General features: G+C 54.7%; 50 protein-coding genes and 1 CRISPR repeat array (2 of these 51 cut by a window edge). Of the genes, 28 read left to right on the top strand and 22 right to left on the bottom strand.

The window, feature by feature from the left end; genetic code table 11:
* The 5 genes from L9H78_RS00255 to L9H78_RS00275 all read right to left on the bottom strand — a co-directional run.
* Nucleotides 1–1154 carry the 5' portion of an HtaA domain-containing protein gene (locus tag L9H78_RS00255; RefSeq protein WP_249620095.1) on the bottom strand. Its footprint begins 67 nt before the window's first position, so only the first 1154 of its 1221 coding nucleotides appear in the window; it begins with the start codon at nt 1152–1154; the stop codon falls past the left edge of the window.
* A 197-nt stretch (nt 1155–1351) separates the two neighbouring features.
* Entirely contained in the window at nt 1352–2167 is an 816-nt protein-coding gene (locus L9H78_RS00260) for a heme ABC transporter ATP-binding protein (RefSeq protein WP_430622688.1), read from the bottom strand.
* The gene (locus L9H78_RS00265) at nt 2167–3297 is read right to left on the bottom strand and encodes a FecCD family ABC transporter permease (protein ID WP_249618008.1); all 1131 of its coding nucleotides are present in this window, start codon (nt 3295–3297) and stop codon (nt 2167–2169) included. The genes L9H78_RS00260 and L9H78_RS00265 overlap by 1 nt, the downstream gene beginning before the upstream one ends.
* The gene (locus tag L9H78_RS00270; protein WP_027018376.1) at nt 3278–4336 is read right to left on the bottom strand and encodes a heme/hemin ABC transporter substrate-binding protein; all 1059 of its coding nucleotides are present in this window, start codon (nt 4334–4336) and stop codon (nt 3278–3280) included. The genes L9H78_RS00265 and L9H78_RS00270 overlap by 20 nt, the downstream gene beginning before the upstream one ends.
* A gap of 154 nt (nt 4337–4490) precedes the next feature.
* Entirely contained in the window at nt 4491–6458 is a 1968-nt protein-coding gene (locus L9H78_RS00275; RefSeq protein WP_347276366.1) for an HtaA domain-containing protein, read from the bottom strand.
* Nucleotides 6459–6704: 246 nt separating this feature from the next.
* Between L9H78_RS00275 and L9H78_RS00280 the strand changes: the two genes are divergently transcribed.
* The 3 genes from L9H78_RS00280 to L9H78_RS00290 are packed head-to-tail and all read left to right on the top strand — an operon-like array spanning nt 6705 to nt 8463.
* Nucleotides 6705–7238: a hypothetical protein gene (locus L9H78_RS00280; RefSeq protein ID WP_249620096.1), complete on the top strand. Its 534-nt coding sequence runs from the start codon at nt 6705–6707 to the stop codon at nt 7236–7238.
* Nucleotides 7239–7284: 46 nt separating this feature from the next.
* Entirely contained in the window at nt 7285–7905 is a 621-nt protein-coding gene (locus tag L9H78_RS00285) for an HAD family hydrolase (protein ID WP_249620097.1), read from the top strand.
* A gap of 39 nt (nt 7906–7944) precedes the next feature.
* Nucleotides 7945–8463 (top strand): gamma carbonic anhydrase family protein, encoded by a 519-nt coding sequence (locus L9H78_RS00290; RefSeq protein ID WP_249620098.1) that lies wholly within the window; start codon nt 7945–7947, stop codon nt 8461–8463.
* A gap of 101 nt (nt 8464–8564) precedes the next feature.
* Here the strand turns inward: L9H78_RS00290 and L9H78_RS00295 are convergent, their stop codons facing one another.
* Nucleotides 8565–9812, bottom strand: a complete 1248-nt coding sequence (locus tag L9H78_RS00295; protein ID WP_249620099.1) for an ROK family protein — start codon at nt 9810–9812, stop codon at nt 8565–8567.
* Between the two features lie 230 nt (nt 9813–10042).
* Between L9H78_RS00295 and L9H78_RS00300 the strand changes: the two genes are divergently transcribed.
* Nucleotides 10043–11758: a DUF885 domain-containing protein gene (locus L9H78_RS00300; protein WP_249620100.1), complete on the top strand. Its 1716-nt coding sequence runs from the start codon at nt 10043–10045 to the stop codon at nt 11756–11758.
* A gap of 72 nt (nt 11759–11830) precedes the next feature.
* Here the strand turns inward: L9H78_RS00300 and cas2e are convergent, their stop codons facing one another.
* The 8 genes from cas2e to cas3 are packed head-to-tail and all read right to left on the bottom strand — an operon-like array spanning nt 11831 to nt 20858.
* A complete protein-coding gene (gene cas2e / locus L9H78_RS00305; RefSeq protein WP_126850148.1) occupies nt 11831–12175 on the bottom strand; it encodes a type I-E CRISPR-associated endoribonuclease Cas2e in 345 nt (114 codons plus the stop codon).
* Nucleotides 12172–13116, bottom strand: coding sequence for a type I-E CRISPR-associated endonuclease Cas1e (gene cas1e / locus L9H78_RS00310; protein ID WP_283775215.1), 945 nt, complete (start codon nt 13114–13116; stop codon nt 12172–12174). The genes cas2e and cas1e overlap by 4 nt, the downstream gene beginning before the upstream one ends.
* 5 nt (nt 13117–13121) lie before the next feature.
* On the bottom strand, nt 13122–13769 hold the full coding sequence (cas6e, locus tag L9H78_RS00315; protein WP_249618016.1) for a type I-E CRISPR-associated protein Cas6/Cse3/CasE: 648 nt from the start codon (nt 13767–13769) through the stop codon (nt 13122–13124).
* Nucleotides 13766–14488 (bottom strand): type I-E CRISPR-associated protein Cas5/CasD, encoded by a 723-nt coding sequence (cas5e, locus tag L9H78_RS00320; protein WP_249620101.1) that lies wholly within the window; start codon nt 14486–14488, stop codon nt 13766–13768. Before cas5e ends, cas6e begins: the two co-directional genes overlap by 4 nt.
* A 1-nt stretch (nt 14489) precedes the next feature.
* Complete coding sequence (gene cas7e, locus L9H78_RS00325; RefSeq protein ID WP_249620102.1) at nt 14490–15620, bottom strand: type I-E CRISPR-associated protein Cas7/Cse4/CasC; 1131 nt, start codon at nt 15618–15620, stop codon at nt 14490–14492.
* 26 nt (nt 15621–15646) lie between these two features.
* The gene (gene casB / locus L9H78_RS00330) at nt 15647–16264 is read right to left on the bottom strand and encodes a type I-E CRISPR-associated protein Cse2/CasB (RefSeq protein ID WP_249620103.1); all 618 of its coding nucleotides are present in this window, start codon (nt 16262–16264) and stop codon (nt 15647–15649) included.
* A complete protein-coding gene (gene casA, locus L9H78_RS00335; RefSeq protein WP_249620104.1) occupies nt 16257–17969 on the bottom strand; it encodes a type I-E CRISPR-associated protein Cse1/CasA in 1713 nt (570 codons plus the stop codon). The genes casB and casA overlap by 8 nt, the downstream gene beginning before the upstream one ends.
* 45 nt (nt 17970–18014) lie before the next feature.
* Nucleotides 18015–20858: a CRISPR-associated helicase Cas3' gene (gene cas3 / locus L9H78_RS00340; RefSeq protein ID WP_249620105.1), complete on the bottom strand. Its 2844-nt coding sequence runs from the start codon at nt 20856–20858 to the stop codon at nt 18015–18017.
* A gap of 316 nt (nt 20859–21174) precedes the next feature.
* Nucleotides 21175–26286: a CRISPR direct-repeat array (repeat unit 29 nt; unit sequence GTTTTCCCCGCGCATGCGGGGATGAGCCC).
* Between the two features lie 11 nt (nt 26287–26297).
* On the opposite strand from cas3, the gene L9H78_RS10520 reads away from it, so the two are divergent.
* The 6 genes from L9H78_RS10520 to L9H78_RS00370 all read left to right on the top strand — a co-directional run bounded on the left by L9H78_RS10520 (nt 26298) and on the right by L9H78_RS00370 (nt 30330).
* A complete protein-coding gene (locus L9H78_RS10520; protein WP_283775216.1) occupies nt 26298–26702 on the top strand; it encodes a toxin glutamine deamidase domain-containing protein in 405 nt (134 codons plus the stop codon).
* Nucleotides 26699–26938 carry a hypothetical protein gene (locus L9H78_RS00350; RefSeq protein ID WP_249620107.1) on the top strand — a complete coding sequence of 80 codons (240 nt, stop codon included), beginning with the start codon at nt 26699–26701 and terminating at the stop codon, nt 26936–26938. The genes L9H78_RS10520 and L9H78_RS00350 overlap by 4 nt, the downstream gene beginning before the upstream one ends.
* Before the next feature lie 282 nt (nt 26939–27220).
* Nucleotides 27221–27568, top strand: coding sequence for a hypothetical protein (locus L9H78_RS00355; RefSeq protein WP_249620108.1), 348 nt, complete (start codon nt 27221–27223; stop codon nt 27566–27568).
* Between the two features lie 267 nt (nt 27569–27835).
* A complete protein-coding gene (locus L9H78_RS00360; RefSeq protein ID WP_249620109.1) occupies nt 27836–28222 on the top strand; it encodes a hypothetical protein in 387 nt (128 codons plus the stop codon).
* Between the two features lie 783 nt (nt 28223–29005).
* Nucleotides 29006–29758: an NYN domain-containing protein gene (locus L9H78_RS00365; protein WP_249620110.1), complete on the top strand. Its 753-nt coding sequence runs from the start codon at nt 29006–29008 to the stop codon at nt 29756–29758.
* A gap of 428 nt (nt 29759–30186) precedes the next feature.
* Nucleotides 30187–30330, top strand: a complete 144-nt coding sequence (locus tag L9H78_RS00370) for a hypothetical protein (protein ID WP_249620111.1) — start codon at nt 30187–30189, stop codon at nt 30328–30330.
* Between the two features lie 16 nt (nt 30331–30346).
* Here L9H78_RS00370 and L9H78_RS00375 read toward each other — a convergent pair whose 3' ends face one another.
* Nucleotides 30347–31414 (bottom strand): AbrB family transcriptional regulator, encoded by a 1068-nt coding sequence (locus L9H78_RS00375; RefSeq protein WP_249620112.1) that lies wholly within the window; start codon nt 31412–31414, stop codon nt 30347–30349.
* Nucleotides 31415–31446: 32 nt separating this feature from the next.
* Here L9H78_RS00375 and L9H78_RS00380 point away from each other — a divergent pair, with 32 nt between their 5' ends.
* The 4 genes from L9H78_RS00380 (at nt 31447) to L9H78_RS00395 (ending at nt 34761) form a co-directional block, all read left to right on the top strand.
* The gene (locus L9H78_RS00380) at nt 31447–32175 is read left to right on the top strand and encodes an SDR family oxidoreductase (protein ID WP_249620113.1); all 729 of its coding nucleotides are present in this window, start codon (nt 31447–31449) and stop codon (nt 32173–32175) included.
* Between the two features lie 49 nt (nt 32176–32224).
* Nucleotides 32225–32545, top strand: coding sequence for an RNA-binding S4 domain-containing protein (locus L9H78_RS00385; RefSeq protein ID WP_249620114.1), 321 nt, complete (start codon nt 32225–32227; stop codon nt 32543–32545).
* Nucleotides 32545–33375, top strand: coding sequence for a VOC family protein (locus L9H78_RS00390; RefSeq protein WP_249620115.1), 831 nt, complete (start codon nt 32545–32547; stop codon nt 33373–33375). Before L9H78_RS00385 ends, L9H78_RS00390 begins: the two co-directional genes overlap by 1 nt.
* 135 nt (nt 33376–33510) lie before the next feature.
* Nucleotides 33511–34761, top strand: a complete 1251-nt coding sequence (locus tag L9H78_RS00395; protein WP_249620116.1) for an ATP-binding protein — start codon at nt 33511–33513, stop codon at nt 34759–34761.
* Nucleotides 34762–34770: 9 nt separating this feature from the next.
* Here L9H78_RS00395 and L9H78_RS00400 read toward each other — a convergent pair whose 3' ends face one another.
* Entirely contained in the window at nt 34771–36627 is a 1857-nt protein-coding gene (locus L9H78_RS00400; RefSeq protein WP_249620117.1) for an FAD-dependent monooxygenase, read from the bottom strand.
* A 302-nt stretch (nt 36628–36929) separates the two neighbouring features.
* Nucleotides 36930–38294: an MFS transporter gene (locus tag L9H78_RS00405; RefSeq protein ID WP_249620118.1), complete on the bottom strand. Its 1365-nt coding sequence runs from the start codon at nt 38292–38294 to the stop codon at nt 36930–36932.
* 220 nt (nt 38295–38514) lie between these two features.
* Between L9H78_RS00405 and L9H78_RS00410 the strand changes: the two genes are divergently transcribed.
* From L9H78_RS00410 to L9H78_RS00435, 6 genes are all read left to right on the top strand, one after another.
* The gene (locus tag L9H78_RS00410; protein WP_249620119.1) at nt 38515–40023 is read left to right on the top strand and encodes a fumarylacetoacetate hydrolase family protein; all 1509 of its coding nucleotides are present in this window, start codon (nt 38515–38517) and stop codon (nt 40021–40023) included.
* Nucleotides 40020–40700 carry a GntR family transcriptional regulator gene (locus L9H78_RS00415; protein WP_249620120.1) on the top strand — a complete coding sequence of 227 codons (681 nt, stop codon included), beginning with the start codon at nt 40020–40022 and terminating at the stop codon, nt 40698–40700. The genes L9H78_RS00410 and L9H78_RS00415 overlap by 4 nt, the downstream gene beginning before the upstream one ends.
* A gap of 21 nt (nt 40701–40721) precedes the next feature.
* A complete protein-coding gene (gene hpaE, locus L9H78_RS00420) occupies nt 40722–42239 on the top strand; it encodes a 5-carboxymethyl-2-hydroxymuconate semialdehyde dehydrogenase (protein ID WP_249620121.1) in 1518 nt (505 codons plus the stop codon).
* Nucleotides 42240–42324: 85 nt separating this feature from the next.
* Complete coding sequence (gene hpaD / locus L9H78_RS00425; RefSeq protein ID WP_249620122.1) at nt 42325–43419, top strand: 3,4-dihydroxyphenylacetate 2,3-dioxygenase; 1095 nt, start codon at nt 42325–42327, stop codon at nt 43417–43419.
* A 36-nt stretch (nt 43420–43455) separates the two neighbouring features.
* The gene (gene hpaH / locus L9H78_RS00430) at nt 43456–44241 is read left to right on the top strand and encodes a 2-oxo-hept-4-ene-1,7-dioate hydratase (protein WP_249620123.1); all 786 of its coding nucleotides are present in this window, start codon (nt 43456–43458) and stop codon (nt 44239–44241) included.
* Nucleotides 44226–45005 (top strand): HpcH/HpaI aldolase family protein, encoded by a 780-nt coding sequence (locus L9H78_RS00435; protein ID WP_249620124.1) that lies wholly within the window; start codon nt 44226–44228, stop codon nt 45003–45005. The genes hpaH and L9H78_RS00435 overlap by 16 nt, the downstream gene beginning before the upstream one ends.
* A gap of 52 nt (nt 45006–45057) precedes the next feature.
* Here L9H78_RS00435 and L9H78_RS00440 read toward each other — a convergent pair whose 3' ends face one another.
* From L9H78_RS00440 to L9H78_RS00460, 5 genes are all read right to left on the bottom strand, one after another.
* Nucleotides 45058–45750 (bottom strand): MOSC domain-containing protein, encoded by a 693-nt coding sequence (locus L9H78_RS00440; protein ID WP_249620125.1) that lies wholly within the window; start codon nt 45748–45750, stop codon nt 45058–45060.
* Between the two features lie 56 nt (nt 45751–45806).
* On the bottom strand, nt 45807–47198 hold the full coding sequence (locus L9H78_RS00445) for an aldehyde dehydrogenase family protein (RefSeq protein WP_249620693.1): 1392 nt from the start codon (nt 47196–47198) through the stop codon (nt 45807–45809).
* Between the two features lie 264 nt (nt 47199–47462).
* Complete coding sequence (locus L9H78_RS00450) at nt 47463–48782, bottom strand: MFS transporter (protein WP_249620126.1); 1320 nt, start codon at nt 48780–48782, stop codon at nt 47463–47465.
* A 52-nt stretch (nt 48783–48834) separates the two neighbouring features.
* Nucleotides 48835–50145, bottom strand: coding sequence for an AMP-binding protein (locus L9H78_RS00455; protein WP_249620127.1), 1311 nt, complete (start codon nt 50143–50145; stop codon nt 48835–48837).
* A 221-nt stretch (nt 50146–50366) separates the two neighbouring features.
* The gene (locus L9H78_RS00460) at nt 50367–51074 is read right to left on the bottom strand and encodes a TetR/AcrR family transcriptional regulator (protein ID WP_249620128.1); all 708 of its coding nucleotides are present in this window, start codon (nt 51072–51074) and stop codon (nt 50367–50369) included.
* Between the two features lie 198 nt (nt 51075–51272).
* Between L9H78_RS00460 and paaI the strand changes: the two genes are divergently transcribed.
* The 8 genes from paaI to L9H78_RS00500 all read left to right on the top strand — a co-directional run.
* Complete coding sequence (gene paaI, locus L9H78_RS00465; protein ID WP_249620129.1) at nt 51273–51710, top strand: hydroxyphenylacetyl-CoA thioesterase PaaI; 438 nt, start codon at nt 51273–51275, stop codon at nt 51708–51710.
* 206 nt (nt 51711–51916) lie between these two features.
* On the top strand, nt 51917–52900 hold the full coding sequence (gene paaA, locus L9H78_RS00470; RefSeq protein ID WP_249620130.1) for a 1,2-phenylacetyl-CoA epoxidase subunit PaaA: 984 nt from the start codon (nt 51917–51919) through the stop codon (nt 52898–52900).
* Nucleotides 52901–52961: 61 nt separating this feature from the next.
* Nucleotides 52962–53261, top strand: coding sequence for a 1,2-phenylacetyl-CoA epoxidase subunit PaaB (paaB, locus tag L9H78_RS00475; RefSeq protein WP_018120268.1), 300 nt, complete (start codon nt 52962–52964; stop codon nt 53259–53261).
* Nucleotides 53258–54091, top strand: a complete 834-nt coding sequence (gene paaC / locus L9H78_RS00480; RefSeq protein ID WP_249620131.1) for a 1,2-phenylacetyl-CoA epoxidase subunit PaaC — start codon at nt 53258–53260, stop codon at nt 54089–54091. The genes paaB and paaC overlap by 4 nt, the downstream gene beginning before the upstream one ends.
* Nucleotides 54092–54125: 34 nt before the next feature.
* Entirely contained in the window at nt 54126–54665 is a 540-nt protein-coding gene (gene paaD, locus L9H78_RS00485; protein ID WP_249620132.1) for a 1,2-phenylacetyl-CoA epoxidase subunit PaaD, read from the top strand.
* A gap of 47 nt (nt 54666–54712) precedes the next feature.
* Entirely contained in the window at nt 54713–55876 is a 1164-nt protein-coding gene (gene paaE / locus L9H78_RS00490; RefSeq protein WP_249620133.1) for a 1,2-phenylacetyl-CoA epoxidase subunit PaaE, read from the top strand.
* 44 nt (nt 55877–55920) lie between these two features.
* On the top strand, nt 55921–56697 hold the full coding sequence (locus tag L9H78_RS00495; protein ID WP_249620134.1) for an enoyl-CoA hydratase/isomerase family protein: 777 nt from the start codon (nt 55921–55923) through the stop codon (nt 56695–56697).
* A gap of 64 nt (nt 56698–56761) precedes the next feature.
* Nucleotides 56762–57671: the 5' portion of an acetyl-CoA C-acyltransferase gene (locus L9H78_RS00500; RefSeq protein ID WP_249620694.1), read on the top strand. It continues 296 nt past the right edge of the window; 910 of the gene's 1206 nt are visible here — the first part of the coding sequence; its start codon is at nt 56762–56764; its stop codon lies off the right edge, out of view.

Below are 57671 nucleotides of genomic sequence, written 5' to 3' on the forward strand. Positions count from 1 at the left end.
TTGCCGATCATCGTGGCCATGCCAGCGAAAGTTGCTAGACCAAGAGCAACGTTGAAGAACTGTTGTAGCTTGCTCAGGCCCTTGTTATCAGCAGGGTTGCTGCTGAAGTCTGCACCCAGCGAGGAACCAGGAGCCTCTGGCTTTGCTTCTTCTTTGCCTGGAGTGGTGTTCTCGCCAGGTTTCTTATCTGCAGGTGGTTGCTTCTTATCCTGCTGCTTGTCTCCAGGTTTTGCGCCTTCTTCCTGCTTATCGTTTGGTTGCTTCTCGCTCGGCTGTTTGTCGTTGGGCTTTTCTGGTTTTACAGGAGGCTGTGCAGGGTCTTGTGCAGGAGGGGTAGTGCCTTCCTGTGGCTGGTTCGCCTCGGGAGCGGTGTTGTCTTCAACCTTGTCCAAGCAGGTGTTTTTGACGTTCAGCTCAACATTAACGTCATCGATTGGGGCAGAGTTGTCGTAGGCTCCCATGAAGATGAGGTCGGCGCCCTCGTACTTCCCAGCATTAACGTCTGAGTTTGGATTCTGTACGTAGTGTAGATTTGAGCCAGACATGGTCAGATTGTTATCTGCGGGTTTCCAACCATCGGTAGTGCCGACTGCGAACTCAGCCTCGCCGGTGCGCAAATTTTCTTCAGTACGGTCTTCTTTGGTGTACTGCGTCATATCTTTGCCCGGTACGTAGTATCCGACGTAGCCAGTCCCTGCTTGTAGCTGGCCACCTTGGGTTTTAATGTACGGCGACTTCATTTGTGTGAACAAAGCACCGTGGTGACCCTCGAAGGTCAAAGTGGAATCTTTGGTCCGAATCTCGGAATTAGCAACGTTGCCAGCTTTGTCGAGCTCGATCTTGGAGGCTTGTGGGTCTACGTCAAAGTGGAACTGAAAACCTTTTTGGCGTTGAGCATTTTTGTCGGTAGTGTCCTGGGTGACCGCGCCTTCTAGTTTCCATTCACCCTTAGCGATCCGCCCGTTGATGTAGTTACGGAAGGATTCTTTAATGCCCCAGTGAATTTTGCCGTCGACGATTTCGACGCCTGGGTTCTGGCAGGTATTAGCGGCGTTACCCTGGGCATCCTGGGCATAGGCTGCTGGCGTCAGAGCACCGCCGATGACTGCCAAACCAACACAGAGGGAAGCTCCCAGGGAAAATTTATTCTTCATGTATTCTCCTCGAAGAAATGACCAATTTAGACAAGGAAAAGTTTAAAAGATTTAGGAGAGGTTCACAATAGAGTGTTTAGGTAAGGTGTGACTTATGGGGGTAATCAATTTAGGGTGTCCGTAGCTGAGGGTTTCGGTCCATATGCATAATGACGATAAGCGCTGGTTACAGTGCCATGCCTACCGTCGGTAAGCGTTTAACGGGCACCCAATAACCGCACCAAATCGTCCTGCTCAGGGGTAGGGTACTGGCGTCCTGGGCTCACCAAGTATTGCCCATTATGCGAGGTCACCTCGATAGGCCACTGGTAGACAGAAGATAAAATCTCATCGGTATATACCTCAGAAACCTCCCCCATAGCGGCGATGGCGCCGTCGGCAAGACAAATAATCCGATCGCAATAAGCCGCGGCCGCATTCAAATCATGCATGACCACAAAAACCGCAATATTGGCCTCACGTGCCAAATTCTTCACCAACGCCAACACCTGCTCCTGGTGGCTGATGTCCAGTGCGGCCGTCGGTTCATCCAAAAACACGATCGGTGTCTGCTGCGCCAACACCCGCGCCAATGCCACCCGGGCCCGCTCGCCACCAGAAAGCGTCGCAATATCGCGCCCTGCAAGATGCACTGTGTCCGTGGCTGCAAGCGCGGCATCGATGATCTGTTCATCGACCTGCGGCTCCACCTTCTTCGCCCATGGACGACGGCCCATAGCCACCACATCGCGCACCAAAAACTCAAAAGAAACCGAAACATCCTGCAGCATCACCGCACGGATCAGCGCTAGCTCTTTCGGTGATGCCTGCGCTGGGTTCACGCCAGCCAAACTGATGGTGCCAGTCGAAGCCTCGAGATCGCCGCACATCGCAGCCAATAACGTGGACTTACCCGCACCATTCGGCCCAATCAGCCCGGTGACCTGCCCGGCTTCTGCGTGGACACTGATATCGCGCAGTAGGGTCTTCTGACCAACCTCTACGCTTAGCTGAGAAATTTCGACGATACTCACTAGACAGATCCTTTCCGCATCATCCTACGCAAGAGGATGAAGAAGGTGGGCCCACCCACCAGTGCGGTGAAAATACCGATCGGCAGGTCCGCAAACGGGATCAGGGTACGGGCAGCGACGTCGGCAAGCGCAATCAACAACGCACCCGCCAGCGCCGAAGCTGGCAGCAGAATCTTATTTTCCGGGCCGACAATAGTGCGCAATACGTGCGGCACGATCAAACCGACGAAACCAATCAGGCCGGCGAAAGACACCGCCGCAGCCGTCAGCACCGCCGAAGCGACGATAGCGACCATGCGTAATACGGCGACGTTGATGCCCGTGTGCCCGGCAGCTTTTTCACCCAAAGCCAACACATCAAGCTGGGCGCCCAAACGCGAGGCGATGGCAAAACCGACGATGACGATCGGCAAAACCACCCAGACATGCTTCCACTGGGAACCGTTGAGCGAACCCATCTGCCAGAAAATGATCTGCTCGCGGCTGGTCGTCGGCGCTAGGTACACCATGAAAGAAATCAAGGCGCCACACACCGCGTTGACGGCAATACCGGTCAAAATCAAGTTGACGACGGCCACTTTGCCACGGTTATGCGCCAGGCGATAAATGATTGCAGTGACGATCAGTGAGGTGAGAAAAGCTGCGGCAGGCACGGTGAACGTACCTAAAAAGCTGACCTCAAACACGATGACCAGGGCCGCACCGACACCGGCGCCTGAGGTTACGCCGACGATGCTGGGCTCTGCTAGCGGGTTAGCGAATACCGCCTGCATTAAACAGCCAGCCACGCCCAAAGCGGCGCCGACCAAAAAGCCTAGGAAGATTCGCGGCAGGCGAATGTCCCACACCACGCTGGCGGCAATATCGGTTTCTGCACGTGGCCCGGAGGTCAAAATGCTGAGCAGATCCGGCAAGGACAGGTAGTACTGGCCCAGCGCCGTCGACAAGAGCACAGAACCCACCAGCAGCACGATCAGGGCGACGAAGGTGCCCACGCGCAAGCGGTGCCGTTGAGCGAAGACATCGCGGTGTTGCTGGGGCGCGCGGGGGTTTTCTCGGCGGTGGCGCGGCGTCGTGGCCGTGCGCGCAGCCGACGGGGCAGTGGTGGTCTTATTGCTGTTCTGGGTCATAAATCGCCTGTGCTAGACGCAAGAGGGTTTGTCCGGTCATCGGGCCGAAGGCCAGGGATTGGCCGTCGGGAAGTGTAACAATTCGTTGTTTCTGTCCGGCGATGGTTTGCGCGATGCCGGGCCGTTCCATGAGGCCTTCGATGCCGCCGGTGGATTCGAGCCCTTTGGTCATCATGATGATGAGTTCCGGGTTGATCTTCGCGAGCGATTCCGCATTCGCTGGTTCCACATAGGACAGGTTGTGCTCGGTTGCTAGGTCGATACCACCGACGCCTTCGATGAGGTCTTTCGCGCCGGTGCCCTCACCCATGATGAAGAACACGCCAGCTGTGCCACGGGCGTACAAAAACGCGATGCGCATCGGATCTTCTGGGACGAGCTCTTGAATCGCCGCGAGATCCTTTTCCAGCTCGTCGACGCTGCGTTGGGCGAGTTGCTCTGCCTCATCCGGCAATCCGACAACTCCGCCCAGGGTGGTGATGTCTTCTGCAATGGAATCAATGGTGCGGGTTGGCTCCATGACCACGGTGGTCACACCCGCATTGCGGATCTGATCGATAGCATCCCGTGGGCCAATGGAGTGATCCACGATCACGATCGACGGCTGTAGCTCCAGCACAGCCTCGACGTTGATGTTGTGGCCGCCTTCGGTGACGACGGGCTTATCCGCCATGATGTCTTCCGTGGAAGAGACCGTGCGGCCGACGATATTATCCGCCAGGCCCAGGCCAGTCAGGGTTTTGGTGTACGTGCCGTACAAGTCCAGCGCTAGGATGCGGGAGACATCCTCGACGACGACGTCGTAGCCGTCAGCGTCGGTTAGCTCCACCGGTAGTTGCGGTTCGGGGTTGTCCACGACTGGAACGACGTCTTCGAAATCGTCGACGTGGGTGACTCCGGTGAATGAGCGCGGATCGTTGAGATCTCCTGCTGCGGGCAGTTGCTCGCGGAGCTGGGAATCGCCGGTGTGGGCGTATTCTCCCTGGATGCCGCAGGCGGTGAGTACGAGCGAGGCAGCCAGTATGATCGCCGTGAGCATGCTTCGGGCGCTGGTTTTCGGCAGCGCAGAAGTGGTGGTCAGCACGGGCTTATCCTTTCGGGGTTCGGTATGCGGGGTTTGGGGAGTCATTGGGAGTTGTTGCGCAGTCGTGGGACGGTCGCAGGACAGGCGTGGGATAGACGCGGGGAGGGGCTTAGGCCGGGTTGCGCATGACCAGGTGGCTCATGGAACCACCAGCGACGATCAGGCCGGCTAAGAACAGCAGAATGTAGGTGCTTGGGTTTTCGCCCAAGCCAGAGTTGTTGGCGCCTGCGGATTTAATTTTGAAGTTGCCGGAACCGTTTTCGTAGCCGGTGGTTTGGCCTTCTCCAGACAGTGGATTATCGCCACTACCTGCGACGTCACCGGTGCCACCGCCACCAGCGACCTTGCCGGTGCCTCCAGCACCGCCGGAACCAGCGGCACCGCCCGCGGTACCAGAACCAGAAGCGCCTCCCGCTGCAGAGCAGTCGCCCGCACCGCCGAGCTGGGCATTAAAGTTCAGCGGATCCAATTCCAGGCCGGGCTCGTAGAAACCGGCGAAGGCCTTTGCGCCGGTATCGGTCAGGAACACCCGAGCTTTACCACTGGCTTTGTTGGCATCCACATTGAGCGAGTCGAACTGCAGATCTGCGACCGCGACGCGGCCGAAGTTGAGTTTTTCGCCTTCCATGGTGGATGAGCGGACGTCGGCAAACAGTTTGCCGGAGTTGCCGTTGAACGTGACCTCTGGGTTCGAGACATTCAAATCCAGCACGCCGTGGTGGCCATCGAATTGCACCGCGCCGTTGTGCCGGATGCTGCCAGTTTTCGCGCCAGTATCCACGTTGCCGGTGTTACCGTTGAAGCGGTACTGGCCGTCGACGTAGTCGCTACCCTGCAGCGTCCAGGATCCCTTGGCGATAGAGCCGGTGATGTACGAGCGGAAAGACTTCTTCAAACCCCAACCCAGGGTGGAAGAGGTGACCCCGGTGGCGTGGCATTGTTCGCCCGCACCGCCTGCGCCTGCTTCGCCCGTGTTGCCACCTGCGACGTTGCCGGTTCCTCCACCAGCGCCAGCTGCATTGCTGGTACCGCCACCAGAGGTAGCTCCGCCACCCGTACCACCTGTTCCGCCGGTGCCACTGTTGCCGCTAGCGCCACCGGATTGAGACTGAGCGGAATTCGAGTTACCGCCGCCCGACCTGCTGCCACCGGAAGTCGTACCGCCACTGTTGTTCCCAGTGCCGCCGGTGCCAGAGCCGCCGCCGAAGCGTTTCTGATAAGACTCGTATTCATCCAAGAATGCCTGGCTGTTGCCCATGAACGTGGTGAAGGCATTCAAGGTGTCGTTGGATTCTTGCAGCATGGACATGATTTCTTTGTTGAAACCAGTGAAATTACCTTTGATGGTGTTTAGCGTGCGCTTGTTGCCACCGGAACCTGAGCCACCAGAATTGCCACCGGAATCGCAGCTACCGTCGGTTTTAATGGCCCCGGAGGTCGGGTCCATTTCTTGGCCTGCGTCATAGGCTAAGAACAGCTTATGACCTTCGGCGGTCAGGTTGGTGGTGCCGGCCAGGTTGACCTCACTGGCGCCGGATTCGACTGGGGTGTTCAGGTTGATGGTGGCGATGGCGACGTCGTCGCCAGTGATTTGGGGCCCGCGTTTGCTGGTGTCGACCATGTCAGATTCATAGGAAACGTAGTCGACGATGATGTCTGCCCGGTTGCCTTCGGCGCGGACCTTCCAGTCTGAAAGCGTCATATCCAGCAGGTCGACGTTAGTTTTGCCGTGGTGTCCGTGGCCATTGAACTTTAGTGTGCCGTTGAAGTTGAAGGTGACACTATTGCCGTTGGCCTCGGTCTTTTTTGGAGAGAATACGAAGGCGCCGTCCGGGCCGGTCTCGCTACCGCTAAAACCGATGCCGTCTGCTCCCCAGCCGCCTTTCGCAACTGGGCCCTGAATGTAGTTGCGATAGGACTGCTTGATGCCCCAGTTGAAACTGCATTGTTCTGCTGCATGAGCGGTGGGGGTGAATGCTACAGCCAGCGCGCTGAGCGAGCCTAAAGATAAGGCAAAGCTACTGGCTATAGCGCGACGGGAAAATGTGCGTAGTCGGGACGTCGACTGCTGAGACACTGTGGACTCCTAAACTCATGCAGGTGTCTTTCAGGTACCGCGCGGTTCCGGGCAGGATTCCCGCGCAGGCAGTGGTGAATAGACGCGGCGGTAAAACTGTGTGAAATGTGGGGTGTCCTGCAGATATTCTTCTAGCAGAGCTTCCCGAATTTTGTGCATCTGTAGAATACCTGGAAAACCTAAGAAATAATAGGCTAGGCTAAAGCCAATTGGCCATGTCTTTGTATTTTATTCAGGAGAAAACCCGTGAATGCCCCCACTGCCAGCTCTTTTCGCAGTCTTTATCCGGATGTGAATCCTACTAATGGTTTACCCCTCACTGGTGTGGAAAGATTAACCTTAGTTGTTGCTTGCATGGTGTTGATCTATGGCTGCGTGAACGGGGAGTTGCTCATCGCTGGTGTTGGCTTGGCTCTGCTGCTGTTTGCTGTCGTGGCGCTATCGCAAAAGACGGCCCGTCGTATTCGCTCCGAAGCCAGAAATCGCTTCCCGGCTGAAGATTGGAGTGAATACCGTACGGCCAGTCGCCTGAATCTAAACCTCTATATTCCACTGATTTGGCTGGTGATCATCGCGATGACGATGGCCGGATTCTGGTGGATCCCACACGATTATTCTGTGCTCGGCGGGGTGCTGATTGCCGCGATCTCCGGGGTGCTGATCTGGTTTATGCCTGGTGCCAACCCGGTGTGGAACCGCCGCCTGCGCAGCGAACAAGGCGTGCAGTGGGCGCCGGTGAATCAGCACTCGCAGAGCTCAGGACTGGACACCATGCACTAGCCAACCCCACGGCGCGTGGATTCTTCCCGCTCTATACTGGGCGGGTATGGCACAGATGAAACTGCTGGTGGACTTGCCAGGCACGCTGGTGCGCACCCCGCGTGACGCACGCGACCCAGCATTGCTGCAGGCTGCAGGTATCTATGACGTGGCCTCGGAGCAAGCGCAGAAATTCTGGCAGGTATTCGCCGGTCTCCGCCCAGCCTATTTCAGCGGTGACCTGGGCGATCAGCGGTTTTGGCAGCAGATGATCGCCCGCGTAGGCCTGGACGATTGCGATATTGCCGAGGCCATTGCGGCCGATACCAACCCGTCTAACCATCTGGATACCGAGGTGTGGGGCTGCATCGATAGCCTGCTGGACGCCGGCATGTCCGTTGGTGGCACCGCAAATTGTCCATTGAGCCAGGCGCAGAACTTGCGCAGCCAGCACCCGCAGTTCGCAGAGCTCGATGCCCTGGTGCTTTCCTGCGATATTGGAGTGGCGCTTCCCGACGAACGCATGCTGGAAGTTGCTGCCGACGCGATGGGGAGCAGCGTGCGCGAGACCCTGTTTATCAGCGCGAACGAGGGCCATCTGGCTGCTGCGGCGGAGCTTGGGATGTGCGCCCGGCTGTATTTGGGCGTCGGGCAGCTGTGTGAATTGGTGGACCAAGTTTCACGTTAAACATGCCGTCGGCAAGCCCTATCGCATTAGCATGGTGGCATGGCTTTGCTTCTTCCTTTTAATGGTAAAACTCCGCGCGTGCACGAATCGGCTTTCATCGCCCCGAATGCCACCTTGATCGGGGATGTAGAAATTGGTCCGCAGGCTTCTGTGTTTTATGGCTGTGTGCTGCGCGCAGATTCCAACCGCATCAAAATTGGCGCTCGCACTAATATCCAGGACAATTCGGTGTTGCACGTCGACGCCGATGCCGATTGCGTGCTTGGCGACGACGTCACCATCGGCCACATGGCGCTCGTGCATGGAGCGCACGTGGGCAATGGAACGCTGATCGGCATGAAATCCGCGTTGCTTTCGCACTCAGTGATTGGTGTCGGCGCGCTGATTGCTGCTGGGGCGGTGGTGTTGGAAGGCGCGGAAATCGGGGATAAAGTCTTGGCCGCTGGGGTGCCAGCGAAGGTGCGCCGCGAGCTTTCCGACGAAGAATCTCAGGCGTTCATCCCGCACGCAGCAAAATACGTGGAAACCGCCGCCGCGCACAAAGAACTCAACGGCTAGCCCACTGAACCAGCTGAACCAACTGAGCCCACGCAGCCCGGCGAGCTCGTTTATCCCACGCAGCCCGTTGAGCCGACGTAGCCTGGCGATCCCGCGTACGGCTAATCGTCGCTGGGCACCAGCTTCAGCGGCTCACGCAACATCTGATCCAGTGCCGCCGCACGTGTAATGGAGCGCACGACTTCCTCGTGAGTAGGCACCATGCGCATCTTCGGGGCCTTCTCCTTAGTCATGATCTCGCGGACCGTAGCGGCAAAGATCTTCGGAGCGAGTGGATCATCCACGAAGGCCGAGCCCGCCACCACCACCGTGGAAATCTTGTGCTCTTTCACCAGATCTACCGTGAGTTTCGCTAGTGCGCTGGCGCGGGCATCCAGGATTTTACGCACTGCGGTGTCCGAGTCCGCGATGGCGACGGCGTCGGCAAGAGTATGCAGGGAATACTCCGCTGGTGCAGAAGAAGCACCTTCCGTGGCCAGGGAAAGGCCCGCAATCTGTTGCAGAATATAGCGGGTGATCAGGGTTTTTTCCGGGGCTGCGGCAGAAATATCCAGCTCTGTGTTGCTGATCGGCGGTAAAACCTCGATGGGGTGTACGCCGGAAGGGTTGGTATAGGCCGCGCCGATGGAGTCGTCGGCGAACAGCACCAACGTGCGCTCGGAATCATCGGAAACCAGCAAATCACCAGCCTGCATCTCGGAACCAAGGATCGCCGGTACTGCCGAGGACACCGAAACCGGCACGGAGAACTGATAACGCAAGGAAGCAGCAACGTCGACCTGCTCCCAGCCCAAGTTCGGTGCGCTAACCACGCCGTCGCGGGTGACCTGGCCAGAGGTGGTCACACCCACCGCTAACAACGTGTGCTCCAAACCAGTGACCAAACGGTGCAGTCCGGCCATGATGTGCTGGATGAAGTCGCTCTCGGTCAGCTCGGCGACGGGAGTGTCAATGGTGGACTCGCGGATGGTACGGCCGCGAATATCGAATACTGACAGGAAAGTTTCTTTCGTGCCCACCGCAATACCGGCGAGCATCCACAACGGCTTCGCGAGCTCCACCGGCGTCGTTGGGCGACCGCGGCCATGCGAACGGGCGAGATCATCACGAGCAACCACATAGCCTTCATTCAGCAACGTGGTGATCGCGCGTGTGATCGTCGGCTGAGACAAACCGGTGGCGGTAATCAGGTCTGCCCGGCTAATCACAGACTTCTGCCGGATTACATACAGGCATTTCGCAGCAGGGGTGGTGGGCTGGCCGAATGCCTGGGGGTGCTGGAAAGACTCTGGCGGTGTGCCGTTGCTGTGGGCAGCTGCTTTTCCAGTCGCTGTTCCTGGTTCCTCCATGGCTATTAAGAATACTATGAACCCCTGGCGGTACCGGCGACTGACCTGCATAAAAACCTGCGTGTGTGGCAGGTGGGCAAACGTCGGCAAGCAGGTACTACTGTGACTATTGTTACTATTGTGACTATTGTGACTACTGGGGCAGTTGTAAAAACCGGCGGTATACGGTGGGACGACTAACACCGGGCTGGGTGGAAACTTACAGGCAAATGGGTTTAGACTCACCTGCTATGAGTAGCGAATCGACCGCAGACGTGCGCGAAAACCGCGCCGGGCAGCAGTGGACCCAGGACCGCACCGAGCCGCGTCCGCCGTCCTTGCTGGATGCTTCCTGCGAGAATTTTGTCTATGACTTGGCAGAGCTTTCACCCACCGAAGCCACCGCGTGGGGCATTGCGGGCTACGACGACAAGCTGGAGGATTTCTCCCCGGAGTATTACGAAGCCGTAGCCGATCGCACCCGCGAGATGATCGAGGACGTCAACGCACTCGACGAAGCCACCGATGAGTCGGATGACGACGACGATTTCGACGAAATCGATTACGTCACCGCGAACGTGCTGCGCGACCGGCTGTTGTTGGAGTTGGACCTGCACCATGCTGGTGAGACTGAGGCGGCGCTGAACAATATCGCTTCGCCAGTACAGACCATCCGCGACACCTTGGTGTTCATGCCCAATGAGTCCACCGAGGATTTGGATAATCTGCGCTCGCGGTTGAGCTTGGTGCGCAACAGCTTGGATGGTTACCGTGAATCGCTGAAGGACGCCTGCGCGCATGGGCACTCGCCGAAGTATCGCCAGGTGGATGCCGTGGTGAACCAGTGTGAGGATCTGGCGCAGCCAGGCTCGCTGTTGGAGGGGCTGGGCCTGGACCCGCATAGCCAGGAAGTGGTTGACGCTAAGGCTGCTTTTGGTGAGTTTGCGGATTGGTTGACGCTGGAAGTGGTGCCGCAGTCCAGTTCCCGTGATGGGGTGGGCCGTGACCGCTACGAGCGTTTTTCGCGGCTTTTCGTTGGCGACAGCGTGGATTTGGATGAGGCCTACCAGTGGGGCCTGGAGCAGCTGCGGGAAATCAGCGAGGCGCAGCGCAAGACTGCGGCGCAGATTTACGACGACGAGACGGAGTGCCGTGAGGTTTTCCGTCGGCTGAATCAGGATCCGAAGTACCTTTTGCGTGGCACCGACGCGTTGGTGGAGTGGATGCAGGAGAAGGCCGACGCCGCGATTACCGCGTTGCACGGCACGGAGTTTGATATTCCGGAGCCGGTGCGCACCATCGAGTGCAAGATTGATCCGGCTGGCACTGGCGGCATTTTCTACACCCCACCGTCGGATGATTTCGTGCGTCCGGGCCGCATGTGGTGGTCGGTGCCGAAGGAGACCACCACCTTCCACACCTGGCAGGAATTGACGACGGTGTACCACGAGGGCGTGCCGGGCCATCATTTGCAGTTGGGGCAGACGCTGATGGAGCGGGAGAACCTGAACCTGTGGCGCCGTGTGGCCTGCTGGAACTCCGGCCATGGTGAGGGCTGGGCGTTGTATGCCGAGCAGCTGATGGCGAATTTGGGCTTTTTGGATGATCCGGGCTTCCGCCTGGGCATGTTGGATGCGCAGCGTCTGCGTGCGGCCCGTGTGGTGCTGGATATCGGCGTGCACCTGGGCAAGAAGGTGCCGGATGGTCCGGGGCACTGGGATGTGTGCTACGCCAAGAACTTCTTGCGTGATAATTGCGCGTTGGATGAGGCCACGTTGTCGTTTGAGCTGGATCGCTACCTGGGTTGGCCGGGGCAGGCGCCGTCGTATGCGCTGGGGCAGCGCATGTGGTCGGACTTGCGCGATGCTGCGGTGGCGCAGGGCATGAGTGTGCCGCAGTTCCATGCGGAGGCGTTGAGCTATGGCTCGATCCCGATGTCGATTCTGCGGGAGCAGATCCTGGACTAGGTTCGAGAAATCTGCATCAAAATGCTGCAGGCGGGAACTTAATGTCGATTGCTGACGGCGCGTCCGTTTTTGTTAAGGCTGCTTATAGGAACGTCGCTGTCGTCGGGCATTGCTCCAACCGGTTCGGCGGGGTCCGGGCTTTCGGGTTTTGGGCCGCATAAACAGGGTGAGGCCATCGAAATCCGTGGGCTCCCAATCATGTCGGTGAGTACGGAATTCCATTCCCTGTTCATTCTTGGCTGCTTGTACTAGTAGAGCACGCCCGTCTTTGCAAAGTTCCACTGTTCTTGCCCACAACAGTTCACGGATGCGTGCAGACGGGGTGCCGACAAATACCCCTGGGCTGACCTCTGTCAGCCATTTTGTTAGGTCACCGCGTAGTCCAGCTGGGCATGCGGTGACGATGAGAACGATCATTGCGATTGTGCCTCTTCGTATTCAGACCAGTTCATGCCTGCAGAAACGACTTCCAACTCACTCCACAGGTAAAGTTCGGCGTCGCTGAACGGCTCTTCGTCGGGCACGCTCATGACGGATTTGAGGTCGTGGACCATGCGTTGCATAAGACGCTTGTCGACGACTGCATCGCGGAGAAGACGTCGCACAAGTGGAATTGGATTATCTGGTGCGGCTGCCACTGCGGAAAAAGCGGCGGGAATAGCAATCTCAGCTTTGTAAAGATCTGCGATGTCGTAGACGAAAGCCCGATCAGTTCCACTGTGCACAATTCCCAATGCTGGAATGAATCCGAGCCCGACCACCACGGCATGCGCGATGCCGTACAGAGCCGCACTCGCCGTGGTCAATGCTTGATTGATTGGTGTTGCAGAGTCAAAGTCGTTGGGATCGTATTCCCTACGGCTCCAGGCAATCCCGGTCCGCTTTGCTTCTGCAGCATAGATTTTTTTCATGCGTGCACCTTCTCGGCCGCGCAGTTGTGCCATAGTTAGTGCAGATACGTCTTCACCTGGAAAACGTAAGCTGTACATTTTTCGTGCACAGTCCAATCGTTTTCTTTGGTTGGTGACTATTTCTGCATGAATTTCTGCCATGCGTGACGATTTAGCAGGAGGCCTTCCATGGGCGTAATAACGAACCCCACGTTGCCCGGCCCAGACGGTTGCTGCACCTGCATCACCGAGTAGAGCCATGGCTGCATAAGTGATTCTGGTACCAGGGCCGAGAATAAGCACAGCCAGTTTTGTAGCCGGCACATGAGCAACGCCGCGCTGATCAGTTATGGTCAGCGCGTTGCCATCCCGGTTTACAACTGCACGTTCTACGTACAAAAATGAGACGCGGTCGCTCATTTGTGACAGTGCTTGTCGTGTGATGGGAACTTCACTAGGCGTGGACATGGTGGTTACCGCGCGGGTGCAAGAGTAAGTAGTCCACAGCCGTAGCCTCGAGCTCGACCGATTCCTTGTGTGAGAGCAGTACGCAGTTTGGCCGCGTCAGTTACTCGTAAGGTACCGCTAAAACGAGCTTTTGCAATGCGGACTGGTCGGTTGTTTTTCCCCGTTTGTTTTGAACGCTGGAAGTGATCAGTCCACCGCTCAGTGACCACGCCAGTCTCAACTTCGAAACCAGATTGAGCAGCTTTTTTGTGCAGCCAATTAAGCTGGTGTTCGGCTGAGACGTGTGCTCGTATTTTACCGCGTTTTCCCTTTGTGAATTCTGAATATGTTGGGTTTGCAACTAATTCAAAATGCCAATGCTGTCCGGCCATTAATGTGTCGAGGAAACGCTGGTAGTCAGCGGATTCTGCTGGGCGGGTATCCCACCCTGCTTGTCCCACTAGGTGGTTGCCGGTGGGTTTTTCTGGACCAACAATATAGAGCACGTGGTCATGTTGCCTTTTATCGGCACGCCACAAGACACGCGCATTGGATTCGTCTAAGTCTGGGGGAAACGAAGACCGTACAGCAGCATGCATGGCTTGTGGGTCAGTGAGGAGCTTTCGACCTCCTCGGCGTGCTGGGTTGATTTGTACTCGGGTCAGTGTGGTCATGCGCGTAGCACCGCCTCAAAAAATCGGTCTGGATCAGAACTTGCTTCTGAACCCGCAGGGTTATCAAGCACTACATCTTCGCATTGGAGGACACCTCTCCATCCGTACTGGCGGTGTTGTGGATCGAAGGAAATAGGTATGTCTTGGCGTGCTTCTGCACCTTCTTCAGTGATCTCCGCATCTCGGTAGATTGCGAGATGCACAGTCTTTGGGGATTGCTCCTGGTGGCTTTTTGTGGCATACCAGGTTTTATGTTTACGAAGCGATGTCTCTGCATCGTGCTCTGTGACCCCAATGACTAATCCTGGATGCACTGGGCAAGACCTTCGCCCCATGAATAATGGAAATTTTGGGTTGCGTAGTGCTTCTGCCATACCTTCGAGTAGCTCTTTGTCGTTAGATTCGATTGCGACAACAAATGCTGCATCGGAGAGGAAATATCGGGTTGATAATTTCGCAGGTGCGGTGGGTTTAGACTGCCAGGGATGTGCGGTTTGATAGTCACGTAGCAGCCTGCCAGATTGATCGACCCGCACTGCGAATTTCAATGCGGCTAAGTCCTCGACGGGGTCTGTTCTCCGGCGTCCTTCGGCAGCAGCGAGCAAACCGATAATCCCAGATTTAGTTGGGCGTTCAGCGGTGGCTCGGGTGCTGTACCGTGAGGCATCGCCCCAAGATTGGAGCGGTCCTTTCAATAGAAGTAACAGTGAATGCGTCATTTTACTCTCCAGCTGCGCGGCGAAGCTCGTCGGAAATTTTGTCCTTGAGGTCTGGGAGCGTGATGGTTTCCGCGAGGTTTTGGAATGGTTTGGTTAGTTCTCCGATTCCGAGGACAAACGCAGCGCGCGGTGTGAAACCATAGATGGTTTCAATATGGTGGGCTTCTTCAGCCAGTTTCTGTGCACCAACTTCGCGGCGAGATGCTGATTCGGTTGCTTCGACTGGTGATTCAAAAGCATTCACCAACGAAATCGGCCGGGAATCACGAACGGTGATGTAGACAAGTTCTGGCAGAGTTTGGTTGGCGAAGGTGTTAATTTTGCCTGTTGGCATCGACTTGATGAAAGCATCGATGAACTGTTCTGTTGCTTGGACCGCGTTTTCGCGGGAATCTAGATTCTCGGTGAGTGAATCAACGTTGACCGTGGCATAACGGTACAGCGTAGACGACATCATTTGCACGGTACCGAGCATGCCAGCCCCGGTTTCTTCACCTTCTTCTGCTAGATCGTCGACCGCGGTAAAGAAATCGAATTCCGGCGCACTTGCGTGAATTCCCAGTGCGTGGGCGACCTGTACTGATGCGTCCACGTTGTATGCGGCATCGTCAGCGACCATTCGACCGAACATGCTCATATCCACGGAATGGCCGGTGTCCAGGATTTCTTGCGCCTCGTTTTTCTTCAAATTTTCGCCGTCACGTTCCAGAAGCTCTGAAACTGCGCGATCAATTTGGTGTTGGCTTAAGAACAACAGGTATCCAGTTTCGGGGTATGGGTTTGCCTCTACTCCGTTTTCAATGTCTTTTTTGGATAGCTTTTGCACCGAGGTTTTGATTTTAGCTGCTTTGAACAGCTGTTCTGTACGGCTGATTGCTTCAGCTTGTTCCAGACCCGTGTCTTCAAGTTTGCGTGCGATTTTTTCCGGTAAACGCTTAGAACGGTCACCGATCTGCTCTGGATCAAAATTGTCCTCGAAGAATTTGCGGATGGCGCGCTTCCACGATTGCGAAGAAACTCGTTGACGTGGGGTTCCACCGAATACAGCGGATTTTGGTGCCCCGGTGTCATCACGGTTGATCAGTGATGGGGGAATAGTTTGCAGAGCGTGGATATCAACGATGAGAGACATAGGAATTGTCCTTTCTGGTCAGAAGATTAGGAAGTAGGTTCGGTTTTGGTTTGAGCTGATGGACGCATAGCTCCGACTGCGAAATCTCTGCCCCAACGGAGCAGAACCCCGGTACGACGTTCTGGGTGGGTCAGGTTCCGTAGATCGACGGCGAACTGACCGTAATGGAAGCCCAGTTGTTGGGATCGTAGCAGCGTGATCAGTGAGCGAAGATGGATAATCCGTGTTTCTTCACTACCGGCAGCCTGCATTGCGTCGAAACGAAGCTTGATTGATTTGCTGTCTGCCCCGCGGTACAGCTGTCCACATGCATTCGCAAAGGAAGTGGTAGGAATGTGCACCGGCGCTGATGCACTTTGCATGTGTAGGCCAAATAGCGCGAGGGCATGGAATGCTGCCTTTTCGGACGGTGACATCGCGTCAGAACGGCCAAGTTCGGCATCGCTCAGTGGTGGATTCATGGTCATGAGCACCCGTTGCAGACTCAGCGGGTCGTGTTCAACGCTACGAGATACGCTTTTCCGAAGTTCTGCGAGAGCACCTCGCGCCTGTGCACCGTCAGGTGTATGTCCGCGCTCCAGATAATCACGTTGTAGCTGTGACACCGTGGAGCTGACACTATGCTTTAGATTTGTTTCAGTCATTTGATTTTCCTTTATGCTCAGTAGCTTTTTGATCCTTTAGTAGTGGTAGATCCTTTCTCAGTCGGTAACGCAATGCCCTGTACAGCGATCCAGCGTTAATAATTCGTGCATTTGCTTCCTCATCTCCTTCAAGGGTTCTTCCGATCATGGCTTTTTGTCCGGCGCCGCGAACAAGCTCTTCGGCGATGAGCAGAAGCTCTTGTTCGATTTGGCTCTGCCATGACTCAGCCTTTTGTTCGATATCCTCTGGGCTAAGGTTGCGCAGCCAGGAAACGAAATGTGGTTCAAGGATTGTGTATAAACGGTCGGCTACGTCAGCATCGAAGGCATAATCCCCGCCTGCTGCAACCGTCAGTTGTCCTGAGAACCAGCCCAAAGAAATTGCAGCGTTTTTGGTAGCTTCTGCAGCATCTCGGACGATTTGGCGGTGTGCCTTTGACAGCTTGTCGTTGCGCAGCAGGTGTAATGGTAAGCCGATACTCGCAGCTACGATTGTTGCTACTGACGATGCTTGTGCTCCATACTCCATCGATACGATGATGACGTCGAGAGTCTCGGAGTTCCCAGTCACCTTGGAAATTCGTGCTAGGTTGTCGAGGTTTGCGGGCCTGATGGGGGCGCGATCTTTCTCTTTGAATCCAGGATCTCCATCGACGACAATCAGCGGATCGAGTGAGCGCCACATGGTTCGCTGCGTGTCGTACGGGCGTGCGTAGTAGGCATCTAGCCCTTTTTTCGATTGATTTGGGCTAAAGCGATAAGGGGTCATCGGATCTTCGAGCACATTTTTTCCGGCATCGGGAATTTGATCCCCATTGCTTACCAAAACCCGTGTCACCAAGGTATTTTCATCGTCAACGAATAACCTCACGCGACGTGACTGCCAAGTGGCAAGGTCAGCTGGTCCTTGTGGCTGGGGCTCTTTGGAGCGCTGAGCCGCGGTATCCTGTTTTCGTTCCCAGACCGGTTTATCTTTGGCGCTATCAATGACCGCCGATTCCGGGGTGTTAAGAATGAGCGTTTCTAGCAGGTTATTGCCGATAACATAGGTGCCGCCGGTCATCCCCGTCCAGCCTTGACCAATGGGGTATCCTTTGCCTCCTTTGACTCGGTCGTCACCGACTGCCCCTGATTTAATTCCGGAATAGTCAAAGGCGTGCGTGTGAATCAACCACCGCGCTGCTTCGGGGTAGGACAAACTTTGCCGACCCGCGGCGGTACGCATAGTGAAGTAATCTTGTTCTGCGTCAGGAATGATGCGTGCTATTTCTTGTTGAGTATTCGATGGCGTGTGGAGATCTGCCACCTGCATGAATGGATTTTCTGCATCGAGTAAATCGAAACGGTTATGAACCGTTGCAAGATAATCTAAAACTGTGTCATCAACACCGGTGGCGTTTAATTGTGTGCGGGTGTCAGTCCACCATTCGTCCCATTCGAATTGCGCGAGGGCGCGCCGGTCCGTTAGTTCTTCTGCGAGCTTGTGGTGATGTGCGCGCCAGAAAATAGCGAGGAGCACGCGTAACACTGCGTAATCTTGGGTAGGAGAATCACCTACGATGGCTAAAGCTTCGCCGGAACCATCGAAAATTTCACGGATGCTCAGTGTACGAGCACCATTGATAGTCCGGCATGGAATCCAAGGCTCATCGATGAGATTAAAGGTATTGGTAGCTGGTGTGTCTCTGTGCTGGGTTGCGGTCATTGTGATCACCTCTAATTTTGTACGGGGCTGCTTTGTTACTAGTAGTTAAACGTAATTGCTGTCGGTAACACGAATGTTGGGAGTATCGCTCAAACATTCGATTCCGAGTCGGTTAGAATAACGCACCTGGAACCGTCCTAGTTGACATGAACCCTCTGCATTTAGCTGGAGTGCAAGCTGTCCTTTAAGTAGGAAGTGTTGCGACCAGTTCTCGGGCGTATTTCTTTCCAGCGTGGTGATAACCTCGTCAAAATCACGGTCATACCTGGTCATTCGTGTCGGAAGACGTACGGTGCTTGTTGCTAGGTAGTGGGCGTCTGAATAATTCAATTCTGAACTTTTCAGGATCTCCGTTTCTTTGCCCCACGGCGTGTAACCATAATCCGTTTCGATGATGGGGATTACTTCTACGGCAGGTTCGGCGTCTCGTACTTGGGCAGCGCCGGTTTCTTCATTGTTGTTGATGATATCTTGATGCTTTCTTTCGAAGAGTCTCTCCAGGCTTTTCGCTGTGAACGGTGAACATGTGCGGTAGGTCTTAGAGCGCGCATGCGCTCGCTCGATCCGCGCACAGCTTTCTTCTTCGGCAGTTTGCCAAGCCTCATGCCAGGCGGCGGGAATATTTTGTTCACCCTCGTAGACTGCCCGCACGAGTGGTTCGATGTCATCGGGCCTGCGAAAGGTATCTGGCAGGTGCAGCAGCGTAGCGAGAATAATTTTGGGGTCGTAGATAGTCATCGCGCCGCTATCGATCTCCGGAATTGGTGTGAGGGCATGAACGCCGCGGATGTACATGGCTGGGTTACGCAGCTGATCAGGCCTATCGCTGGCCGGGCGTTGGTGGCGGTGCACCCGGCCCAGTCGTTGTATTAACAGGTCAATTGGCGCGATGTCGGTGAGTAAAACATCGGCGTCGATATCGAGGCTTTGTTCGGCAACTTGGGTTGCAACGACGATTTTCCGGAATGGGCGCGTTGTTGAACGGTCCGCATCAGGTCCTAGCTGAGCGCGGAGCGTATCTTCTTTTGCAGTGCGATCCCGAGCGGTAAAACCTGCGTGATGGAGCTCAGTTTCACCGGGAAATGTTTCTTCGACAGCAGATAATGTTTCTTGTGCGCGAGCGATTGTATTGCAGATGATCAAGGCGCAGCCGCCATCGGCAAGTAAATTTTGCAGTAGTGTCGTGAGTTCAGTGAGCTCATCGCCGATGATATGAACCTGTGCGGTGAGGTTTGTAGGTGTTGGCTCCGGCGTCACGTACTGTGTTTCAGTTTCGTTGGCTACTGTAATTAGTGGATATGCTTTTGGCGCTCGAGCAGCTGGCTTCCCGGTATAAGCCTGAATTAGTGCTTGCCGACGTTGTGGTGGGAGGGTCGCGGACATCATGATGACGGATGCGCCATAAAATGCGAGCCATTCGAGAGTGGTTTCCAGGTAGTCGGAAGTATAGGCGTCGTATGCGTGTACCTCGTCGAAAATGATGATCTTTCCAGCTAGCGCCGTGTGACGGAGCATGGAGTAACGCTGCTGCAAAGCGAGCATCAGAACTTGGTCGACGGTACCGACGACAATGTTTGCTAGTAATCCGCGTCGTCGACCACTCATCCATGAACTGGCAACGACATCGCCACTGGTTTTATGTGAATTGTTGCGATTTAGTCGATTTTCTCCGATCTCCCGGAAGCGGAGTTCTTGATAGGGCCGCGATAGTTGGTTTTTGGAATGTGCTAGATAGAGGGATGCTACTGACGATGCTTCAGTGGTTTGTTGGGCCCAATTGATGGTGCGTTCGAGAAGGCCATTCGCAGTGGCCATTGTGGGAGCGGCGAAATAAATTCCTTGAGATTGCTGCGCGTGCCCCAAAACGTGGGCTGCTGCCTGGGCACCTTCGGTCTTGCCAACCCCGGTTTCAGCTTCGAGAATCAAAAGGCTGGGTTGTTTTATGTTTAGGGCGATTTCTACCATGGATTTTTGGACAGGTCGCGCTGTGAAGGTATCTGGCCAGCCGAAAGATTTTGTAAAAAAGTGGTCAATATTTTGAAGTGGTAGTTCTGTTGTCCATGGACTAGTAAGGTCTGTTGCGGCCATTCCGTTGGTTATTCGCTCGGCTTGGCTACCTGTAACCTGCATCGGGAAAGCTTCTGCGTTTGATGCAATCCAGTCGGCCATGACAACTAGTCCTGTAAGCAGTTGGGCATCGCCAGCGTGGAAGCTTCGAGTTTTGTTGAGTGCGGCAATGATCTTGTGAAAATTTGTGGATTCTGCCATTGAGTCGAGCAATTCGCTGTGAACATTGCGCCAAGACGTGGGGTATTCATCCATGACACGGGAGATGTTTTCTTGTTCTGAGCTTGAAGAAGCGATTCCGTGGTGTGCATCGACGGTTGATGAAAGCCAGATTGCTAATTTTGGTTTTGCATCATGTTGAATGAGCCAGGACTGTAAGATAACACCAGATACAATTCCATGAGGCATCTTTTGTCGACCCAGCTCGAGAGTGCTTTTTGTGGTGTCGAGCCCGGAATCCGAAACATTTGCTGCTAGGTGGGCGTAGTCTGGGAGTTGGTCGAGTTGGGTTTGGAAAGTTTTGCAAGCTTTCCCTAGATCATGTACTCCGGCTAGAAAAGTGTAGAGGGCGCGAAGCTGGTCTACCGAAATTCCAAGATGGTGGCCGAGGTTTTGTTTGATGGAATCGCTTACCCAGATATCGAATACGGCGGCAGCTACGCAGCAGCTGTCGACGAGGTGCTGCGGAAGATTGAGGTAGCCGGTTTCGTCGCCAGATTTTGCCCACAATGATTTCGCTTGGTGGCTTTTGTTAGTCACCCACGATTCCATCTTGTCCGCAAAATCAATTGTAGATTTTGGCAAAAATGATGTGGTGTCCATTCGGCTCTTTCTTTGACGCTAATTACGTGCTCTACTTTTCAGTAGTAGCAAGTTCTGAAACTTGCTGCAACTTATATCCCCTTGGAACCTTATCCAGTAAGTTGTAGAAAATCATCGAATTGCATTCTGGACGTCTGTTGAGCTGCGGCTTTTGGAATATTAAATTAAGGGACAGCCCCGCAGTGGCGGGGGTGAGCCTTTACTTGATAATGGTTCTAATTTTTCCCTGCGCTGGCGGGGCTTTATATCAGTAATGGTGCGTGATAAGTTGTATCTAATTGGCTCGATTGCTCTGTGTTGATCCAGGTCAGCGAGAGTTTTCCCCGCGCATGCGGGGATGAGCCGTCGATGCGTACCCCGCGTAGCGTCATGCAGTTGTTTTCCCCGCGCATGCGGGGATGAGCCCGCGGCTAACCGGCTGTGGGACTCGGTTTCGTGGTTTTCCCCGCGCATGCGGGGATGAGCCCCTGTTCCAATCCAGGTTCGTCGATGAAAATGGGTTTTCCCCGCGCATGCGGGGATGAGCCTTCAGCCCCCTGAGGGTTATACACCACCACAGAGTTTTCCCCGCGCATGCGGGGATGAGCCCCCACACCTGCGACACAGGCGCAGCCACATCTGGTTTTCCCCGCGCATGCGGGGATGAGCCCCAACGGATTCGCTGGATATTCTGGTACCCGCCGTTTTCCCCGCGCATGCGGGGATGAGCCCGATTCTGCAAGGTTCGCAATAGCGGGTTGAATGTTTTCCCCGCGCATGCGGGGATGAGCCTTCCCGTGGTTCCGATAGAAGTAGTCATATGACGTTTTCCCCGCGCATGCGGGGATGAGCCGTTCGATAAGCTCATGGAATTTTTGCAGGGCGAGTTTTCCCCGCGCATGCGGGGATGAGCCCAAGCAGAGCGCGGCTGCTAGGCGCGCACCTGCGTTTTCCCCGCGCATGCGGGGATGAGCCCCGGCATAATTACACCCCCACGATATAGAGCGTGTTTTCCCCGCGCATGCGGGGATGAGCCCACCTAATCAAGCACCCACTAAAGCGGAATAAGGTTTTCCCCGCGCATGCGGGGATGAGCCCGGGTGCGCGCCAGGTTTCAACATACACGCACCGTTTTCCCCGCGCATGCGGGGATGAGCCCGCTCAGTGACGAAGCGCTGGAAGCAGGCACTGGTTTTCCCCGCGCATGCGGGGATGAGCCGAACTTGGCAGCTATTTCCTGCGCGTAGATGAAGTTTTCCCCGCGCATGCGGGGATGAGCCCCGGCTGAGGCGATCCCGGATTCGCGGGAGGTTGTTTTCCCCGCGCATGCGGGGATGAGCCCGGCGTATACCGGCCGATCATCATCAACAAGGGGTTTTCCCCGCGCATGCGGGGATGAGCCCTCGGTTGGCAACTCACGAATTAGTGAGTCACAGTTTTCCCCGCGCATGCGGGGATGAGCCCAACTCCGCGGCAATAATCGGCACCCGATCAACGTTTTCCCCGCGCATGCGGGGATGAGCCCACGGCCGCAGACGCAAAGGCCACATCCTTACAGTTTTCCCCGCGCATGCGGGGATGAGCCGCTTTCGTAGGGCCATGTCCAGACGGTCTTGAGGTTTTCCCCGCGCATGCGGGGATGAGCCCTACGCGCGGCCTAATTCCCCGGATTCCGGGTGGTTTTCCCCGCGCATGCGGGGATGAGCCCACAACCCGCCACAATCAACACCAGGAAATACTGTTTTCCCCGCGCATGCGGGGATGAGCCCCAACAGTGTTTTCATTTCAGCCCCTAATTAAAGTTTTCCCCGCGCATGCGGGGATGAGCCCGTGGAACCCGGTCCGCTTGTGGTGGAATTTCAGTTTTCCCCGCGCATGCGGGGATGAGCCTAAGGCGCCTTACACGATTGTGGACTCCAGCGAGTTTTCCCCGCGCATGCGGGGATGAGCCCCCCGACCGAAAAAGATGCCACATTTACCGACTGTTTTCCCCGCGCATGCGGGGATGAGCCTTCAGTGAGATCATCCGGGTTGGTGATTTTGTTGTTTTCCCCGCGCATGCGGGGATGAGCCCAGCCACCCACGACATTGTCAGGTGGACACGAAGTTTTCCCCGCGCATGCGGGGATGAGCCCCGCAGGGGTGTGTTCCTGCGGTGAACTGTTTTGTTTTCCCCGCGCATGCGGGGATGAGCCGGGCATGATCACCTCGCGCTAATTTTCACTTATGTTTTCCCCGCGCATGCGGGGATGAGCCGGGCATGATCACCTCGCGCTAATTTTCACTTATGTTTTCCCCGCGCATGCGGGGATGAGCCGTATGTTTTGTGCGCGTCGCTCATGCCAGCACCGTTTTCCCCGCGCATGCGGGGATGAGCCGGTGACGCTACCGGTCCCGTCGGGTATGACTACGTTTTCCCCGCGCATGCGGGGATGAGCCCGCGATGATAGAATCCAGCCGCTCGCCGGTAAAGTTTTCCCCGCGCATGCGGGGATGAGCCTCCCAGGAGAATAAAAATGAGCCTGACTGACAAGTTTTCCCCGCGCATGCGGGGATGAGCCCCGCTAAGCCGTGGTATTTGGGAGCGCAATAAGGTTTTCCCCGCGCATGCGGGGATGAGCCCGCGGACCTATTGGCCCTCGTGGTGCCACGGGTGTTTTCCCCGCGCATGCGGGGATGAGCCCAAGGGGGCTGAGGTCACGCACCAGGGCGCACAGTTTTCCCCGCGCATGCGGGGATGAGCCCTCGCGCTTTTGGATACTACGATGTCGATCTCGGTTTTCCCCGCGCATGCGGGGATGAGCCCAGCCCCACATTTGGCTACTCGTGGGTCTTTACGTTTTCCCCGCGCATGCGGGGATGAGCCGCTAGCCTGCCTGAGGTGTTTGTGTAGTGTAGCGTTTTCCCCGCGCATGCGGGGATGAGCCCAAGCTTCTGACCTGCACAAACAGTGCGTTTCCGTTTTCCCCGCGCATGCGGGGATGAGCCGTAAACTTCGACATCCCATCAAGCAGCGATAAGGTTTTCCCCGCGCATGCGGGGATGAGCCCACGATCAAATACCTGCTACGCGCGGGGCGTAAGTTTTCCCCGCGCATGCGGGGATGAGCCTTATGTGTACCCGTGCTCTGCACATTAAAAGCAGTTTTCCCCGCGCATGCGGGGATGAGCCTAGGCATGAGTATTCTAGTGCCAATTCCACTGCGTTTTCCCCGCGCATGCGGGGATGAGCCGTCGTATGTGTATTCTCGCATGGTAAAATTCCTGTTTTCCCCGCGCATGCGGGGATGAGCCGATTGGTGTGTATTTAATCATTCCGCACTCCCAGTTTTCCCCGCGCATGCGGGGATGAGCCTCAGATCAATCAACGAGAACTGTCCGTAGGTTAGTTTTCCCCGCGCATGCGGGGATGAGCCCATCTGAAACACATCACCAAAAGACTGAGTCTCGTTTTCCCCGCGCATGCGGGGATGAGCCCGCTTCACGTCGTTTTACTTCATCGTCAAAAACGTTTTCCCCGCGCATGCGGGGATGAGCCGAGTGGGAACGCTCCGGCAGAACGTTGAGCATCGTTTTCCCCGCGCATGCGGGGATGAGCCCCCCGCTGCTACCGAAACGGCCCTGCTCTGGTGGTTTTCCCCGCGCATGCGGGGATGAGCCCTCTGAAAAATGATCCCGCTAAAATGAAAGGATGTTTTCCCCGCGCATGCGGGGATGAGCCCAAGCAAAAACTTTCCCCCGAAAACGTCATCCGGTTTTCCCCGCGCATGCGGGGATGAGCCCCTGGCCAGCTTTATGGGGTAAGTCCCTGGCCACGTTTTCCCCGCGCATGCGGGGATGAGCCCATACGGGTTAGCCAACATGGATAGGTTCAGTAGTTTTCCCCGCGCATGCGGGGATGAGCCCCGCGTGGTGATTTCGGATAGCTCGGGCACATCGTTTTCCCCGCGCATGCGGGGATGAGCCCCGCTGCGGCAAGTTGCGCCAGAGCGTTGTTCTGTTTTCCCCGCGCATGCGGGGATGAGCCCTCGGAAACTGCATCGAATGTGACACCCCGGAGGTTTTCCCCGCGCATGCGGGGATGAGCCCGCGTTTGCCCTGCAACGCGGCGACGTAGCCCGGTTTTCCCCGCGCATGCGGGGATGAGCCCGCGTTGAGCAGTTGCGTGAAGAAACTGCGGCGGTTTTCCCCGCGCATGCGGGGATGAGCCCGACACCCGGCGCGAATGGGTGCGAAACTGCATGTTTTCCCCGCGCATGCGGGGATGAGCCCAGGTCCGATCAATCTTCGCAGGGTGATGCGTAGTTTTCCCCGCGCATGCGGGGATGAGCCTGAGTCAATGACATCATTGTGATTATTACTTGCGTTTTCCCCGCGCATGCGGGGATGAGCCCCGCACGCACGTATGCGCTTTCGCTGCAAGTAAGTTTTCCCCGCGCATGCGGGGATGAGCCCCGCACGCACGTATGCGCTTTCGCTGCAAGTAAGTTTTCCCCGCGCATGCGGGGATGAGCCCCGCACGCACGTATGCGCTTTCGCTGCAAGTAAGTTTTCCCCGCGCATGCGGGGATGAGCCCCTCGCTCGCTGGAAGCGGTACCGGTGGCCGTGGTTTTCCCCGCGCATGCGGGGATGAGCCGCTAAACGGTCGGCACGGGCTTCGCTACGGGCGGGTTTTCCCCGCGCATGCGGGGATGAGCCCTCAGCTTCACGCAAGGCCATGTAATTCCGGATGTTTTCCCCGCGCATGCGGGGATGAGCCCTACGTGGGTTACGCGCCCCTACGGGCAATAACGTTTTCCCCGCGCATGCGGGGATGAGCCCCGATCGGTAATTAATATCACCGTTAACGGTGCGTTTTCCCCGCGCATGCGGGGATGAGCCCGCATTTTTCAGGAAGTTTCCCAGGGCTTGTATGTTTTCCCCGCGCATGCGGGGATGAGCCCTTCACAGCAGCCGGGCCGTAATGAACCGCCACGTTTTCCCCGCGCATGCGGGGATGAGCCGACCCCGCGAGCTTCTACCGTGGCAACGCCATCGTTTTCCCCGCGCATGCGGGGATGAGCCCAAGTCGTCGATAGTCCGGAGCATGCGGTGAAAGTTTTCCCCGCGCATGCGGGGATGAGCCTAGATACCGCACTTTAGATCGTGGTCTAGCCCCGTTTTCCCCGTGCATGCGGGGATGAGCCCCCCCAGAGACCCTACGCAAATGGACCGAGAGGGGTTTCCCCGCGCATGCGGGGATAAGCCCCTAACTTCCTGGTTCAATCGCTCAACTACATAGGTTTCCCCGCGCATGCGGGGATAAGCCGATGGAGTGGCTAATCGCTGATGGAGTGGCTAATCGCTATAGCAATCATCTGGTTTTCCCCGTGCATGCGGGGATGAGCCTACCGGAACTCATCAATGAAATACAAGCCACATGTTTTCCCGCGCATGCGGGGATGAACCGAGATGGAACCTATGCGCAGCCCACTATCTGCCAATGCAGACAGGACCAATGTGGGTCTAGCGACCGCTATCAGTTTCCAGACGACAGATGGTCGATACAGACCACTTTGGAGAGCAGTCAAAAGGATTAGGGGTAAAAGCTGGAACCAATCGACTATTCACCAGATGAATAGGGCGGTCCCTGAAGGTGCACGCGGTGTAGCGTCGGCTGACTGGAAAGACGGTGGTGGACATATGTGGAACTGGGAGAAAGTCAACGGAAAAATCATTTTTTACGACGCGCAACCAGGTAAAATAGTCCCCACCGCAACATATGCCAGTGGGGCAAAAACTCACCAATTATGGTTAGTCCGCACTGACGATCAAGAACTCACCGACGGTGCAATTGATGTAATGAAAAAGGAGAACACCAAATGATGGATAAACAGCAGGCGCAGAAAATTGCGGATGAATATTATAAATACGGTGCAGTGTTTTCTGACGATGTTGATGATGTGCTCATTTTTAGGCAGAGGGTTCCAGAAGGTGAAAATGCAGTCAGGGGGGTAGGTTCTGTAATTGTTTATGCAGATGGTCGTTCAGAGCAATTATCTTCCTCGCCTATCATGTGGCCGGATTGGTATGCAGATTGGGTGGATTCACTAGACGGCTGACCGCACGTTAATCGCTGGCATAGTCACGCATGAGACCAGGGCAGACAGAGCCGGGCGCTCCACGCAGCTTGGTCCAAGCGAGCACACTTCACTCCAACTCAACCCGGGAGGTTGACTGAATGCCAAACGCAGACGGTTTTCCCCGCGTATGCGGGGATGAACCCAGGGCGCTTCGTAAACCGGTTTTATCGCGCCCCATACAGCCGGTAGCAGTGATGGCGACATTGACGACAGGCCACAGGTACAGGGGTGGCGAGACAATCGAAAGGAAGAAAAATAATTATGGAATCTAGTGAATTTCGCGTATTCCGCATTGCGCTGGGGCTATCGGCCCAGGATGTGGCTAATGCGTGCGATGTGAATGTGAGGACTGCGCAGCGGTGGGAGACAGTGAATAAGCCCCCGTCTGATGCTGCTGAGTGGATTTCGGGCAAGTGGGAAAAAATGGTTGAGCGCGCGGATAATCTTATCGCTGAGGTGGAGCGCAGTGGAGTGCTGCCTTATTTTTATGATAATGCGCGGTGTCGTGAACGTACGGGCATGAGGGCGCTTGAATACCAGACGTTGCTTGGTCATGTGAAAATGGTGTTGGAACGGCGGGGTGTTGTTTTTGAGTTCGTCGAGGTGTGAATTTAATTCTTCATCCCAATTTGCAATGTCGTAAGTTTTCCCCGCCATGCGGGGTTAGCCTCCGCATGGCGGGTAGTAGTTGCGACGAGGACGGAATGATCAAACTCCCAGGCGTGAGCCCGCTGCATGGCGGGTAGTAGTCCCCTCACTCGGTTGGGGACATTCCACCAAGGAGATGAGCCCCCGCACGGCGGGTAGCAGTGATGGCGATTTTGACGGCAGGCCGCAGGTGCAGGTGTGGCGAGATAATTGAGAGGAAGAAAAGTAATGACGTCTGTAAGGGATATTGCTCGTAAGCTCACGGAAAAGCATGGCACGCCAGCGGCGGCGGTCGCGGTTTTTGATGCGTTGCATACGATGCCGTCGCCGGGGGCTGGTATGAGCTGGGATTCGGATAATCTGCCAGATCATATTGCAGAGCGGATCATCGCTAGCGCGGAACGCGATTTATCGCGCGGGTCGGAGCCTGCACCAATCCAAGAGCTAATTAGTGCTCAGGACGCGCTGGATAAGGCAGATGAAGAGCTGCGTAGGGCGCGCTCGGTGCGTGATGATGCGATCAGGCGGGCGCGTAGGGCGAATGTGCCAATGACGAGAGTTCTGGAGGTCACGGGGCTAAAGTGGTCGCATGCGAGTTCTATCGCCAACTCCTAAAGTCTGATTGCGGCACAATAGGAATGGCAGGCTAGATATTATCTAGCGTACAGTATGCTAAATACTGTAAGAAAGACATGCGAAAGGAACAGTTTCCCGCGCATGCGGGGATGAGTGGTTCGCAGGAGCAGTTTTAGATTTTGGGATTAAAATAAGGAATTTTGAATAATTGATATTCCCCGTTGTGCTATTTCTCTGTACGACAATATTTTCCCTATTTCTAACATTTGCAACCTTTGTGAAAAGTATTTCAGCTGTTTTCAAATGGTATACATAGGTTAAGTCCCGCACCGTATATATTGTCATCTATTCTTTACGCATTGGCGATATATGTAATAGTGAAATCGTATATACCGTACGGTGTTTTCCTCTTTTTTGGGACTTTTGATATTTTCCTCAGGGTATACGCGTCAAAACTATAGAACTTTGGATTGAAATACCTTAGTATGCCCAATACTAATTCTTAGTGCACTTGACTGATATAGCTTCCTCGCGTGCACGTGATGCGCTGGTGATTACCACCCACGGTGAAGCAAGTGTGCTGCTGCCGGATGATTCGCGCGCTGTGGAGCATATTGCGGGGTAGTGATGTTGTGATAGAGGGTTGAGTTGGGATGCCTGCACAATCTAGATACGCACAATTGACAGGCACAGAACGGCGAGTTGGCTTGAGTAAACTTGAGAAGTCGGCTAGATTGTAAGTTATCAACCCCAGCCGTTGACCTCCTGTTGATAAGGGAAGTGCCGATGACTGGGGTTCATCTTTTGGGTAAAGGTTGCTGCATGTCAAGAGAACGTAAACAAGCTCCGTTAAGGCAAATCACTACTGCCATTCTTATAGATGGTGGATACTACAAGCGTAGGGCTAAAACGTTATTTGGAGACAAACAACCTGAGGACAGAGCGAGCGAACTGTTCGAATACTGTAGACGGCACATCCGGCAATCTAAATCGGGCTTGTACCGAATCTTTTATTATGATTGTCCACCATCTGAGAGGGTTGTCTATCACCCTCTGACCCAAAAACAAGTTAATCTGGGTCAGAGTCCGCAATTTCACTGGACAAAACAATTTCATAAGTCTCTGTTAACAAAAAGAAAGATAGCACTTCGCCGCGGTGAAGAATTAGCGACCCAGGGAACTTATACACTTAAAGATCGCCCTCTGAAAAAACTGTGCAGAGGCGAGTTGTCAGCATCGGATCTGCAAGAGAATGATTTCGTGTTGGAAATAACTCAAAAAGGCGTTGACATGCGCATAGGTTTGGATATCGCCTCGTTAGCTGAGAGAAACATTGTTAACCAGATCATTATGATCTCGGGAGATAGTGACTTCGTTCCAGCTGCGAAACATGCACGTCGGTCTGGTATTGATTTTATTTTAGACCCTATGTGGGGTTCTATTTCTCCGAGTCTGAGTGAGCACATTGACGGGCGAAGAGAATGCGTCCAACAGGAGCCAGATAATAAAAAAGATCCCCTACATGTTTTGAGCCAATCAAATGAGGGAATAGAAGAAGACGAGGAAGAGATCTAATGATAATTAGCGTTCTTCTTTGCTAATTACGATACGGCTGGCCCGTTTTTCCAATGCAACATAACACCCTAACTTCCCACATAACATAACACCGGTGTTATGTTGAGTGTTATGTTCAGGTTGGGCCTGAATCCAGCTTTTTCTCTTTCTTTTTATTAAGCCTTGGATGATTTCAGCTGCAGCACTGATAACGGTTATTGCTAGAAAAGCGGCAAAGAAGAACCAAGGAGATTCAGGGGAGGGAAGTATGACTCACACTATAAGGATTGCAATTCCGCCAATGGCTATACCAAGTAGCCCATTGAGTAATGCCTTATGCATAGTTAGCTTCTCCGTATCGGGCAAAAATTGCAGGCTGTGCTGCTGGAGCTTATACGGCGCTGCCTGCGCTTGATAAACACGCTCCTTATGCTGATAACGCAATGGTAATGGGAAATATCCTTGTTTCTTGCATCGGCGGTGGTGTAGCTGGCAAGACAGTTGGAAATTGGATTCTCAAAAATCCAAAAACATTTGGTACGATTTTGAATGCAATTGGCCTTGGACACTTGGCTGGAGATTCTCGTCAATAAAGAGGTCAAACCGCACCTACCGCCGCAGCTTCCGCACCGCATGCAACACCTGCGGCAACCAGCTAGCCAGCAATAACACCGCCAACAAGCGGATGATCTGGATCGCCACCACCTCGGCACCAGCACTGCCTTCCGCAGACAACGCCAACACCGTCTCCAGCGCGCCTGGGCTAGTGGCCAAGTAGGCTTCGAAATACGAGATATCCAGCCACATCGTTAGTGGCCACGCACTCAGCGCGCACACCGCCATCAGTGCACCCAAGAAAATGAAAGTCGCAGGCAACTGCTTCGCGAAAAACGCCAGCGTATCGCGCTGCAGCGAACCACCGCACACCCATCCGATGGACAAAAACGCGACAATCGCCAAATACGCAGGCGGTGCCACCTCGACGTCGTCGGGAAGAAGCGCGGCCGCCAACACCGTCGCCAGCAGCGGCCCCAACGCCGTCGGTGCGGGCACATGCAACCGCCGCGCGGCGGGCTCGGCACCCAGGGCAATCACGGCGAATACCACCAGCATCCACCACGGGCTACCGTTGCTTAACCCCTGTTCATGCAGCTGCTCGCTCATAAATAGATGCACGATCACCGGCAGCGTCAGCGACAACACCAGCACCCGCAAAAACTGCGTGAGCATGACATAACGGAAATTCGCCCCGAAATCGATCGCCAACGTGGACACCACCGACGCGCCACCCGGCAACATCGACAACACACCCGTTTCCGGGCTAATGTGCCGCGGTTGTGCACGCGAAAGCAGCACACCGCCGGCCACCCCCACGGTCACGGTAAACGCAGTCACAAACAACCCGGGCAGCAGGAAATGCAGCAGGTCAGCCGCCGGAATCTGTGTCAACGGCACCGCCGCCAACGTCATGATGATCCCGCGCCCAAACCGATAAAACAGCGGGTGCACATTCAGCTGCTCGCCCGTCGACAAGCTCCATGTGCCAGCCACCACAATCGCGCCAATGATCCACGCGGCCGGTAGCCCCACCGCATCCAGTGCCCACCCGAGCGCCACCGACGCCGGGGCGAGCAGGAACCAACGCCAGGATTGCGGCGTCCAGGATTGCGGTCTCATCGCCATCCACTGTAGTCCGCCCGTCCACTACCATGTGTGCCATGACTATTCAGCAGAAAACCGCCCTGGTCACCGGCGCATCCTCTGGTATCGGAGCCGCCACTGCGAAAGCGCTTGCCGACGACGGCTGGCGCGTCGTTATCGCTGCCCGGCGCATGGACCGGTTGGAGAAACTCGCAGAACAGATCGGTGCCACCGCGCACCAGCTGGACGTGACCAGCCAGGAAAGCGTCGACAAGCTGGCAGCTGCGGTCGGTCGCATCAATCTGTTGGTGAACAACGCCGGTGGTGCGATTGGGCTGGAATCGATTGCGGAATCTTCGCTGGAAGATTGGGATCGCATGTATGAGATCAACGTCGCCGGTACGGTGCGCGTGACCAAGGCGTTTTTGCCGTCGCTGCTGGCGGTGGAAGGCAACGCCGGCCTGGTGGTCAATATTGGTTCGGTGGCTGGCTGGACTCCGTATGCCGGTGGCGCGGGCTATAACGCCGCCAAGCACGGGGTGCGGGCGTTCAACCGGGTGCTGCGCCTGGAAAATCCGGGGACGTTGCGCGTGACTGAGATCGACCCGGGCCGGGTGGCCACCGAGGAGTTTTCGCTGAATCGTTTCCGCGGTGATGCCGAGAAAGCCGCCGAGGTGTACGCCGACAAGCTGAACCTGAGCGCCGAGGACATCGCCGAGGCCGTGCGCTGGGTCGCGGCACTACCTGCGCACATGAATATCGACACCATGCAGATCACTCCGCGCGACCAGGTGTAATGACGGCTGCGTTTAATGGCAGCCGTGGCGGTTCGGTAACCTGGCCGCTATGACGACTGCGGATAATTACCCCTCGATCCCCATCAGTGGTGCATCGATCAAGCTAGGCCAATTCATCAAACTGGCCAGCCTGGTCGCCACCGGTGGGGAGGCCAAAGAGCTGATCGCCGCCGGTGCGGTGACTGTCAACGGCGCGCCCGTCGACAAGCGCGGCGCCGCGCTGCACCCCGACGATGTGGTGTGCATTGACGACGAATGCGTGGTCGTGGCTGCGGCTGACGATCTTGGCGACGATCTCGCTGACGACGATTACTTTGACGAAGCCACCGCCGATGACGATTTTGATCCCGAGAAGTGGAGGAACCTGTAATGCCCGCATTTATTGCCGAAGTTGGCATGCCTTATTGGACGGATCTGACCACCTCGAACCCGCAGGCCGCGGCCGAGTTTTATTCCCAGCTGTTGGGTTGGGAGATCAGCGGTGATGATTACCGCATCGCTCGCCTGCAGGGTTTGCCGGTTGCTGGGCTGATTCCGCAGCCGGAGGGCACGAATGCGCCGGATACCTGGGTGACGTATTTCTTGAGCGCCGATATCGCTGGTGACATCGCGAAGGTGCAGAAGCTTGGCGGCAGCGTGTTGGCGGACCCGCGTGAGGTGGAGTTGGGCACCATGACCGTGCTTGCCGACGCCGCCGGTGGCCTGTTTGGTCTGCTGCAGCCGAAGGGCGAGGATAAGTTCATCGCTGCTGGTGAGCCGTCGACCCCGGTGTGGCATGAGTTGACCTGCAATGCCGGTTTCGAGGACGCGGTGGAGTTTTATCACGAGCTATTCGACTGGGGCATCCGCACACTGACCGACGACGAAGCCGATGCCGACGGCGTATACCCGAACGGCACCTATGCCGCGGCGATGGCCGACGGCGCGCCTTTCGCGGGCCTGTGGAAAGCAGAAGGTCAGTTCCCGCCGCAGGTCAAGGGCTTTTGGCAGACCTACTTGGGGGTCTCCGATGCTGACGAAGCCGCGCGTCGTTGTGCCGAGCTGGGTGGGGAAGTGATCCGCGAGCCGTGGGATTCGCCGTTCGGGCGCCTGTGCTTGATTGCGGATCCGACCGGCGCCACCGTCACTTTGTGCGAGGTAGAAGAAGCACCGGAGGAAGGCCGCGAAGAAGATCCCCTGGACGGGATAGATCTGCCTTAGGCTTGCGTCGTAGTTTCGTGCCATAGACCTGGGTGGAAAAATGCCGCATCTTCTGGTGGAGAAATCCGGTAGGCAGAGTTGGAGATATCCAGTAGTCAGAAGTGGAGAAATGCCGCAGGCTGCTAGGCTGAGGGTGTGCATGATTATCAAAAACGCCATCTTGACCAGTCAATTTCTGCGGCGCTGGAGTCTGCCCCGGCTGTAGTGATCGCAGGTCCACGTGCTTGCGGGAAAACTGAAAGCGCCTCGCAGTTTTCGGCTTCCCAAATTTATCTCGATTCTGCAGATAAGCGGGCGGTGCTTGCGCGCGAACAACCCGCCACCGCGCTGCACGGCGAAACTCCGCGCTTGCTGGACGAGTGGCAAGTAGTGCCGGAAGTGTGGAATGAAGTGCGCCACGAGGTGGACCGTCGTCGGCAAGCAGGCCAATTTCTGTTGACCGGTTCTGCTACCCCTGATGAGCATCCAATGCGCCACTCTGGCGCGGGGCGGTTTCGTCGCTTGCGCATGCGGACGATGACGTTGCAGGAAACCGGCGATTCCACCGGGGAGGTTTCCTTGGCCGCGTTATTGCGTGGGGAATCACCTGCGATCGCGGAATCGGAACGTGATTTTTCCGAACTCATCGCGCGTGTTGTCCGAGGTGGATGGCCGGGCGCTTTGAATATGTCGCACGAAGCCGCAGTAGAGATGAACCACTCGTATCTTGACGACACGTGTGAGCACGACTTTCCTTCTATTGCTGGTCCGCGCCGGGATCCACGTCGGATCCGCGCGTTTCTGGAGGCGATCGCTGGTTTATCGGCACAACCTGCTACTTTTAGCGCGATTGGCCGCAGGATGAAGGATGCTGCGGCACTGCCCATCGGTGAAACTGCACCATCTGTGCTTCATGATTTTGCCGAGCGTATGTTTTTAACCGAGGATCAACCAGCCTGGGCACCGAAGCTGCGTTCACGGACCGCTGCGTTACAGACACCGAAGCGTCACCTGTGTGATCCTTCGCTGGCAGCAGCACTACTCGGGGCGAATGCAGATCGGTTATTGGCCGAGCCCGAGTCGCTCGGGTTTTTATTTGAAGGCCAGGTGGTTCATGATTTGCGAGTCTACGCGCAGAAAAATAAAGCGCGCGGGGTTTTTCATTACCGTGATTCGAAAGGCCGGGATGAAATCGACGCAGTTGTGGAAGCTGCCGATGGTGCGTGGATCGGGCTGGAGGTGAAACTTGGCCAGCATGCCATCGACGCGGCGGCGGAGAACTTGTTGCGGGTGAGCGCAAAAATCATCCGGCCGCCGGAAGCACTCATCGTGGTGGTCCCGAGCGGTCTGGCGTACCAACGAGACGACGGCGTTTTCGTCGTCCCGCTAACGGTGCTTGGGGAATAGTTCAGGCTGTTACCGCTGCGGGCGCAAAGCCCGGGCGAAATATTCCTCCACAGCCTCGGGCTTATCCAGTGGCAACACCGCACCGACGTATTGGTCTGGTCGTACGATCACAACCGCGCCATCACGCGAGATTCCCCGGGCTTCGAAAATGTCATGCTCGCCGGAAACCACGCCGAAGACGTTATCCCAGTTAGGAACCTGGAATTTGCCGTTGCGTGGACGGAACAGCCGCGGCGCATCCAGGATTTCCCAATCCCAGTGATTCGTTTGCTGGTAGATCGCCTTGATATCGAAGTAGGCGTTTTCATCCTGGTTAGCCGGGGTGTATTTGGCGACGATCTCTTCGACCGAGTTCGCCCAGGCAGTCATCTTTGACTCTTCACCCGCTTTTGGACGATCCGCGAAGGCGTAAATGCGGTAACGGCCATCAGCTTTATGGTGGTGACCTAAATGTGTGCGCAAGGCATCGGAACGCCGCAGTACTTCATAGGATTTAAAACGCTTGCCGACGTCGAAGCCTGTCGCCAGATCTTGATGTGCAGCATCACTGACGATCATGTTGGGCTCGTACTGGGTTCGGAACCCGGCTGCAAACTCCTCGGCTTCGACATAGTATTTCTCCACCGCGTCAGGGCATTCCAGCTGTTCTGGTGGTGTGGCCATCAAGGTAGACCATTCGCGGTCAAAGTTAATCAAATTTTCCGCGGCTGGTTGGCGTTCACCGTGGTAGGTGCAGAGCAGCTCTTCTGGTGCGCGTCCGTCGAGAACATGCCCGAGCTTCCAGGCAATATTGAAACCATCCTGCATGGAAACGTTCATGCCCTGACCTGCTTTTGCCGAGTGTGTGTGGCAGGCATCGCCGGTCAAAAATACGCGCGGGGTGGTGTTTTCATTGTCGAAGCCGTCGACAAGCCGGTGCGCTACTTCGTAGACAGAGTGCCAGGCAACCATTTTCACGTCAATGAAATATGGCGAGTAGATCTCGTTCGCCTTCTCGATGATTTTTTCAATCGGGGTTTCCCGAATCTTGCGATTGTCATCTTCGGGAACTTCGCCGAGGTCAACATAGATCCGGCAGAGGTAACCGCCCTCGCGTGGGATATGCAGAATGGACCCTGCCTTGGAATGAATTGCACATTTTGTACGCCAGTCCGGGAAGTTCGTATCGACGACGACGTCCATCACGCCCCAAGCATGGTTTGCCTGGTTACCTTGGAAACTACGGCCGATTGATTTGCGCACTTGGGACCTTGCACCATCACAACCCACGACGTATTTGGCGCGGACGGTACGTTGCTCGCCTTCAGTATTTTCAACCACGGCGGTTACTGGGTATTCTTCGGACAGGTCGCCGACTTTCAAAGAAACAAAATCCCAACCGTAATCTGGTTTAATCCGCGCTGGCCCGCGCTGTGCCTCCCGTGCGAAATAATCCAAGACGCGAGCCTGGTTCACAATCAGGTGTGGGAATTCGGAAATGCCATGTTCGTCGTCAATGGGTCGTGCACCGCGTTTGATGGCATCTGGATTTTCTGGGTCCTGGTTCCAGAACGACATTTCGGTGATCGTATAGGCTTCTTCGGTGATCTCAGCAGCAAAACCGAAAGCCTGGAAAGTTTCAACCGAACGTGCTTGAATTCCGTCCGCTTGGCCGAGCTCAAGGCGGTGTGGTCGACGCTCAATAATACGAGTATTGATATTTGGGAACATTGACAGCTGGGCAGCAGCAATCATGCCGGCTGGGCCGGAGCCGACGACCAGCACGTCCATGGTTTCTGGGAGTTCTTCTGCACGGTTAATGCCATATCCTGCGGCAGGAAGGACGCGGGGGTCCTGTGAAACATAGCCATTGTGATGAAACTGCACTGTTTTGCTCCTCGCTGCTTATTCGACACCGTTCTTTCATGCAACCGGGTTGAGGGCGGTGGTTACGTGGGAAAGTGACGGGAGAATCCATGAGCTAGATCAAATAATGCTTTGATCTGTGAACTGGGTCTTATTTGAAGATCATATATGATTATTGCGATCTATACAACAATTTTCTAAAAATGTTGTATCTATGTCGTGTAGTTGGTTTTGTATAGCTGGTGAAGAATAAGGGCATGCCCCGGCGTGAAAATCGCCAAGCGCATGCCCTTGCGGCAGTAACTAGTTTGTTGACTGCTTGTTTACTCTTTTCCGAACGTGAAATGCCCGGTCATTTGTTTTTGCTCATGTTCAGGACCTAGGGGGATGCCTTTGCGTTCACGCAGCAGGAATACGCAGATGAAGCCGACGATGCAGGCGCTGACCAGATAGCCGGAGATAGCAAACGTTGTGCCAGTTGCTTCTAGCAACGCTGCCGCGATCATTGGTGCAAATGCTCCACCAAGCACGGAACCAATCGCATAGGTGATGGATACGCCGGAAGCTCGAATCGATGCTGGGAAAAGCTCTGCGTACAGTGCGGACTGTGGGCCATAAGTTAGGCCTAGACCTACAGTTAAACCGATGAGTGCCAGGTATAGCATGCCCAACGATCCTGTGTTGACTAGTGGGAACAATGCAGCGGCGCCGATGCCCTGGAGAATAAATCCGATCAGGTAGGTCATTCGTCGACCGATATGATCCGAGACCCAGCCGGCGAATAGCGTCGACAGCATCCAGGTCACAGCAGACAAGGTTACGGCGTTCAGAACGTCGCCGCGCTCAAGACCAATTGGTCCGTCAGGGTTGGTGGTGTAGTTCTGGATGTACCCACCAGTTGTCATATAGCCGACGGTTCCGTTGCCAGCAAAGACTAGTGCAGCAGTTATGACGAGAGGGAGATAGCGTTTGAACAAGATGCCGATGGGGTTGGAAGCTTCTGCGTCCTTGCGCTCTGAAATTTCTTGAAAAACGGGGGATTCGTCAACGCCCATACGGATGACATAACCGACGATTACGAGGACGATGCTAAATAGGAATGGAATGCGCCAGCCCCATTCGAGGAAAGCGTCGCCTGGTGCAATGGTGTTCATGATAGACAACACGCCGGAGGACATTAGTAGGCCAATAGGCACGCCGACTTGTGGGCCAGCGCCATACAGGCCGCGTTTGTTGTTTGGGGCGTGTTCCACGGCTAGTAACACTGCCGAGCCCCATTCGCCACCAGCAGAAATTCCTTGAATAATGCGCAGGGTGATTAGCAGAATTGGTGCCCAAATTCCCCAAGTATCGTAAGTCGGTAGCAGGCCGATCAGTGTGGTGGCACCACCCATGGCGAATAGTGTCACCATCAAAACGGTTCGCCGGCCGATTTTATCGCCGAAGTGTCCGGCTAGAAATGCCCCGAGTGGGCGAAATAGAAATGAGAGACCGACCGACGCGAAAGAGATGATCGTCGCCAAGCCGCCTTCCAAAGGGCCGAACATGAGCTGGTTAAATACCAGGCCAGCGACGGCAGCGTAGAGGAAATAGTCGTACCACTCAATTGCGGTACCGATGGTGGTCGCCGCAACGACACGGCGGCGTTCTTTCACCGTGATCGTTGCGGGGGTGGGCGTTACCGACATAAACGTCCTTTCGAGGTTTGTGGGACAGGCGAGATGCAGAATCTTTGTAGATCCTGCCTCGTTGCCCGCAGTGGCACCAATGCGTTGATGTGTGATGAATTATAAACGATGAGAATCTGTGAATTGAACCACTTGCAGTGATGTTAGAGATGATATACGATTCAGGCAAGTGCTTGTCCGAAAGCTCTTCGAAAATGCTCTTCACAGAAAAGGATTCTTCATGGCTATTCCAGACATCCTTCCGGAGAAACCGGGCAAAGTCATTGCCGTTCACGTTGCCTTTGAATCCCGCGCGGATCAGCGCGGGCGCCGTCCGAAACAGCCTAGCTATTTCCTGAAAGCTACGAGTACTCTTGCGGCTTCGGGTTCGGAGGTGGAGCGCCCTGCGGGAACTGAACTGTTGGCTTTTGAAGGCGAAATTGCGCTGATTATCGGAAAGCCCGCCCGCAACGTTTCACTTGCCGACGCCTGGAATTACGTCGGCTATGTCACCGCATCGAATGACTTCGGGTTGTATGACTACAAATCGCAGGATAAAGGGTCTAATACTCGTTCCAAATCGCGGGACGGATACACGCCGATTGGTCCGGAGCTTCTGGATGCTTCCGCTATTGATCCAGCCGCGTTGCGCTTGCGCACCTGGGTGAATGGTGAAGTGGTGCAGGAAGACGGCACGACAGACAAAGATCTGATTTTCCCACTCGCACAGTTTGTCGCTGACCTTTCGCAGCACATGACGCTTGAACCAGGCGATATCATCCTGACGGGTACCCCACGTGGGTCGAGTGTGATTGTGCCTGGCGACGTTGTGGAAGTAGAAGTTGACGTTCCAGGTGCTGACAGTCCTATGAGCAGCGGCCGTTTGCGCACGACAGTTGTTGATGGTCCTGGCTCTTTTGATCCAGAGCTTGGAAGTTTGCCACAGATAGATGACAAACTCCGGGAAGATGCATTCGGCGACCGTGAATCAGCAGGGTTACCACCTGCCGGTCAAGAAGAAAGCGGCAACGCAGCAGAATCCGAACAGGCTCTGCCCGCAGAACTCGTCGACAAGCTCAAGAAAGCCCCCACCGCAGGGTTGTCTGCGCAATTGCGGAAGCATGGCATCAACCAGTCCGTGATTGAGGGGGTATACCCACAGACAAAAGGCACCAAGCTGGTTGGCCGTGCGCGCACACTGCGCTTTGTGGCAGGTCGCGAAGACTTGTTTAAAAAACACGGCGGAGGCATGAACGAACAAAAGAAGGTTTTCGATACAGTACGCGAAGGCGAAGTCATCGTCATCGAAGGCCGCCAAGAGCCAGGATCAGGCACGCTCGGCGATATTTTGGCGCTGCGAGCACAAACCCGTGGTGCTGCAGGCGTGGTCACTGACGGCGGAGTGCGTGACTATGAAGCAGTACGCGAAATCGGATTGCCGGTCTTTACACAGGGCGCGCACCCGTGTGTTCTGGGGCGCAAACACGTGCCTTGGGACAGCGATATCGCCATTTCTTGCGGTAACGCCACTGTTGTTCCTGGCGACGTGATCGTCGGTGATGATGATGGTGTCATCGTTATTCCTCGGGAATTAGCCGAAGAAATCGCCGACGGTGCGCTGGCCAAAGAGCACGAAGATGAATGGGTTGCTGGCCAGGTCGCTAAAGGCGCCAGCCTCGACGGTTTGTTCCCGCCAACTGGGGAGAACAAAAAGGCCTACCAGCAATTCCGTGATAGTGAGGGGGTATGACAACTTCTCTCAGTGACTCGGCGGTCCAGTCCAAATCGCAGCATGCCTATGCATGGATCAGTGAAAAGATCCGCACGCGAGAATTTGAACCCGGTCACCGCTTAGTCTTGTCCGCTCTTGCCGACGAACTCCAGGTCAGCGTCGTACCTGTCCGTGAGGCAATTCGTCAGCTGGAAGCGGAAGGTATGGTCACCTATGAGCGCAACGTCGGCGCAAAAGTGACGATGCACAACCGCAACGCTTATTTCGAAACCATGGAAATCGTTGCCACGCTAGAAGCTGCGGCTACTGCACTGTCGGCGCCTCATCTTGGTGCTGAAGACTTAGCTGCAGCCCGCGAGCTGAATCGACAGATGCAGCAGCTAGATATTGCCACGGAACCGGAAGAATTTACGCAGCTTAACCAACAATTTCATGAGGTTTTATTCGAGAAATGCCCGAATAGCCGCCTCATGAAGCTACTGCGTGAACAGTGGGAACAATTGAATTATCACCGAGTTTCTACCTTTCGTTATATTCCGCAGCGCGCACGCGAATCCGTTGCTGAACACGCACAACTTGTCGATCTGATCGAGGCCGGCGCGGATGCGGATTATCTCAGTCGTAAAGCACTGGAGCATCGCATGGCGACAGCACGCAGCTACCGCGAAACTACAGAACCACCCAGCTACCAATAGTTATCAGGCAAGGAGTTAATAATGAACGCAATCAATAATGATGCAGCTAAACCTAATGATCTCCCAGAAAAGATTCTGCATTACATCAATGGTGAATTCGTAGAATCCATTGACGGCGAAGACTTCGATGTACTGGACCCAGTGACGAACAAGACCTATATCACTGCGGCATCAGGAAAGCCGCAGGATGTAGACAAAGCAGTTGCTGCCGCTAAGGAAGCTTTCGACAATGGAACTTGGGCCAATGCACTTCCGCGTGAGCGCGCTCGTGTGCTGAACAAGATTGCCGACGTCGTCGAAACGCGTGCGGAAAAACTGGCAGCGTGGGAATCCTTCGACTCCGGTCTGCCCATCACCCAAGCTACCGGCCAGGCTAAACGCGCAGCAGAAAACTTCCGCTTTTTCGCAGACCTCATCGTTGCGCAGGCAGATGATGCGTACAAGGTACCGGGCCGTCAGATTAACTACGTCAACCGCAAACCCATCGGCGTTGCTGGTTTGATCACCCCGTGGAACACTCCGTTCATGCTGGAATCCTGGAAGTTGGCTCCAGCTATTGCGACGGGCAACTCCGTGGTGCTGAAACCGGCCGAGTTCACCCCACTGTCAGCACAGTTGTGGGCAGGAATCTTTGAGGAAGCAGGCTTGCCGAAGGGCGTATTCAACCTGGTCAATGGTTACGGTGAAGAAGGCTATGCCGGTGATCCACTGGTCAAGCACCCAGATGTACCACTGATTTCCTTTACCGGCGAATCCCGCACCGGCCAGGCAATTTTCGCCAATGCCGCACCGCACCTGAAAGGCTTGTCGATGGAACTGGGAGGTAAGTCTCCAGCCATCGTTTTCAATGATGCGGATATGGAAACCGCGATTGATGCCTGCATTTTTGGCGTGTTCTCGTTGAACGGTGAGCGTTGCACCGCAGGTTCGCGCATCCTGGTGCAGCGTGATATCTACGATGAGTTCGTCGAGCGCTATGCTGCCCAGGCCAAGCGCGTCAAGGTTGGCCTGCCGTCGGATCCCAAGACGGAGGTCGGTGCACTGGTACACCCAGAGCACTACGAAAAGGTGACCTCGTACATCGAAATCGGCAAAAAGGAAGCCACCCTGGCCGCTGGCGGTGAACGTCCGGAAGAATTCCCGGAAGGCAATTTCGTGCAGCCAACCGTGTTCGTCGATGTGAAGCCAGAGGCGAAAATTTTCCAAGAAGAAATCTTCGGCCCGGTAGTAGCAATTACTCCGTTCGATTCGGAAGAAGAAGCCCTGGAATTGGCGAATAACACCAAGTACGGTTTGGCAGCTTACGTTTGGACTTCCGACCTGAAGCGCGCCCACAACTTCGCACAAAACGTGGAAGCTGGCATGGTCTGGCTGAACTCAAACAACGTCCGCGATCTACGCACCCCATTCGGTGGCGTGAAGGCTTCTGGCTTGGGTCACGAAGGCGGTTATCGCTCGATTGATTTCTACACCGACCAGCAAGCAGTCCACATCAACCTGGACAAAGTCCACAACCCTGTTTTCGGAAAGCAAGACTAAAACCTTTCCCAGTCTCAACCCCATGCCGCCTCGGCGCCAGGTCAAACACAGATCTGGTGCTAGCCGTCTGTATTAAGGAGTCATCATGACTGACACTCAATCCCCAGAAGTTCAGGCACCAGATATCTTGCGTTGTGCCTATATGGAAATCGTGGTTACGGATCTGCAGGCATCCCGTAAGTTCTACGTCGACACGCTTGGACTCGTCGTCACCGATGAGGATGATGATGCGATCTACCTGCGTACCTACGAAGAATTCATCCACCACAACTTGGTGCTGCGGAAAGGTGAGCAGGCTGCGGTAGCTGCGTTTGCCTACCGTGTGCGCAGCCCAGAAGACCTGGATCTGGCGGAGGAATTCTATAAAGCACGTGGCTGTGAGGTGCGACGAAACAAAGATGGATTCGTCAAAGGCATTGGTGATTCCGTGCGCGTGCAGGATCCGCTGGGCTTTCCCTATGAATTCTTCTACGAAGTAGAACACCGCGAGCGTCTGGCCTGGAGCTACGATGCACACATCCCAGGTGCAATCGTGCGGCTGGATCACTTCAATCAGATCACCCCGGATGTTCCAGGCGCGGTGAACTATATGGAAGACCTTGGGTTCCGCATCACAGAAGACATCCGAGACTCTGAGGGCACGGTATACGCAGCCTGGATGCGCCGGAAGCCCACCGTGCACGATACTGCTATGACTGGTGGCGATGGCCCACGTATGCACCACATCGCATTTGCGACACACGAAAAGCACAACATCATCGCTATCTGCGACAAGCTGGGTGCATTGCGTGAATCGGACCGCATTGAACGCGGCCCAGGCCGCCACGGCGTTTCCAACGCGTACTACCTGTACTTGCGCGACCCAGATGGACACCGCGTAGAGATCTACACCCAGGATTACTACACCGGAGACCCGGACAATCCTGCCGTGACTTGGGACGTTCACGATAACCAGCGCCGTGATTGGTGGGGCACGCCAGTTGTTCCGTCCTGGTACAGCGAAGGATCCCTGGTTTTGGATCTGGATGGCAACCCAGTTCCGCTGACTTCGCGTACGGACGCTTCCGAGATGGAGCAAACCATTGGTGCTGATGGTTTCTCGTACACCCGCCCAGATGATGACAAAGACCAGCTTCCAGATTGGAAGAAGGGCGAATATAAGCTGGGAAATCAGCTTTAAACCTGGGCTGAGGGCCAGGTTAGAAGGAGGAACGTCATGTTGAGCAAAGAGCAGCAGATCGCGATTGCCGACGAACTCGCGCAGGCAGAAAAAGACCATAAACCCGTAGAGCTTTTGACCAAGCGCTATCCGGAGATGACCGTGGAGGATTCCTACGCGGTGCAGGCAGAGTGGGTTCGTCGCGGAATCGCCGATGGTCGGAAACTCGTCGGCAGAAAAATCGGGCTGACTTCGAAAGTGATGCAAGAAGCAACCGGCATCACTGAACCGGATTATGGGGCGATTTTCGCAGACCAAATTTTTGAAAACGGTTCTGTCATCGACCATGATCGTTTCTCCAGCGTGCGTATCGAGGTGGAGCTGGCGTTTGTGTTGAAAGATGATTTGGCCGGCCCGTCGGCAAGCATTTTCGATGTGCTTCGTGCGACGGAGTACGTCGTCCCTGCATTGGAAATCCTCGATTCACGGATCGAAATGGAAGGGCGCACGATCGTCGACACGATCTCGGATAATGCTGCTCTGGGCGCCATGATTTATGGGGGAAACCCCGTGGCACCGGATGCTGTGGACCTGCGATGGGTGTCCGCGTTGTTGTACCGCAACGAAGCGATTGAAGACACTGGGGTTGCGGCAGCGGTGCTGAATCACCCGGCCATGGGCGTGGCGTGGCTGGCTAATAAGCTACATGCGCACGATGAGCACCTGCGCGCCGGGGATATTATTTTGGCAGGATCATTCACCAAACCAATGTGGGTACATCCAGGAGATACTGTCCACGCCGATTACGGAAAGCTAGGAACCATCACATGCCGATTCCAGTAAAACTGCCTCGTACCTTTTCTCAGCAGCTGCAGGAAGAAAGCGGCCCGCAGGTCGGCGCGTGGATTTCTTCGGGCTCGCCGGTCGCTGCAGAAATCGTTGCTTCTGCAGGGTTTGATTGGCTGCTTGTCGACGGCGAGCACTCGCCGTATAGCTTGGAGACCGTGACTGACCTGCTGCGTGCCACTGATTCCTATGGTGTAACCCGAGTGGTGCGCGTGCCGGTGGGCGATACCGCTTTGATTAAGCAGTACCTGGATCTCGGTGCACAGAATCTCATGGTGCCGATGGTGGATACCGCTGAGCAGGCCCGCGATGCCGTGGCCGCGATGCATTATCCGCCGCGGGGTGTGCGCGGGGTCGGTGCCGCCTTAGCGCGTTCGTCGCGGTGGAATGCCGTGGAAGATTACCTGCAGAATGCATCTGACCTGGTGAGTCTGACTATCCAGCTGGAATCGGCGACTGCCGTGGAAAACGCGGCAGAGATTGCTGCTGTCGACGGCGTGGACCAGTTGTTTATTGGGCCTTCTGATTTGGCCGCCTCGATGGGCGTGTTGGGCCAGCAGACGCACCCGGATGTGCTGGATGCGGTTTCTCGTGCGATGAAGGCATGCCAGGATGCGGGAAAGCCGGTTGGCGTGAACGCATTCGATCTGAAGCAAGCGCAGGCTTATCTGGACGCCGGAGCTGCGTTTGTGCTGGTTGGCGCCGATGTGCAGTTGCTTGCCGGTGCCGCACGAGGCTTGGCGGATAAGTTTAGGCAGTAGGGAGCGTGAGGGTGCAGCGTTGTTGGCGCTGCTCGCTTTGCTGCTGCCGTTTCTAGCGTTGTTGGTGTTGCTGGTGTTGCGGCCGTTGCTGGCGCGCGTCATACTTTGCGAGCTTTGCTTTTAGCTGTTCGTGGTGCACCGTCGCCAAGCATCCGACCTTGACGACGTACCGCGCCAGCTCGATATCTCCCATTTTCGCCCGGAACGCCATGCCCATGGTGACGTCGTGGCCTGGCTTGCCGACGAATTCCATGGTGTCACCTGCGGTGATTGTTCCTGGTGTGATGATGCGGAAGTACGCTCCGCAGTCGCCGTGGTCGGTGAAGGATTTCAGAAAACCTGGTTCGTTAACCCAGCCTGCGAACGTGGCGCAGGGGCTGCGCGGTATGGAGACTTCTAAGAGTGCGTCGCCGATGGCGATTTGTTGGTTAATCAGAAGGTTTGCCAGGTCGATTCCGCTGGTGGTGAGGTTTTCTCCGAAAAATCCGTCACGGAATTCACGGTGCAGTTCGGTTTCCCAGTGGTCGAGTTCTTCGCGGGCGAAGGCGTAGATGGCCTTGTCGGCGCCTCCGTGGTGTTCGTGGTCGCCGATGGAATCACCAGCGACACCGGAACCGTCGCCATAGTGTGGGCCGGGAGTGGATAATTCAATGGCTGGTTGCGGCTGTTTGTCGATGCCGGTGTAGTCATGGCGTCCACTTGGATCGGTACGACGGACGGCGACGTTGGTGGAAAGTACCTTCATGCCAACCCATTATGGCTGGTTTTCTGGTTAGTTTCTCAGCTCTGCAGCGGTTCGTGCTAAGTGTTGATCGCCTGCGGATAAGCCAACCCCTTCAACCCCTCAGTACCAAACTCCACGCCATAACCGGAAGATTTAATACCACCAAACGGCACCCGCGGATCCACCGCACCATGCTTATTAATCCACACCGTCCCGGCCTGCAAACGACCAGCAACCTCGCGGGCTTTCTGCGCATCCGCCGACCACACTGATGCACCCAACCCCACATCCAAGCTATTGGCCCACGCAATCGCCTGCTCCAACTCGGAATAACGAATCAGCGGTACCGCCGGACCGAACTGTTCTTGGGCAACCAATGGGTTATCCGGATCAATATCAGCCACGATCGTTACCGGATAGAACAACCCCGGCGCATCATAATCCGGGTCACCACCAACAAGCACACGCCCACCACCATCTTTTGCGGCTTTGACCAGGCCATCAACAATGTCGAACTGCGCTTTATTCTGCAACGGGCCTAGTACGTTGTTCTCATCCAGACCATTGCCCATCGGCATCCGCTTAGCCACAGCTACCAGTGCTTCTGCCACCTCATCATAAATCGCATCCGGAACGTAGATACGCTTAGCTGCAGCACAGGTTTGCCCGGTGTTGATAAACGCACCCCAGAACAGATCTTCGGCAATCGCTTCCGGGTCGACGTCGTCAAGCACTACGGCAGCATCGTTACCGCCAAGCTCCAGGGTCAGGCGGGTGACGTTATTGGCAGAAGCCTCAATGATTTTCTTTCCGGTTTCCGTCGAACCAGTAAACATGATCTTGTCGACGTCTGGGTGTGTGGTCAGTGCTGCACCAACCCCACCGGAACCAGTGACAATGTGCAGAACGTCCTGCGGCAACACAGTATTAGCAATAGCCACCAGCGCACTGACCGACAGTGGGGTATACCCAGAAGGTTTGACGACGACGGTGTTTCCCATGCGTAGTGCTGGGGCGATTTGCCAGATGGTGATCATCATCGGCCAGTTCCATGGACCAATCGCGCCGACAACACCCAGGGGCCGGTAGTGCACGGTAGCGGTAATGTCATCATCAACGGCGGTGTAATCCGGTGATTCAAACGAGGCGGTTGCCCGCAGCCACGCGGCACACGCGCCGACCTCGAAGCGGGCATTGGGTCCGTTGAGTGGTTTGCCTTGTTCTTGCGATAGCAGCTTAGCCAGTGGTTCTGCGGCTTGTTCAATGGCATCGGCGAATTTGTTCAGCAGTTCGCAGCGGGCGTGATCGCCTTTCGCTTCCCAGGCTGGTTGCGCAGCACGGGCGGCAGCCACAGCGTCGTTGAGAGCGCTTTCGTCTTGGACCTGGTAGCTGCCAACCAGCTCGCCGGTGGCGGGGTTGTGGATCTCGGCGGTGCCATCGCTGCCACCGTCGGTGGTGATGGCAGCCATAATGGCGTCGTAGGTGGTCAGGGTATGGGTTTCGGACACGGGAACTCCTTAGTTTTCAGAAAAGAAGCATTGGTTTATGTGGGCTCAATCATATGTCATTATGTTCTTTCTCACCACAAGTTAACGAGTCTCGATTACGTTTCTTGTACACAGGGGAAACTGGGATAGCGAAGAAGAAAAGCTGCACTAGAGCTTCCTTCTAGTGCAGCTTGAAAGGTTGTGCCGCTAGCTGTTTCCCAGATTTCACTGAATAGCCAAGCGGCTTTAATGAGCGTGTAGATCGCGATCCTGGATGCCGTTTGGCACTGTGCGAACGGCGATCAAGGAGATTACACAAACCACCGCGATATAGACGCCGATAGAAATCGAGGTTCCGGTAGCGTTAAAGACCATTTCGGAAATCATTGGAGCGAATGCGCCACCGATGATTGACCCGAGTGCGTAGCCGATGGATACGCCTGAAAGACGAACGCTGACGGGGAACATTTCTGCATACATCGCGGATTGTGGAGCATACGATGGCCCGAGCAGAAGACCCATGACAATGATCGCGAAGGCGTAGAGGAATAGTGATCCTGTGTCGATGAGCATGAACGTAGGAACTGCCCATAAAGCCAGCAGGATATAACCGATGGTGAAGAGCTTTTTCCGGCCCACTTGGTCAGACAGGCCACCTGAGATGTACATGCCGACGAGCCATGCAATAGCACCGAGCAATGCAACGAATAGTGCGGCGGTACGGCTGTGTCCAACAACGCCAGTTGCATATGAGGTGAAATAAGCGATGATCAAGTAACCAGCGGCGTTGTTACCAGCGAAAATCAAGGCCGCTTTGATGACGGTTGGCGTGTGATTCTTGAAAAGTACGCGGACAGGGGCTGAGGAACGCTGCTTCAGCTTTTGCATTTCAGCGAATACTGGGGACTCCGCAACCAATGCGCGAATCCAAAACGCAATTACGATAAGGACGATCGAAGAAATGAATGGGATACGCCAACCCCATTCAAGAAACTGTTCTTGGCTGAGGATAGACGAAAGGATTAACATAAAGATCGTCGCCAAGAGCATTCCTGCAGGTACACCGAATTGCGGGAACGATCCAAAATATCCGCGTCGGCCTTGAGGTGCGTGTTCAACAGCGAGCATTGCTGCGCCGCCCCATTCACCGCCAGCGGATAATCCTTGGAGGATGCGCAGCAGAACCAGGATGATCGGGGCAGCCATTCCTATTGAGCTGTATGTCGGTAGGAAGCCAATGGCAACAGTGGCTCCTCCCATTCCTGCGAGAGTAAGGACCAAGACAATCTTTCTGCCGAATCGATCGCCGAGATACCCAGCCAAAACCGCGCCTAATGGACGAAAGAGGAATGAGATTCCGAGTGAGGCCCAGGAAATAATCTGAGCCAAAGATGGGTTGTTGTTACCGACTGGATCGAAGTACAAGGTGGCAAAAACCAGCCCTGCCGCTTGTGCGTAGATAAAGAAGTCGAACCATTCGATAGTGGTACCAGCTACGGAACCGGCGAGCACTTTCTTATGCTCTTTCGTGAGCTTCTTTGATGAAGCTGGGGCTTGTGTTGTCATGATGTGCCTCATGGGGTTCGGGCGCTAGGCGCGGTAAAACTGGATTTTTGACTTAGCGATTGTCGACGATGCGTTTAGCTTTTCCTTCTCCGCAGTCAACGTGGTCACGAATGTCGATCTTGACGGAAACACCGATGCGGTCCTTGATCTTTTTGCCAAGCCGGTCTCGTGCTGCGGTGATCTCGGATTCAGAAACGTTGGGCGCATGCTCGATGAGCAGGGTGAGTGCATCCATTCGGCCCTGCTTTTCGAGTACGCATTGATAGCGAGGACGCAGTGTTTTATCTTCGACGATGAGTTCTTCGAATTGTGAAGGGAAGCAGTTCACGCCGCGTAAAATGATCATATCGTCGTTCCGTGCGGAAATGCGGTCGATCCTGCGCATCGAGCGTGCAGTACCAGGAAGAAGCCGGGTTAGATCGCGCGTCCGGTAACGAATAATAGGGAATGCTTCTTTGGTGAGCGGGGTGATCACGAGTTCTCCCACTTCACCGTCAGGTACTGGCTGTAACGTTTTTGGATCGACAATTTCTGGGTAGAAATGATCTTCCCACACAGTTAAACCGTCCTTGGTTTCTACACATTCTTGTGCGACGCCTGGACCCATCACTTCGGATAATCCGTAGATATCTGTGGCGTCGATGCCAAAACCTTCTTCCAGGTCACGACGCATTCCTTCGCTCCACGGCTCTGCACCGCAGATCGCAACCCGCAGGCTGGATTCGCGCGGGTCCAAGCCTTTTGCGCGCATCTGGTCGAGAACGTTGAGGAGGTATGACGGCGTGCCTAAGATGGCGTCCGGTTGAAAATCTTGCATAATTTGGATTTGGCGGTCGGTCTGACCGCCAGAAGTGGGGATAGCTGTGCATCCCAGCTCTTCTACGCCGTAATGAGCTCCTAAACCACCGGTAAAAAGACCGTAGCCAAAAGTGATCTGCACTTTATCTCGTCCGGAGATCCCGCCGGCTCGGAGAGAACGCGCTACCAATGAAGCCCACACGCGGATGTCATTTTCGGTGTAGCCAACGACGGTGGGGCGGCCGGTGGTGCCGGAAGATGCGTGGATACGCGCGATATTTCTTTGCTCTACCGCGAACATGCCGAAGGGATAGTTACTGCGTAGTGTTTCTTTTTCGGTGAATGGGAATGCAGCGAGATCTGATAATTCTTTAAAATCATCTGGGTGGACGCCTTGCTCGTTGAATGCTTGACGATAATGAGGCACGTTGTAGTAGGCGTGACGCAAGGTGTTTTTTGCGCGCGCAGTTTGCAACGCGATGATTTCGTCACGAGAGGCATATTCGATGCCCATCTGCGGACCATGATGGTCTGAATAGATGTCACTAGGTGTAGCAACTGTCATGAGATTTCCTTCACGTTGGGGGGGGGGTAGTGCGATACGCTCCGTAGGCCGAGTGAACAGCGAGAGCAATCCGCCAACTGTATTAACTGACCTATCAATCAGTAAATTGGCCTGTGAGTCAGCTTACACATTTTGTTTGTGATTACAAACACTATCTGGAAAATATTTGCTTAGTGAAGGAAAACCGCTGGCAGTGCCTTTGGTGCAAGATGGAGTGAAACTTAGCGCAGCGGGCGGGGATCGTTAGTATGGATCCCCGTGAAGATCACTGATTCGATGGTGTCCACTAATTCGTTTGCCGAGAGCGTTCCGTTCGCGTCGTACCACTCTGTGATCGAATTGATCATGCCGAAGATCAGGCGCCCTAGCGTTGCAGGGTCTAACGAGGATACGACATGGCCGCTGTTTTGTGCTTCGCGAATTATTGCCACTAATGTCTGCGTATAATTTCGACGGCGCTGCAATGCCTGGTTTTCTACCGGAGAATTACCACGCAGTCGGAGTAGTAGGGTTACTTCCTCGGGATTGGCGCACAGCACCCCTGTGGACCGTCGGATGATCTGTCGTAAATTCTCCACGGGATCGGCACTTGCTGTGCCTGCTTGAAATGCGCCGTCTAATCCGCTCAGCGCGACATCAATCGCGTATTCTAAGATCTCTTCCTTCGATTTCACATGATGATAAATCGCTGATTTGGTCAGGCCTAATGCTTTAGCGAGCTTACCCATGCTGGTTGCTTCATAACCATGCTGATTAAATTCCCGAACGCCGGCTTTGAGGATATCGTCTTTGGAGTTTCCGGGCCGGCCACGAGTTGGTTGGGCGCTCCGTGATGATGGAGTCGACGAGTTGTGATCTTGGGGGGTTGCGTGTTGCTGCCGTGGAGCTGTTTTTGGGCTGTAGGTGTTGGCGATTGAATGGTTTGTCATCGTGGCTTACTCCGGAAGCAATGTATGTATGTAATCCGATCTTTTAGGTTAGACCACAATCGCACTCCGCGCAGGATCAAGTTTTCTGTAATGGGAACTGATGGCGGGAGTGCCATGTTGAAATAGTGATGTGGATCGCATGTTGTGGTAGTTTCCAGTTCACAAAAGGTTTAGCTAGCAAAAGAATGGAATGGACTTATGGCTTCGGGAATTATCGCACAAGGAGTTGCGGAAACTGAAGAATATCGCCACGTGAGGGAAATGTTTGCGGCGGATGCTTGCAGTGCAATGATGGGGGTGAAGCTGACAGGGGTTACTGACCAAACAGCTACAGGTGAGATGTTGATCCGTCCGGATATGTGCAATGGATTTGGATCTGTTCAGGGTGGGATGCTTTTTACCTTTGCGGATTCTATTTTTGCTGCCATGGCAAACGCTGCGGGGAAAACCGCGGTGGCAGCTTTTTGCTCGATCCATTATGCGAGACCTGCATTTCAGGGTGAAATCGTTACGGCGAAGGCGAAGCTGCAGGAGGCCTATGGGAAAAATGGAATCGTCGATGTGACGGTGGAAAATCCTGCAGGTAAAACAGTTGCGGAATTTCGTGGGACTTTCCGACAAATTGATCCACGATAGCTCGCGCAGGGTTGAGTGAGGTTAGAAGCTCTTCTTGAGTGGTGGTGTGGGTAATGAAATAGCTGTTGTCGGCGTAATTTTGCCCCCAAAGTTGCTGGTCATGAGTTTGTTTCCATAGCAGAAGCAAATAACTTGACGTAGATCACACACATCGCATATACTGACCGAACGATCAGTTAATATCCCGTCGGTTTAGGAGCGAAACCATGACTGCAACTGACATCCACACAGCTACTTCATCCAATCTGGATCAACTGGGCCAAGAGCGTTTCGAGCAGATTATCGCTGATGATTCACGTATTGAGCCGACAGACTGGATGCCGGAGAAATATCGCAAGACCTTAGTGCGGCAAATGTCGCAGCATGCGCACTCAGAAATCATCGGCATGCAACCAGAGGCAAACTGGATCACCCGGGCTCCGTCATTGAAACGCAAAGCCATTTTGATGGCAAAAGTGCAGGACGAAGCAGGCCATGGGCTGTATTTATACTCAGCAGCCGAAACTCTTGGGACTTCCCGAGATGAAATGGTCGAAGCACTGCTCGACGGTAGTGCAAAGTACTCTTCGATTTTCAATTATCCAGCGCGTACCTGGGCAGATATTGGAGCAATTGGCTGGCTTGTTGATGGTGCAGCGATCTGCAATCAGGTTCCACTCTGCCGTGCATCGTATGCACCGTATGGGCGCGCGATGGTTCGAATTTGTAAAGAAGAGTCCTTCCACCAGCGCCAAGGTTGGGAAATCTTGTACGAGCTCTCTCACGGTACGCCCGAGCAAAAGCAAATGGCGCAAGAAGCAATTAACCGCTTCTATGGGCCCGCGTTGCAGATGTTTGGTCCTACCGACGATAATTCACCAAACTCGCAACAGTCCATGGAATGGAAGATTAAGCGGCATTCGAATGATGAATTGCGCCAGCGCTTTGTCGACATGATCGTGCCACAAGCTGAAGCATTGGGCCTGCACTTTGAAGACCCAGACCTGAAATGGAACGAAGAGCGTGGCCATTACGACTTCGGAGAGTTGGACTGGGACGAATTCTTCGCGACGATTAAAGGTTCTGGTCCATGCAACACCCAGCGCATGCAGCGCCGTCGGCAAGCGCACCGTGATGGAGCATGGGTTCGAGAAGCAGCTGCTGCTTATGCCGAAAAATACCAGCAAGTCGATATGGCTTTGAGTGCGTAAACGAGTCGTAGCTTTTGGGCTATTAACCCGTTGCATGAATTTTAAGGAGAGCGCAAAACTCATGACTGAAAATAATACGAAGAACCAATGGCCTCTGTGGGAAGTTTTTGTTCGTTCTGGACGTGGACTATCCCATGTGCATGCAGGGTCGCTGCACGCCCCCGATGCCACGATGGCCCTGCGTAATGGGCGTGATCTGTATACCCGACGTAATGAAGGGACCTCTGTCTGGGTGGTGCCATCAGAGGCGATCACATCTTCTGATCCAGATTCTAAAGGTGGATTTTTCGAATCAGCCTCTGGCAAGAACTACCGCCATGCAACCTACTACGAAAAATCTGAAGGAGTGGCCCACCTATGAGCTTCGCCAATACTGAATCCGCGACGAAACAAAACCAGGGTGAAGGGATTACGGCCGAGTTTATTCAGCAATCTGATGCGTGTGCCGATGAGACCACCGCACGATATGCGCTTATGCTCGGTGACGATGCACTAATGCTCGGACAACGACTCGGGTGGTGGATCTCCCGCGCTCCTGAAATGGAAGAAGACGTCGCTTTAGCAAATATCGCCTTGGATTTGATTGGGCATGCGCGATTTTTCCTAAGTTACGCTGGTACCGCGTGGAATAAAACCGAAGATGACCTCGCATATTTTCGCAGTGAAGAACAATTCTGTTCGGCGCGGCTCGTAGAACAGGAAAATGGAGACTTTGGGCAAACAATTGCGCGCCAATTCTTGTTCAGCTATTACCAGTTGGGCTTGTATGCGCGTCTAGTTAATAGCAGTGATGAGACCATTGCAGCTATTGCTGCAAAGGCTCTGAAAGAAGCGCAGTACCACGTAGATCATGCGAATCAGTGGATTCTTCGACTTGGTCTTGGCACAGAAGAATCCAAGCAGCGCATTGAAGATGGCCTTTATTATATGTGGCCTTATGTCGATGAACTGTTTGAAGACCTTCCACTCCATGAAGAGCTTTCAGCATCGGAAGTTGCAGTTTTGCCGTCCAGTTTGCGTGAAGAATGGAATGAGCGCGTGCAGTATGTGCTGCGTGAAGCAAGCTTAGAGATTCCGACCTCGAAACCAGCGATGAGTGGACAGCGAACTGGTCGTTTTTCGGAACAACGCGGTTATATTTTGGCTGAAATGCAATCACTTGCACGGCAACATCCTGGTGCGACTTGGTAAGTAGTACTGCGGTGCTGGCAAGGAGCTGAAATCTATGTCTATAAAGAAAACTGCACATCCATTACGGCCGCAGGATGAGGCGGATGCAAAAATTTGGGATGTTGCAGCACAAGTGACAGACCCGGAAATTCCAGTTATTTCCATTGCTGATCTGGGGATTCTACGGGAAGCAAAACTGTGCGATGGTGCAGCTGTTGCCACTATTACTCCCACTTATTCCGGTTGTCCGGCAATGGAAACAATCACAGATGATGTAGTAGCTGCGCTGCAAGATGCGGGATATGACCACGCAGAGGTGAATGTCGTGCTGCAACCAGCCTGGACTACTGATTGGATCACTGAGCAGGGCCGCAAAGATTTACGTGAATACGGGATCGCTCCTCCCACTGGTAAATCGGCCAAGGTACTCAGTGGACCAGTTCCTCTGCAAATTGGAATGCCATCGCCTGTCGCGTGTCCACATTGCGGCTCTACTAATACACAAAAAATCAGCCATTTTGGTTCAACGTCCTGCAAAGCACTTTATAACTGCCAGACATGTTTTGAACCATTCGATTATTTCAAGGTGCACTAGCAATGAGTTCCACGTCAGAAACAGTGAGTTCAGACAAAAAAACAAATATGAGTTCAGACAAGAAGTCCGGAAAAAAGAAAAAAGCCACGTTTAATACGTTGCAGGTATCTCAGATTCGGCCCTTGACTGACGATTCGGTTGAGGTAAGTTTTGCTGTCCCCGAAAATCTACAGGACGATTACGATTATGTGCCTGGGCAGTATGTAGCACTGCGTGCGACGATTGATGGGAAAGAAGTACGGCGCTCGTATTCCATCTGTGATTCCCCAGGTGGCGGAGTAATCCGGGTTGGAATCAAGCGTGATTTCGGCGGTGTGTTTTCGACGTGGGCAAATACCGAGCTGCAAGTCGGTGATGAGATTGATGTAATGAACCCTCAGGGGGCTTTTACATCGCAGGTGCATGTCACTGGGCTGAACAATCCGCAACAAATTACCGACGAAGTAGAACAGATCAAGCGACCTCACCTCGTGGCAGTGGCTGCAGGATCAGGAATCACCCCCATCATGGCTATCGCCCAGTCGGTATTGCAGCAATCAAGCGACGCTACCTTTGAGCTGATTTACGGCAACAAAGGAGGCGACAGTGTGATGTTTGCTGAAGAAATTGGCGATCTGAAAGATAAATATCCTACGCGCTTTTCAGTTCACCACATACTGTCTCGCCAGCAACGACCAAATCCCATGTTTTCCGGGCGTATTGATGAGGAGAAATTAAATGATCTTCTCGATCACGTCGTCCAGACAGAAGATGTGTCCGAATGGTTCCTGTGTGGTCCGTATGAGCTGGTGCAATTGGTGCGCCGTGAACTCGGAGAGCGCGAGGTAGCAGACAAAGCTATCCGATACGAGCTCTTTAGCACTGGTAAGCCTACAGATGGGCCGCGTCCTGATGCCGGTGCCACTGTGAAAAAAGATCCAGATGGAAACAACATCACGGTTAAATTCACTCTTGATGGATCTTCGGATTCTGTTCAGTCACCAGAATCGGCAAAAGAAACAGTCTTGAACGCGGCATTACGGCAGCGTTCCGATGTCCCATTCGCATGTGCAGGAGGCGTTTGTGGCACCTGTAGAGCAAAGGTTCTCGAAGGTGAATACGAGATGGAAGAAAATTTTGCTTTGGAAAAAGACGAAGTTGAACAAGGCTATGTTCTCACCTGCCAAACCAGACCCATGGGTGATTCGATCACCGTGGACTACGACGCATAAAGCTTTGCGAATCAACTCCCAAGTTCGAAGATAAAGGACAGTTTATGATTGATCTCCACCTCGATCACGAGGCCAACATGGCTGAGGTCGTTCTCAACATTCCTAAAGCGATGAATTCGTTGCAAGAAGCCGACATTGCTGAATTAAGCCAGGCATATTCAGACGCAGCGGCTGCAGGAGTACGAGCACTAATACTCCGAGGCGAAGGTAAAGGTTTTTGCGCGGGACGAAACATCAAGGGCATCGAACCTGAAAACGATGATGCCTATGAGTATTTGGAACGTCAGCTAACGCCAGTGCTTAAGCAAATGAGTTCTTTTCCTGCGCCCACATTCGCAGCGGTGCATGGTCCGTGCCTTGGCGTTGGACTTGGACTCGTCATTGCAACCGATGTGGTTTATGTTGCAGAAAACGCAAAAATCGGTTCTCCATTTGCCAAGCTCGGGGCAACCCTCGATTCTGGTGGCCACGCACTTTTTGTCGAAAGGTTGGGCACGCACCGGACTATGGATTTGATCATTTCTGGCGACCTTATGAGTGGGAAAGAAGCGGTCGAGGTGGGCTTATTCTCCCGGGCACTGCCAGAAGAAGATGTGCTGGAGTTTACACGTCGCCAAGCGAAAACAGCAGCGCAAGGGGCTACACAAGCATTTTTGGCATCGCGTGAGCTCGTGGCTGATATCCGTGACAGGCGAGTTGGCTTATGGGACAGCTTGCATAAGGAAAGCAAGCTTCAGGCTCAATTGTGCGCATCAGCGGACTATAAGGAAGGCTTTGCCGCTTTCAACGAAAAACGCGAACCGAGATTTACGGGTCAGTAAAAGCAAACGCAGTCAGTCGATGACCGCACGAATAAAGGAGTACTAGAACATGGCAAGCAACAACATGGCAAACAACGACGCTTTTTTGGTATCTGCGAAACGAACTCCGGTTGGACGTTATGGAGGGGCACTATCTGCCGTGCGTCCGGATGATCTCGCCGCGCTGACCATCAAAGCCGTTCTCGAGGACACTGGGCTTGAGACTACTGCGGTGGATGAAGTGATCTACGGTAATGCAAATGGTGCAGGAGAAGAAAACCGGAATGTGGCACGTATGGCGTGGCTGCTTGCTGGTGGCGATGAGTCTGTTCCAGGCATGACCATTAATCGGTTGTGTGCATCCGGAATGTCCGCGATTTCGATTGCCAGCGCTATGGTGCAATCGGGACAAGCCGATGTTGTCATTGCCGGCGGAGTGGAATCGATGTCACGAGCACCCTGGGTGATGGAAAAACCGACTAAAGGCTTTGCCAAACCAGGTGAGATATTTGATACCGCGATTGGGTGGCGTTTCGTTAACGAAAAATTTGCGGCACAAGACAAATTGACTTATTCCATGCCGGAAACCGCAGAGGAAGTTGCACGACAGCGAAATATATCGCGGGAGGATGCTGATGAATTCGCAGTAAAATCACACCAACGCGCTCTGCAAGCGATTGAAGCTGGAAAATTTGATCGGGAGATAGTTCCAGTCAGCGTCGTTGGACGTAAAGGCGCAGTGACGGTCGTTGATACAGACGAAGGGCCGCGACCTGGTACGTCGGTAGAAGTATTGTCCCGGTTATCTCCGGTTGTGGCTGGCGGACACGTAACAACCGCAGGTAATGCCTCTTCTTTGAACGATGGTGCATCGGCGGTGATCGTTGCTTCACAAGCGGCAATTGAAAAATATGGTTTGCACCCGCGTGCGCGTATCGCAGGTTCCACCGCTTGTGGTGTGCCTCCGGAAATTATGGGAATTGGTCCTGTCCCCG

The organism is Corynebacterium pseudodiphtheriticum, from assembly GCF_023509295.1.
Lineage (GTDB): Bacteria > Actinomycetota > Actinomycetes > Mycobacteriales > Mycobacteriaceae > Corynebacterium > Corynebacterium pseudodiphtheriticum.

Excerpts from the sequence above, each read along its gene's own strand:
- cas1e (WP_283775215.1), bottom strand. The coding sequence starts at position 13,116 with ATGTCCACGCCTAGTGAAGTTCCCATCACACGACAAGCACTGTCACAA.
- L9H78_RS00295 (WP_249620099.1), bottom strand. The coding sequence starts at position 9,812 with ATGGAGGAACCAGGAACAGCGACTGGAAAAGCAGCTGCCCACAGCAAC.
- L9H78_RS00285 (WP_249620097.1), top strand. The coding sequence starts at position 7,285 with ATGGCACAGATGAAACTGCTGGTGGACTTGCCAGGCACGCTGGTGCGC.
- L9H78_RS00410 (WP_249620119.1), top strand. The coding sequence starts at position 38,515 with ATGGCTATTCCAGACATCCTTCCGGAGAAACCGGGCAAAGTCATTGCC.
- L9H78_RS00365 (WP_249620110.1), top strand. The coding sequence starts at position 29,006 with ATGTCAAGAGAACGTAAACAAGCTCCGTTAAGGCAAATCACTACTGCC.
- cas5e (WP_249620101.1), bottom strand. The coding sequence starts at position 14,488 with ATGACGCATTCACTGTTACTTCTATTGAAAGGACCGCTCCAATCTTGG.
- paaI (WP_249620129.1), top strand. The coding sequence starts at position 51,273 with ATGGCTTCGGGAATTATCGCACAAGGAGTTGCGGAAACTGAAGAATAT.
- paaA (WP_249620130.1), top strand. The coding sequence starts at position 51,917 with ATGACTGCAACTGACATCCACACAGCTACTTCATCCAATCTGGATCAA.
- cas2e (WP_126850148.1), bottom strand. The coding sequence starts at position 12,175 with ATGATCGTTCTCATCGTCACCGCATGCCCAGCTGGACTACGCGGTGAC.
- L9H78_RS00300 (WP_249620100.1), top strand. The coding sequence starts at position 10,043 with ATGAGTAGCGAATCGACCGCAGACGTGCGCGAAAACCGCGCCGGGCAG.
- paaC (WP_249620131.1), top strand. The coding sequence starts at position 53,258 with ATGAGCTTCGCCAATACTGAATCCGCGACGAAACAAAACCAGGGTGAA.
- L9H78_RS00455 (WP_249620127.1), bottom strand. The coding sequence starts at position 50,145 with ATGACAGTTGCTACACCTAGTGACATCTATTCAGACCATCATGGTCCG.
- paaE (WP_249620133.1), top strand. The coding sequence starts at position 54,713 with ATGAGTTCAGACAAGAAGTCCGGAAAAAAGAAAAAAGCCACGTTTAAT.
- L9H78_RS00350 (WP_249620107.1), top strand. The coding sequence starts at position 26,699 with ATGATGGATAAACAGCAGGCGCAGAAAATTGCGGATGAATATTATAAA.
- L9H78_RS00495 (WP_249620134.1), top strand. The coding sequence starts at position 55,921 with ATGATTGATCTCCACCTCGATCACGAGGCCAACATGGCTGAGGTCGTT.
- L9H78_RS00415 (WP_249620120.1), top strand. The coding sequence starts at position 40,020 with ATGACAACTTCTCTCAGTGACTCGGCGGTCCAGTCCAAATCGCAGCAT.
- paaD (WP_249620132.1), top strand. The coding sequence starts at position 54,126 with ATGTCTATAAAGAAAACTGCACATCCATTACGGCCGCAGGATGAGGCG.
- L9H78_RS00460 (WP_249620128.1), bottom strand. The coding sequence starts at position 51,074 with ATGACAAACCATTCAATCGCCAACACCTACAGCCCAAAAACAGCTCCA.
- L9H78_RS00385 (WP_249620114.1), top strand. The coding sequence starts at position 32,225 with ATGACGACTGCGGATAATTACCCCTCGATCCCCATCAGTGGTGCATCG.
- L9H78_RS00360 (WP_249620109.1), top strand. The coding sequence starts at position 27,836 with ATGACGTCTGTAAGGGATATTGCTCGTAAGCTCACGGAAAAGCATGGC.
- L9H78_RS00380 (WP_249620113.1), top strand. The coding sequence starts at position 31,447 with ATGTGTGCCATGACTATTCAGCAGAAAACCGCCCTGGTCACCGGCGCA.
- L9H78_RS00370 (WP_249620111.1), top strand. The coding sequence starts at position 30,187 with ATGGGAAATATCCTTGTTTCTTGCATCGGCGGTGGTGTAGCTGGCAAG.
- L9H78_RS00440 (WP_249620125.1), bottom strand. The coding sequence starts at position 45,750 with ATGAAGGTACTTTCCACCAACGTCGCCGTCCGTCGTACCGATCCAAGT.
- hpaE (WP_249620121.1), top strand. The coding sequence starts at position 40,722 with ATGAACGCAATCAATAATGATGCAGCTAAACCTAATGATCTCCCAGAA.
- hpaH (WP_249620123.1), top strand. The coding sequence starts at position 43,456 with ATGTTGAGCAAAGAGCAGCAGATCGCGATTGCCGACGAACTCGCGCAG.
- hpaD (WP_249620122.1), top strand. The coding sequence starts at position 42,325 with ATGACTGACACTCAATCCCCAGAAGTTCAGGCACCAGATATCTTGCGT.
- L9H78_RS00445 (WP_249620693.1), bottom strand. The coding sequence starts at position 47,198 with ATGGCTGCCATCACCACCGACGGTGGCAGCGATGGCACCGCCGAGATC.
- L9H78_RS00270 (WP_027018376.1), bottom strand. The coding sequence starts at position 4,336 with ATGCTCACGGCGATCATACTGGCTGCCTCGCTCGTACTCACCGCCTGC.
- paaB (WP_018120268.1), top strand. The coding sequence starts at position 52,962 with ATGACTGAAAATAATACGAAGAACCAATGGCCTCTGTGGGAAGTTTTT.
- L9H78_RS00435 (WP_249620124.1), top strand. The coding sequence starts at position 44,226 with ATGCCGATTCCAGTAAAACTGCCTCGTACCTTTTCTCAGCAGCTGCAG.
- L9H78_RS00375 (WP_249620112.1), bottom strand. The coding sequence starts at position 31,414 with ATGAGACCGCAATCCTGGACGCCGCAATCCTGGCGTTGGTTCCTGCTC.
- L9H78_RS10520 (WP_283775216.1), top strand. The coding sequence starts at position 26,298 with ATGCGCAGCCCACTATCTGCCAATGCAGACAGGACCAATGTGGGTCTA.
- casA (WP_249620104.1), bottom strand. The coding sequence starts at position 17,969 with ATGACCGCAACCCAGCACAGAGACACACCAGCTACCAATACCTTTAAT.
- cas6e (WP_249618016.1), bottom strand. The coding sequence starts at position 13,769 with ATGACCACACTGACCCGAGTACAAATCAACCCAGCACGCCGAGGAGGT.
- L9H78_RS00290 (WP_249620098.1), top strand. The coding sequence starts at position 7,945 with ATGGCTTTGCTTCTTCCTTTTAATGGTAAAACTCCGCGCGTGCACGAA.
- L9H78_RS00405 (WP_249620118.1), bottom strand. The coding sequence starts at position 38,294 with ATGTCGGTAACGCCCACCCCCGCAACGATCACGGTGAAAGAACGCCGC.
- L9H78_RS00355 (WP_249620108.1), top strand. The coding sequence starts at position 27,221 with ATGGAATCTAGTGAATTTCGCGTATTCCGCATTGCGCTGGGGCTATCG.
- L9H78_RS00390 (WP_249620115.1), top strand. The coding sequence starts at position 32,545 with ATGCCCGCATTTATTGCCGAAGTTGGCATGCCTTATTGGACGGATCTG.
- L9H78_RS00265 (WP_249618008.1), bottom strand. The coding sequence starts at position 3,297 with ATGACCCAGAACAGCAATAAGACCACCACTGCCCCGTCGGCTGCGCGC.
- cas3 (WP_249620105.1), bottom strand. The coding sequence starts at position 20,858 with ATGGACACCACATCATTTTTGCCAAAATCTACAATTGATTTTGCGGAC.
- L9H78_RS00450 (WP_249620126.1), bottom strand. The coding sequence starts at position 48,782 with ATGACAACACAAGCCCCAGCTTCATCAAAGAAGCTCACGAAAGAGCAT.
- cas7e (WP_249620102.1), bottom strand. The coding sequence starts at position 15,620 with ATGTCTCTCATCGTTGATATCCACGCTCTGCAAACTATTCCCCCATCA.
- casB (WP_249620103.1), bottom strand. The coding sequence starts at position 16,264 with ATGACTGAAACAAATCTAAAGCATAGTGTCAGCTCCACGGTGTCACAG.